At 71.1% G+C, this 56,906-nt stretch carries 56 protein-coding genes (1 of these 56 running past the window's edge); 47 read left to right on the forward strand and 9 right to left on the reverse strand.

Annotated elements, in window-relative coordinates; all coding sequences use genetic code 11:
- Window positions 1–105: 105 nt before the first annotated feature.
- On the forward strand, window positions 106–915 hold the full coding sequence (locus ACTYVM_RS34445) for a transposase family protein (RefSeq protein ID WP_445524258.1): 810 nt from the start codon (window positions 106–108) through the stop codon (window positions 913–915).
- Between the two features lie 277 nt (window positions 916–1,192).
- Here ACTYVM_RS34445 and ACTYVM_RS34450 read toward each other — a convergent pair whose 3' ends face one another.
- Window positions 1,193–2,074 carry an aminoglycoside phosphotransferase family protein gene (locus ACTYVM_RS34450; protein ID WP_445529720.1) on the reverse strand — a complete coding sequence of 294 codons (882 nt, stop codon included), beginning with the start codon at window positions 2,072–2,074 and terminating at the stop codon, window positions 1,193–1,195.
- Window positions 2,071–3,474: a helix-turn-helix domain-containing protein gene (locus ACTYVM_RS34455; protein WP_445529721.1), complete on the reverse strand. Its 1,404-nt coding sequence runs from the start codon at window positions 3,472–3,474 to the stop codon at window positions 2,071–2,073. Before ACTYVM_RS34455 ends, ACTYVM_RS34450 begins: the two co-directional genes overlap by 4 nt.
- Window positions 3,475–3,752: 278 nt before the next feature.
- Here ACTYVM_RS34455 and ACTYVM_RS34460 point away from each other — a divergent pair, with 278 nt between their 5' ends.
- The gene (locus ACTYVM_RS34460) at window positions 3,753–4,094 is read left to right on the forward strand and encodes an ATP-binding protein (RefSeq protein ID WP_253266249.1); all 342 of its coding nucleotides are present in this window, start codon (window positions 3,753–3,755) and stop codon (window positions 4,092–4,094) included.
- Between the two features lie 281 nt (window positions 4,095–4,375).
- On the opposite strand, the gene ACTYVM_RS34465 is transcribed toward ACTYVM_RS34460, so the two are convergent.
- Both ACTYVM_RS34465 and ACTYVM_RS34470 read right to left on the reverse strand, forming a co-directional pair.
- Complete coding sequence (locus ACTYVM_RS34465; protein ID WP_445529722.1) at window positions 4,376–4,873, reverse strand: SAM-dependent methyltransferase; 498 nt, start codon at window positions 4,871–4,873, stop codon at window positions 4,376–4,378.
- A 72-nt stretch (window positions 4,874–4,945) separates the two neighbouring features.
- On the reverse strand, window positions 4,946–6,334 hold the full coding sequence (locus tag ACTYVM_RS34470; RefSeq protein ID WP_445529723.1) for an NsdA family TPR-like regulatory protein: 1,389 nt from the start codon (window positions 6,332–6,334) through the stop codon (window positions 4,946–4,948).
- 189 nt (window positions 6,335–6,523) lie between these two features.
- Between ACTYVM_RS34470 and ACTYVM_RS34475 the strand changes: the two genes are divergently transcribed.
- From ACTYVM_RS34475 to ACTYVM_RS34645, 35 genes are all read left to right on the forward strand, one after another.
- Window positions 6,524–7,021, forward strand: coding sequence for a DUF6415 family natural product biosynthesis protein (locus tag ACTYVM_RS34475; RefSeq protein WP_445529724.1), 498 nt, complete (start codon window positions 6,524–6,526; stop codon window positions 7,019–7,021).
- Between the two features lie 228 nt (window positions 7,022–7,249).
- A complete protein-coding gene (locus tag ACTYVM_RS34480) occupies window positions 7,250–9,151 on the forward strand; it encodes a glycoside hydrolase family 15 protein (RefSeq protein WP_445529725.1) in 1,902 nt (633 codons plus the stop codon).
- Window positions 9,152–9,177: 26 nt separating this feature from the next.
- Window positions 9,178–10,695, forward strand: coding sequence for a sensor histidine kinase (locus ACTYVM_RS34485; RefSeq protein WP_445529726.1), 1,518 nt, complete (start codon window positions 9,178–9,180; stop codon window positions 10,693–10,695).
- Between the two features lie 78 nt (window positions 10,696–10,773).
- The gene (locus ACTYVM_RS34490; RefSeq protein WP_445529727.1) at window positions 10,774–11,286 is read left to right on the forward strand and encodes a roadblock/LC7 domain-containing protein; all 513 of its coding nucleotides are present in this window, start codon (window positions 10,774–10,776) and stop codon (window positions 11,284–11,286) included.
- Window positions 11,283–11,696 (forward strand): DUF742 domain-containing protein, encoded by a 414-nt coding sequence (locus ACTYVM_RS34495; RefSeq protein ID WP_445529728.1) that lies wholly within the window; start codon window positions 11,283–11,285, stop codon window positions 11,694–11,696. The genes ACTYVM_RS34490 and ACTYVM_RS34495 overlap by 4 nt, the downstream gene beginning before the upstream one ends.
- Window positions 11,697–11,703: 7 nt before the next feature.
- The gene (locus tag ACTYVM_RS34500; RefSeq protein WP_445529773.1) at window positions 11,704–12,339 is read left to right on the forward strand and encodes a GTP-binding protein; all 636 of its coding nucleotides are present in this window, start codon (window positions 11,704–11,706) and stop codon (window positions 12,337–12,339) included.
- Window positions 12,339–12,980, forward strand: coding sequence for a GAF domain-containing protein (locus tag ACTYVM_RS34505; RefSeq protein ID WP_445529729.1), 642 nt, complete (start codon window positions 12,339–12,341; stop codon window positions 12,978–12,980). The genes ACTYVM_RS34500 and ACTYVM_RS34505 overlap by 1 nt, the downstream gene beginning before the upstream one ends.
- 82 nt (window positions 12,981–13,062) lie before the next feature.
- Window positions 13,063–14,316, forward strand: a complete 1,254-nt coding sequence (locus tag ACTYVM_RS34510) for an acyl-CoA dehydrogenase family protein (RefSeq protein WP_445529730.1) — start codon at window positions 13,063–13,065, stop codon at window positions 14,314–14,316.
- Between the two features lie 140 nt (window positions 14,317–14,456).
- Complete coding sequence (locus tag ACTYVM_RS34515) at window positions 14,457–14,936, forward strand: DNA-binding protein (protein ID WP_445529731.1); 480 nt, start codon at window positions 14,457–14,459, stop codon at window positions 14,934–14,936.
- Between the two features lie 74 nt (window positions 14,937–15,010).
- On the forward strand, window positions 15,011–15,583 hold the full coding sequence (locus tag ACTYVM_RS34520; protein WP_445529774.1) for a hypothetical protein: 573 nt from the start codon (window positions 15,011–15,013) through the stop codon (window positions 15,581–15,583).
- Complete coding sequence (locus ACTYVM_RS34525; protein ID WP_445529732.1) at window positions 15,580–16,155, forward strand: DUF6624 domain-containing protein; 576 nt, start codon at window positions 15,580–15,582, stop codon at window positions 16,153–16,155. Before ACTYVM_RS34520 ends, ACTYVM_RS34525 begins: the two co-directional genes overlap by 4 nt.
- Window positions 16,156–16,229: 74 nt before the next feature.
- Window positions 16,230–16,697 carry a DUF6082 family protein gene (locus tag ACTYVM_RS34530; RefSeq protein ID WP_445529733.1) on the forward strand — a complete coding sequence of 156 codons (468 nt, stop codon included), beginning with the start codon at window positions 16,230–16,232 and terminating at the stop codon, window positions 16,695–16,697.
- A 129-nt stretch (window positions 16,698–16,826) separates the two neighbouring features.
- Complete coding sequence (locus tag ACTYVM_RS34535) at window positions 16,827–17,012, forward strand: FxLD family lanthipeptide (protein ID WP_067230160.1); 186 nt, start codon at window positions 16,827–16,829, stop codon at window positions 17,010–17,012.
- 87 nt (window positions 17,013–17,099) lie between these two features.
- Window positions 17,100–19,139, forward strand: a complete 2,040-nt coding sequence (locus ACTYVM_RS34540) for a lantibiotic dehydratase family protein (RefSeq protein WP_445529734.1) — start codon at window positions 17,100–17,102, stop codon at window positions 19,137–19,139.
- Window positions 19,136–20,206: a lanthionine synthetase LanC family protein gene (locus ACTYVM_RS34545; protein ID WP_445529735.1), complete on the forward strand. Its 1,071-nt coding sequence runs from the start codon at window positions 19,136–19,138 to the stop codon at window positions 20,204–20,206. The genes ACTYVM_RS34540 and ACTYVM_RS34545 overlap by 4 nt, the downstream gene beginning before the upstream one ends.
- 37 nt (window positions 20,207–20,243) lie before the next feature.
- The gene (fxlM, locus tag ACTYVM_RS34550) at window positions 20,244–22,289 is read left to right on the forward strand and encodes a methyltransferase, FxLD system (RefSeq protein WP_445529736.1); all 2,046 of its coding nucleotides are present in this window, start codon (window positions 20,244–20,246) and stop codon (window positions 22,287–22,289) included.
- Window positions 22,290–22,293: 4 nt separating this feature from the next.
- A complete protein-coding gene (locus ACTYVM_RS34555) occupies window positions 22,294–23,379 on the forward strand; it encodes a hypothetical protein (protein WP_445529737.1) in 1,086 nt (361 codons plus the stop codon).
- Window positions 23,380–23,954: 575 nt separating this feature from the next.
- Window positions 23,955–24,422, forward strand: a complete 468-nt coding sequence (locus ACTYVM_RS34560) for an NUDIX domain-containing protein (protein ID WP_445529738.1) — start codon at window positions 23,955–23,957, stop codon at window positions 24,420–24,422.
- Window positions 24,419–26,410 (forward strand): ABC transporter ATP-binding protein, encoded by a 1,992-nt coding sequence (locus ACTYVM_RS34565; protein WP_445529739.1) that lies wholly within the window; start codon window positions 24,419–24,421, stop codon window positions 26,408–26,410. Before ACTYVM_RS34560 ends, ACTYVM_RS34565 begins: the two co-directional genes overlap by 4 nt.
- Window positions 26,407–27,729: a methyltransferase, FxLD system gene (gene fxlM, locus ACTYVM_RS34570; RefSeq protein ID WP_445529740.1), complete on the forward strand. Its 1,323-nt coding sequence runs from the start codon at window positions 26,407–26,409 to the stop codon at window positions 27,727–27,729. The genes ACTYVM_RS34565 and fxlM (ACTYVM_RS34570) overlap by 4 nt, the downstream gene beginning before the upstream one ends.
- A 77-nt stretch (window positions 27,730–27,806) precedes the next feature.
- Window positions 27,807–28,943 (forward strand): NUDIX hydrolase, encoded by a 1,137-nt coding sequence (locus ACTYVM_RS34575; RefSeq protein ID WP_445529741.1) that lies wholly within the window; start codon window positions 27,807–27,809, stop codon window positions 28,941–28,943.
- Between the two features lie 57 nt (window positions 28,944–29,000).
- Entirely contained in the window at window positions 29,001–30,485 is a 1,485-nt protein-coding gene (locus ACTYVM_RS34580; RefSeq protein ID WP_445529742.1) for an NUDIX domain-containing protein, read from the forward strand.
- Window positions 30,482–31,750, forward strand: coding sequence for a M15 family metallopeptidase (locus tag ACTYVM_RS34585; protein WP_445529743.1), 1,269 nt, complete (start codon window positions 30,482–30,484; stop codon window positions 31,748–31,750). Before ACTYVM_RS34580 ends, ACTYVM_RS34585 begins: the two co-directional genes overlap by 4 nt.
- A 129-nt stretch (window positions 31,751–31,879) precedes the next feature.
- Window positions 31,880–32,782, forward strand: coding sequence for an NUDIX domain-containing protein (locus ACTYVM_RS34590; protein ID WP_445529744.1), 903 nt, complete (start codon window positions 31,880–31,882; stop codon window positions 32,780–32,782).
- Window positions 32,783–32,813: 31 nt separating this feature from the next.
- Window positions 32,814–33,986 (forward strand): bifunctional class I SAM-dependent methyltransferase/NUDIX hydrolase, encoded by a 1,173-nt coding sequence (locus ACTYVM_RS34595; RefSeq protein ID WP_445529745.1) that lies wholly within the window; start codon window positions 32,814–32,816, stop codon window positions 33,984–33,986.
- Between the two features lie 104 nt (window positions 33,987–34,090).
- A complete protein-coding gene (locus ACTYVM_RS34600) occupies window positions 34,091–35,209 on the forward strand; it encodes a hypothetical protein (protein ID WP_445529746.1) in 1,119 nt (372 codons plus the stop codon).
- Window positions 35,196–36,248 carry an enolase C-terminal domain-like protein gene (locus tag ACTYVM_RS34605; protein WP_445529747.1) on the forward strand — a complete coding sequence of 351 codons (1,053 nt, stop codon included), beginning with the start codon at window positions 35,196–35,198 and terminating at the stop codon, window positions 36,246–36,248. The genes ACTYVM_RS34600 and ACTYVM_RS34605 overlap by 14 nt, the downstream gene beginning before the upstream one ends.
- Window positions 36,248–36,697, forward strand: coding sequence for a hypothetical protein (locus tag ACTYVM_RS34610; RefSeq protein WP_445529748.1), 450 nt, complete (start codon window positions 36,248–36,250; stop codon window positions 36,695–36,697). The genes ACTYVM_RS34605 and ACTYVM_RS34610 overlap by 1 nt, the downstream gene beginning before the upstream one ends.
- Window positions 36,698–36,717: 20 nt before the next feature.
- Window positions 36,718–37,392, forward strand: a complete 675-nt coding sequence (locus ACTYVM_RS34615; RefSeq protein WP_445529749.1) for an HAD family hydrolase — start codon at window positions 36,718–36,720, stop codon at window positions 37,390–37,392.
- Window positions 37,389–38,168 carry a class I SAM-dependent methyltransferase gene (locus ACTYVM_RS34620; protein ID WP_445529750.1) on the forward strand — a complete coding sequence of 260 codons (780 nt, stop codon included), beginning with the start codon at window positions 37,389–37,391 and terminating at the stop codon, window positions 38,166–38,168. The genes ACTYVM_RS34615 and ACTYVM_RS34620 overlap by 4 nt, the downstream gene beginning before the upstream one ends.
- 74 nt (window positions 38,169–38,242) lie before the next feature.
- Entirely contained in the window at window positions 38,243–39,013 is a 771-nt protein-coding gene (locus ACTYVM_RS34625) for a phytanoyl-CoA dioxygenase family protein (protein ID WP_445529751.1), read from the forward strand.
- Window positions 39,010–39,681: an L-threonylcarbamoyladenylate synthase gene (locus tag ACTYVM_RS34630; RefSeq protein WP_445529752.1), complete on the forward strand. Its 672-nt coding sequence runs from the start codon at window positions 39,010–39,012 to the stop codon at window positions 39,679–39,681. The genes ACTYVM_RS34625 and ACTYVM_RS34630 overlap by 4 nt, the downstream gene beginning before the upstream one ends.
- Window positions 39,671–41,788 carry a phosphoketolase family protein gene (locus tag ACTYVM_RS34635; protein WP_445529753.1) on the forward strand — a complete coding sequence of 706 codons (2,118 nt, stop codon included), beginning with the start codon at window positions 39,671–39,673 and terminating at the stop codon, window positions 41,786–41,788. The genes ACTYVM_RS34630 and ACTYVM_RS34635 overlap by 11 nt, the downstream gene beginning before the upstream one ends.
- Window positions 41,785–42,636 (forward strand): phytanoyl-CoA dioxygenase family protein, encoded by an 852-nt coding sequence (locus ACTYVM_RS34640; RefSeq protein ID WP_445529754.1) that lies wholly within the window; start codon window positions 41,785–41,787, stop codon window positions 42,634–42,636. The genes ACTYVM_RS34635 and ACTYVM_RS34640 overlap by 4 nt, the downstream gene beginning before the upstream one ends.
- Window positions 42,637–42,693: 57 nt before the next feature.
- Entirely contained in the window at window positions 42,694–43,209 is a 516-nt protein-coding gene (locus tag ACTYVM_RS34645) for a P-loop nucleotide/nucleoside kinase family protein (RefSeq protein WP_445529755.1), read from the forward strand.
- Here ACTYVM_RS34645 and ACTYVM_RS34650 read toward each other — a convergent pair.
- The 4 genes from ACTYVM_RS34650 to ACTYVM_RS34665 are packed head-to-tail and all read right to left on the reverse strand — an operon-like array spanning window position 43,187 to window position 46,826.
- Window positions 43,187–44,635: an amidase family protein gene (locus ACTYVM_RS34650; protein ID WP_445529756.1), complete on the reverse strand. Its 1,449-nt coding sequence runs from the start codon at window positions 44,633–44,635 to the stop codon at window positions 43,187–43,189. The two genes, ACTYVM_RS34645 and ACTYVM_RS34650, sit on opposite strands and share 23 nt — an antisense overlap.
- Window positions 44,632–45,840 (reverse strand): MAB_1171c family putative transporter, encoded by a 1,209-nt coding sequence (locus tag ACTYVM_RS34655; protein ID WP_445529757.1) that lies wholly within the window; start codon window positions 45,838–45,840, stop codon window positions 44,632–44,634. The genes ACTYVM_RS34650 and ACTYVM_RS34655 overlap by 4 nt, the downstream gene beginning before the upstream one ends.
- Window positions 45,837–46,349, reverse strand: coding sequence for a hypothetical protein (locus ACTYVM_RS34660; protein WP_445529758.1), 513 nt, complete (start codon window positions 46,347–46,349; stop codon window positions 45,837–45,839). The genes ACTYVM_RS34655 and ACTYVM_RS34660 overlap by 4 nt, the downstream gene beginning before the upstream one ends.
- A gap of 36 nt (window positions 46,350–46,385) precedes the next feature.
- Complete coding sequence (locus ACTYVM_RS34665; RefSeq protein WP_445529759.1) at window positions 46,386–46,826, reverse strand: helix-turn-helix domain-containing protein; 441 nt, start codon at window positions 46,824–46,826, stop codon at window positions 46,386–46,388.
- Window positions 46,827–47,709: 883 nt separating this feature from the next.
- On the opposite strand from ACTYVM_RS34665, the gene ACTYVM_RS34670 reads away from it, so the two are divergent.
- From ACTYVM_RS34670 to ACTYVM_RS34715, 10 genes are all read left to right on the forward strand, one after another.
- Window positions 47,710–48,609, forward strand: a complete 900-nt coding sequence (locus ACTYVM_RS34670; protein WP_445529760.1) for a helix-turn-helix domain-containing protein — start codon at window positions 47,710–47,712, stop codon at window positions 48,607–48,609.
- A 2-nt stretch (window positions 48,610–48,611) separates the two neighbouring features.
- Window positions 48,612–49,328 (forward strand): zinc finger domain-containing protein, encoded by a 717-nt coding sequence (locus ACTYVM_RS34675; protein WP_445529761.1) that lies wholly within the window; start codon window positions 48,612–48,614, stop codon window positions 49,326–49,328.
- A 162-nt stretch (window positions 49,329–49,490) separates the two neighbouring features.
- Window positions 49,491–50,132 carry a WhiB family transcriptional regulator gene (locus tag ACTYVM_RS34680; protein ID WP_445529762.1) on the forward strand — a complete coding sequence of 214 codons (642 nt, stop codon included), beginning with the start codon at window positions 49,491–49,493 and terminating at the stop codon, window positions 50,130–50,132.
- Entirely contained in the window at window positions 50,129–51,769 is a 1,641-nt protein-coding gene (locus tag ACTYVM_RS34685; protein ID WP_445529763.1) for a hypothetical protein, read from the forward strand. The genes ACTYVM_RS34680 and ACTYVM_RS34685 overlap by 4 nt, the downstream gene beginning before the upstream one ends.
- Entirely contained in the window at window positions 51,766–51,957 is a 192-nt protein-coding gene (locus tag ACTYVM_RS34690) for a hypothetical protein (RefSeq protein ID WP_365225244.1), read from the forward strand. The genes ACTYVM_RS34685 and ACTYVM_RS34690 overlap by 4 nt, the downstream gene beginning before the upstream one ends.
- 85 nt (window positions 51,958–52,042) lie before the next feature.
- Window positions 52,043–52,279: a hypothetical protein gene (locus ACTYVM_RS34695; RefSeq protein WP_445529764.1), complete on the forward strand. Its 237-nt coding sequence runs from the start codon at window positions 52,043–52,045 to the stop codon at window positions 52,277–52,279.
- A complete protein-coding gene (locus ACTYVM_RS34700; RefSeq protein WP_445529765.1) occupies window positions 52,276–52,902 on the forward strand; it encodes a plasmid mobilization protein in 627 nt (208 codons plus the stop codon). The genes ACTYVM_RS34695 and ACTYVM_RS34700 overlap by 4 nt, the downstream gene beginning before the upstream one ends.
- Complete coding sequence (locus ACTYVM_RS34705; RefSeq protein ID WP_445529766.1) at window positions 52,899–54,641, forward strand: relaxase/mobilization nuclease domain-containing protein; 1,743 nt, start codon at window positions 52,899–52,901, stop codon at window positions 54,639–54,641. The genes ACTYVM_RS34700 and ACTYVM_RS34705 overlap by 4 nt, the downstream gene beginning before the upstream one ends.
- Before the next feature lie 442 nt (window positions 54,642–55,083).
- Window positions 55,084–55,527, forward strand: a complete 444-nt coding sequence (locus ACTYVM_RS34710) for a hypothetical protein (RefSeq protein ID WP_445529767.1) — start codon at window positions 55,084–55,086, stop codon at window positions 55,525–55,527.
- Window positions 55,528–55,606: 79 nt separating this feature from the next.
- Window positions 55,607–56,302 (forward strand): hypothetical protein, encoded by a 696-nt coding sequence (locus tag ACTYVM_RS34715; protein ID WP_445529768.1) that lies wholly within the window; start codon window positions 55,607–55,609, stop codon window positions 56,300–56,302.
- A gap of 214 nt (window positions 56,303–56,516) precedes the next feature.
- Here ACTYVM_RS34715 and ACTYVM_RS34720 read toward each other — a convergent pair whose 3' ends face one another.
- Window positions 56,517–56,906 carry the final stretch of an SPDY domain-containing protein gene (locus tag ACTYVM_RS34720; RefSeq protein ID WP_445529769.1) on the reverse strand. It continues 432 nt past the right edge of the window, so 390 of the gene's 822 nt are visible here — the last part of the coding sequence; the start codon falls outside the window, past its right edge — the gene reads right to left on this strand; its stop codon occupies window positions 56,517–56,519.

Genomic DNA, 56,906 nt, shown 5'->3' on the forward strand with positions numbered 1-56,906 from the left:
CGTGAGCAGGCCGGACGAGCTGGGCCCGGCCGTGGACAGACGTAAAGCCCCTGGTAGGACAGGTCTCACCACAAGATCATGTCCGTAACCACCAGAGGCTTCACGTTGGTCACCTATGTTGCCACGCTCGATGTCCCGCGCCACGTCGTGGACCACCTCTCGCGTCTGCTCGCTGCCCACCGCCGCCGAATCGGCACCCCGCGCGGCAGCCGCGCGCTCGGCTCGTTCCGCCAGGCCGTGCTGGTCCTGCGCTGGTTCCGCGAACGCGGCTGCGTCCACTGCCTGGCCCGCGACGCTGGCATCTCCCAGGCCACCGGCTACCGCTACCTGCACGAAGGCATCGACGTCCTCGCCGCCCAGGCCCCCGACCTGCACGAGGTCCTGGACCGCTGCCAACAAGAGGGCATGACCCACGTGATCCTCGACGGCACGCTCATCGAAACGGACCGCCTCGCCGGCGTCCGCGACAACGGCAACGACCTGTGGTTCAGCCAGAAGCACAGGGCATTCGGCGGGAACGTACAGTTCCTGTCCGCCCCGGACGGCGCCCCGTTGTGGGTCTCCGAGGTGGAGCCCGGCTCCACCCCCGATATCACCGCCGCCCGCATCCACGCGCTCCCCGCGCTGTACAAGGCGGCGGCCGACGGCCTGCCCACCCTGGCCGACAAGGGCTACATCGGCGCCGGCATCGGCATCCTCGTCCCCGTCCGCCGCCCGAAGGGCCGGTCCGAACGGGCCCTGGACGCCGATACGCGCACCACGAACAGCCTGATCAGAGGCGTCCGAGCTCTCGGTGAACGTGCCGCAGCCGAACTCAAGCAGCGCTGGCGCACCCTGCAGTACATCACCCTCAGCCCCAGCCGGATCGGCGACATCGCCCGCGCCGCCCTCACCCTCAACAGAATCTGGAAATGACCACCGCTGAGAAAACGTCAATCACTCGCGAACTCTGTGGCCGGTGGCTCGACGAACTACGCGCAACCGCATAGCCGCCCACCAGCCGGCCGTCCACAGGTATTGACAATTACTCGGCGGAGTAACCGTGGATGGCGAGAAAACCGAGGGCGCCGGGGCGAATACGCCGCTTTGGCGATCCGGAGGCATCACGGCACAGAGTCGAATTGCAGATCAATCGGTGTGTTTCTAAAACGGGGTAAGGCCGCCCATGAGACAAGTTGCTACACGTGAGCAGCTACATGATCCCTTTCCATCGCCACGGCGGCGCCCCGGCCCGACCGCGCAAGCAGTCAATGCGGTATTGCGCCTCGCGCCGCCACTCCGGGTGACTGGCAGCGTGCTGCGCAGCATACGTCGTCATACGCAACTCGCGTGCACCGGCGAGGATTTCGTACCCTTCCCACTCCGTGACGTCGACGCCGTAGGTCTCGCAGAACGCGGCGTACTCCTCGGCAGACACCGCGCCGGTCGTGGTGAGCTTCACCGCGGTCGACACGAGATCCCACTCCGGTGGACCAAACGAAGCGCGCTCGAAGTCCATCAACAACGGGCCAGCCTCCGTGCGCGCCACGTTGCCGACCCATGCATCCCCGTGGACTACACACTCCGGCAGGCCCTTCGGTCTGGAAGCCCATTGCTGCTTGAGATCTTCAAGCCGGCCGTTCAGCCACTGTCGGTCATCGTCAGAAATTGTGCCCGCTGCGTCGATGCGCTCAACGAGCCGGACGAACGGGTCCAGCTCACCCAGTGGCAGGTCCGGTTTCGGCAGGGCGTGCAGTTGCTTGAGGAGCACGACGACGTCGGTGACGGTCCCGATTTCGTGTGGCGGCAGCTCTTGCCAGAACGTCACCGGGTGCCCGCTGGCTGCTACCGGCTGCCGCAGGTCAAGGGCGCGTACGGCGGGCACGCCCTGGGCGGCCAGCCAGCGGGCGACCTGAACCTCGCGCCCTGCGGCGGCGGACTGGCCGGGCCGAGCAATACGCACCACCATCCCCCCGGGCAGACGCCATATGGCGTTCTCAGCGATCCGTATCGGTTGGGCGTTGGTCGCGTCGAGGCCGGCGGCGAGGCACGCCTCCTCAAGTACGGCTTGGGTGGGCGCGGGCGAAGTGGTCACGCCTGCACCGTAGCCGCGATGCGCTCGCGCAGGTCGCTGGCCTCGGGGAGCTTCCGGTGACGGCCTGCGAACCGGGCGAGTTCCCGCAGGTCATCGGCGGCCCGGCAGGAGGTCAGCCTGCCGACGTCGTCCAGCGCTCGGTGGCCGAGCACGACCGCGTGCCGCGGATCGTCGCCCTTGGCCATGACCAGGGAAGCGAGTTTTGTCTCGGAGATGGCGCGCGAGCGGGTGAAGGCGTTGCCGTGGCCTTTCACCGCGATTTCGAAGCGGCGGGCCGCCTGCCCGGGGTCCTGGTCCGCGTGGACCGCGAGATCGAACAACGCGTGAGCGGTGTCGCCATGGTGCTGGGCGTAGTCGTAGTAGGCCATCCACGGCGGATCCTGTGCCGGGTCGGACTGTTCGAACGCGGCGTCGGCTTCTCCGACCGCGCGCAGGGTGTTGGCTACGTCGCGCATCTTGCCGAAGGCGCGGGCGCGGGCGGTGTGCAGCATGGCACGCTCGGTCGCGGTGAGTCGGTCGGAGCGCACCAGACCCTTCTCTGCGTGGGTTAGGCCAGTATCCGGATCTCCGACCCAGATTTCCTGCCGGGCCATGAACGAGTACGTCTTGGCGCGCAGGTGCCACTCCCCGGCTTCTTCCGCGCACTCAGCGGCTAGCCGGAAGCTGACTCGGGCATCGTCGTGGGCGTACGCGTCGAACTGCGAGGCGCCGACGACGATCCCTAACCGGGCTACAGAGGCTAGGAGTTCAGGCCGCAGGAGCTCGGGGCAGGGCACCGTCAGCAGGGAGGCGCCCCACATGATGGCACCGCGGGCGAGTTCTCGCACCGCGCCGCCGCCTCCGTACTCGTTGTCCTGGCGATGGATGACATCGGCCAGCGACTTCAGCTGCCCGATCTCGCGCGGGCGAATCTGAGTCGGGATCTCCCGGGGGGCGGCTGGGGTCACGAGGTGGACGAGGTCTATGGGGGCGATGGCGGCAAGGCCGCTCGTGGCGAGGAAGGCGCGACGGTCCACAGAGGCAGGGCTCCCGCTTGGAGGTGTTGTACTACCTCTGCCCAGGATGCGGCCTTCATGGATCTGAACCGACGCCTCCGCCCTGCCAGGGGGTGCACTTTCCGTTTCGGGGCGGGGTTTTTCCGTTTGCCCGAACACCATCCCCCACGCCCGGGTGAGGACTCCGCCCGTCTGCAGGACCTCGTCCAAGCGCTCAGCCAAGTCCTTTGAGCAGGTAGCAGTCCCCTTCTCGATCTTCTCAATGAGTGAACCACTGACCTGCACTTTTGCACCCAACTCGGCGTGCGTGAGAGGGCCGCGCTTCTTGCGCCAGGTCCGCAGTTCATGACCGAACCAGTCGCGCGGAGACGCGTCCGGAGTCAACTGCTTCTCGGGTCTTGGCATGGGCTGTTCCTCGCTCGCGAAACGGAAGATCGAGGTTTCCGAATCAAGATCTGCACGCGGTCCTGTCGGCCTGGCTCAATGGTTGCTCACGGCCGCCACCCCAGTACACACCGCATCCGGCGCCGGTTGGAGAGATTTCGTCGAACGAGGGAATCCCCGTGAAGGCAGACCTGATGGAGGCTCAACAGCCCGTTACTGACGGGACAAGCGCTACGGTCCGGACGCGTTCCGGAGCATGCGAAATCGACGTCGCTCTGACAGCCCCGGCCGTCTCGGTCGTGCGTGAGCTCGTCAGTGCGTGCCTACGTCTGTGGGGCCTGGCCGAACTCGACTGGCGGGTCACTCTCACTGTGTCCGAACTGCTGACGAACGCCTTCCAGCATGCCCGCAAGGTGGACGATTCCTCGGTTCCAGTGAAGGTCGTCCTCACCCGCACCCCCGACGGGGTCTTCCTGTGTGTCAGCGACCCGCACCCCCGGCTTCCGGCCCCCGTCTCGGCTGGCGACAACGACGAGGGCGGTCGCGGCCTGCTGCTGATCAAGAAGCTCAGCGACAGATACGGCTGCTCGTCCACTGCACACGGCAAAGACGTTTGGGCCACGATCCTGCACTCCGCGTAGCCGCAAATTCCCTGCCTCTCACAAGACCCGAAAGGACCACCACCATGTGCCGGCACTCGCCGTCCTTCCCCAGGGCCGAAGCGAAGGCCGACGGCGGTTCATCGCCAACGACGCTGAGTTCGGAAGACTTAAATGCGGCTTCGGGTTGGGGCCTGGCCCTCGCGCGGAAGCTCTTTTGGGAGGGAGACGTTAGCGAGGACGCTGGTACTTCCTGGTCTACCTTCCGTACCCCCCGCAGGAAGGGCGTGATGTACGCCCGCAGGGGCTCCAGCGTCGTGGAGTTACGGCAAGCCTGTCTCCGGGCGCTCCGCTGCGTCGCGCCAGTAGTCGACGAGCATCTCGCCCGGCCAGGCCGGCTGGCGGACGGAGCCTCGGGGCCCCATTTCCTGAAAATAGGGGGCCAGGTCAATCACTGGCGTCCCGTCGACTGCGTCGAGGTCGGTCACCAGAAGGTCGCGGCCGTCCACTCCCAGCAACCTCGGGTAGCTGACAGCCAGCTGGTTGGGGCGCCGGTGGTTTCGGTGGACGAATGTTCCGGTCGCCGGCCACTGCGCGTTGCCCCTGGGGCTGCGGGCGTGGAGCTGCACGTCCTGGGGCTGTGCCAGGTGGAAGCGCCAAGTCACCGTCAGGTGGGAGAACTCGGCGATTCCCTGCAGGGTTTCGAGGGGGTACGCCACATTGAGTCGGATCACCGATTGGACCCCGCCCTGGTAATCGTCCTGGACGCGAGTGTGGCCGTCGACGACCGTTGCGATCGATTCGACCTCGTACGTCGTCACCGGTACTGGTTCCTCTCCTCGGGCGGTGCTGGTCCGCGGGCTGCCGTCGGGCATCGAACGCCCACGTCGCGATCAGCCTATGGCCCGGAGCTTGCCCCGTGCCCGGCGGTCCAGCTCGGTGACATGTCGGCCTCCGCGTTGCCGGACAGGCGAGAGGTCGCTCTGGATGCGGACGATGACGTCACGCGTCCGGCCGGACTGGACGCCCGTCATGGCGTCAAGCGCTTCGTTCCAGGTTGCGCACGCCTCGTCGAGGTTTCCCCGCTGGACCTGGACGGCGCCCAGGTAGCCGAGCGTCACGCTGTGGGTGCGGGCGAACTGCTGGCGCCGACGCGTGGCCACACTGCGCTTGAAGTGGATCTCCGCGTCGAGGGGCTGGCCTATGTCGCGCAGGGCGCAGGCTGTCTCGTGGGCGAGGGAGGCTTCCTGGAAGAAGCCGACGCGGGCTGGCGCTTCGGCGGTGTCGGCGCGGGCAAGGTCGCGCTCTGCGCGGCTGATGGCTGCGAGGGTGCCGGCGCGGTCGCCGTCGGCCGCGAGTGCGCGGGCGTGGACGATCGCCAACAGCGCCTTCTCGCGGTGGCTGGCCTGGCCGTAGCGGTCGCGGGACATCGAGGCGTCGGCCAAGGCAAGCGCCCTACGTGGGTGCCCGAGGTCGACGGCCTGGTGGGCGAGGGCGCGCAGGACGTGGCCGCCGAGCGGTCCGTCGCCGGCCTCCGCCGCGATCCGGGCGGCGATGGTGAGGTAGCGCTGTGCGGTTCGGTGTTCGCCGGCGTCGAAGGCCATCCAGCCGGCGAGGTACGTCATCTCCGCGACCGCGGAGTACGTGTCGCCGCGGAGCTGATCTGTACGGAATCGGCCGCCGAGCAGCGGCACCGCCTCGTCGAGCAGGTGGCTGGCGAGGGCTTTGCGGCCGGATGCGCCGCCTCGCTGCTGGTCGCGCGCGGAGTAGTAGACCGTGAGGTCGCGGACGTCGTCGACGTCGGCCTGGGTCACCGAGCGCGAGGAGGCCGGTCGGCGGTTCGCCGCTGTAGCAGGGGCGGCCGTCCACCACGAGGTGGTGGGCAGGGCGAGGCCGGCTGCGGAGTAGGCGGCGGTGGCCAGCAGCTTGCGTCGGTGCATGTCGAGATCGTCGCTTCCCAGCTCGGCCAGTGCGGTCAGAGGGTCGACGCTCCAGTCGGATCCGGTGTCGGTTGTGCCTGTCGGCTCTTCTTCCAGTCCGAGGTCGGCCAGGGTGAGGCGGCGGCCGATCCTGCGGGACAGCGTCTCGCGCAGGATATGCGGCGCTCTGCCACTCGGCTTCGTGCCGAGGACCCACATGGAGATGTGCGAGCGGGAGATCGCCTCCAGTTCACGCACTCCGCACTCCGCGGCCACGCGGGCAACAGCGGCGGCGGCTTGCGGCTGGGACCAGTCTGCTTCGCGCAGGAGTGCGGCGAGGGCGACGTTGCGTTCACGGGCCATGTGCTGCCCCTCGGTTCCGAAATGATCTTTGGCGCCTTTGGCGGCCTTCCCGTCCGCGAAGGCATACCCCTCGGGCGGGATTCGCGGTTCGCTCAACGTAGCGGCCAGATCACTGACTTCGCACGCCGGCCGTCGGCTCCGACCGGCGATCTCTGCTCACTTTGGCTTGATCTGAACAGGAGTTGTGTCATGCGCCTTTCGCTGGACTCTCGCCGAGACGGCAGCCAGCTCGTGGGCGGGCGCGGGCGGCGAGCGCCCGTCACCGAGGCGCCGGCGCCGGAGCGCGATCACGTGGTGGCCGCGTCGGAGACGGTGACGCTGGTGCTGGGCGAGGATTCGCCACTGCACGAGAGCGCCGCCGACGTGGAGGACCTCGTTCGCCTTCTGCGAGGCCACGTTGCCCAGTTGGGCGCACGGACCGCTCCGGGGATTCCCGCCCTGCTGCGCGCGCAGCAGCTCTGCTCCGACAGCGTCCCCGAGGACTACGTGCCGAGCCGGGTGTACCTGGTCAGGCTCGCCAAGGCCACCCAGGAGCTGACGGCTTACGTGGAACCCGGCGGTCCCGAGCCGATCAGCGTGGAGGGCGGGCGGCGTTGGCGCAGGCCGACGGTCAACGTGCTGCGCGGAGCCGTCTTCGCCCTCGCCCTGGCCTGTCTGGTCTTCGCCGCTTCGGTGCCGCGGGCATGACGGCGACCGGCGCCGTCGTCATCGCTCTGGTCCTCGGACCGACGGCCTGGCTGGTGCTTTGCGGCGAGAGGGCGGCCAGCCCTGCACGAGCCGTCGAGGACCTGCCGCCGCCCGGCAGCGCTCCCCCTCATCCCCGTGACCACCGACCTGACTTCTGCCCACCGTTCCCGGCCGCTGCGGCGGCCCCGATACGACCCCGGACCCGCGGGGCTCACGGAGATCCACACGATGAATCGACTTCCGCGCATCGAGCAGTACGGCCTGATCGGCGACACGCAGACCAGCGCCCATGTCTGCGATGACGGTTCGATCGACTGGCTGTGCCTGCCCCGCTTCGACTCACCAGCCGTCTTCGCCCGGCTCCTGGGCACGCAGAAGCACGGCACCTGGCAGATCGCTCCAGCGCAGCCTGCTGACCAGCCCGGCTCCGAAGCGATCGCCGAGCGCCGGTACCGCGGTGACTCGCTCGTCCTCGAATCGGTGTGGCGCACGCCGACGGGTTCGGTCCGCGTCCTGGACTTCATGCCGCCGCGCGACGGGGCACCGCAGGTGATCCGGATCGTCGAGGGCCTGACCGGCGAGGTGGAGATGGTTTCGGCCATGCGTCCGAGGCCGGGATACGGCAACGTCAACCCGTGGATCCACGAGGTCGGTGGGCGCATGGTCGCGGAGGCCGGCGCGGACGCGCTGTGGCTCGACACCTGCGTCCCGCAGGTGGAGAAGGACGGCGTCGTCGTCAGCGCCTTCGCCATCGGCGCCGGGCAGAGCGTGGCGTTCGTGCTCAGTTGGTGCCCGTCCCACGCCGCCGCGCCCGACCTTCCCAACCCGGAGGCCGCGCTCACCGAGACGCTCGCCTTCTGGCGGGACTGGACGCAGGAGTGCGCCTACGACGGACCCTACCGCGAGGCCGTGGTCCGTTCCTTGATCGCGCTGAAGGCGATGACGTACGGGCCGAGCGGCGGGATCGTGGCGGCGCCAACCACGTCGCTTCCCGAGGAGATAGGCGGCCACCGGAACTGGGACTACCGCTTCACCTGGCTGCGCGATGCCTCCACGACGCTGGCCGCGCTGCTGGGCACCGGGTACCGGCAGGAGGCGCAGGCATGGCGACGCTGGCTGCTGCGGGCGGTGGCCGGCGACCCGGAGAACCTGCAGATCATGTACGGGATCACCGGGGAACGTGACCTGCGGGAACAGGAACTGCCCTGGCTTCCCGGGTATGAGGACTCGACGCCGGTACGGGTCGGCAACGGAGCGGCGGACCAGCTCCAGCTCGACGTGTACGGCGAGGTGATCGAGACCCTGTACCTCGCGCACCGGAGCGGTGTGGCCCACTGCGCCGACACCGCGGTGTTGCACCAGCGGCTCGTCGAGCATCTGTCCCGGCGCTGGCAGGAGCCCGACGAGGGGATCTGGGAGATCCGGGGGGCGCGCCGGCACTTCGTCCACTCCAAGGTGATGGCCTGGATGGCGGTCGACCGCACCATCCGCCTGGCTGAGGCCGGCGCGCTCGACATCGACCTGGCGCCCCTGGTCGAGCTGCGGGCGGCGATCCACCACGAGGTCTGCGCCAAGGGGTTCGACCCGGTGCGCAACACGTTCACCCAGTCCTACGGCTCGCGGCAACTGGACGCCGCCACGCTACTGATCCCCCGCGTCGGCTTCCTGCCGCCCGACGACCCGCGCGTCGTCGGCACGGTGGACGCGGTACGTCGTGAACTCTCCACGCCGGAGGGTCTCGTGTACCGGTACCCGACCCTCGGCAAGCGCACCGGGGTGGACGGCTTGAAGGGCAATGAGGGCACGTTTGTCCTCTGTTCCTTCTGGCTCGTCGATGGCCTGGCCCTGACCGGCCGCCTCGATGAAGCCCGCAGCCTCTTCGAGCGCCTCCTGGCGCTGCGCAACGACCTCGGGCTCCTGGCGGAGGAGTACGACCCCGTCCAGCAGCGCCAGCTCGGGAACTTCCCGCAGGCGTTCAGCCACATGGGCCTTATCCAGAGCGCCCGGCTCCTTCAGCTTCTGACGACGGGGCCGTCCCGCCTCCGCGGTGCGGTGGCGGTTCCGGCGCCCCGCTCGACCTCCCGCAGCACGCGCCAGAGCACCGCAGACCTGACGCCGCAGCACGCTTAACCACCCACCCCCTGACGAGGATTCCCATGCCTGACAGCGCCTTCCCGGCACGGCCGGCCGCTACCGGCCACCGCAGACGGCGGCCTCCGGTCGACGCGATCACGCTGCACCGTGCCCGCCGCGCCGTGGCACTGCCCTTGGTGCTTCTTGCCGCGCTGCTTGCGGCCGCCTTCACCCTCCGGTCGGTGTCCGCGGTAGGCCCCGGCTGGATCCTGGCCGGCCTGGTGTGCGGACTGGCCGGGGTCGCCACGGTCGCGGCTCGCGAAGCGCGCACCGCCGCCGCAGCCGTGCAGACGGCCGCAGAGGAGGCCCAGGCAGCGGCGCTGACGATGGTTGCGGGGGCAGCGGCGGCCGTCGAGAAGTCGGTGCAGTGGTCGGCGGACGAGCTGTGTCGCGGGGGGCGCCCGACGCTGCAGGACCCGCAGGCGCCGCCATCGGCCAGTGCGAACGCCGGGATCAACAACGCGCTGGGTGCACTCCAGGTGCAGGCCATCGCCTCGCTGATACGGGTGCACGACGAGTCCCAGTCCGTCGTCCTCCTGGAAGTGCTGCGCCGCCTGGCCATGCGCGAGCACGCCCTGGTCGGCAAGGCGCTCCTGGCGCTGAGCGAGCTGGAGATGCTGACCGACGACCCGGAACTGTTGGCCAAGATCTTCGAGATCGATCACCTCGTGACGCGGATGCGGCGCCAGGTCGAGAGCACGGCGGTGCTGGGCGGGCAGTCCTTGCGCAGCGCACGCCGGCCCGTTCCCGTCACGACCGCGCTCCGCGGTGCGGTCTCCGAGGTCGTGCAGTATCCGCGTGTGGCCGTCGCGGCCGGGTCCGTGGGCGCCGAGCTGGGCCTTCCCGGCCATGTGGGCCCGGACCTGACGCACCTGCTGGCGGAGCTGATCGAGAACGCTTGTGAGTGCTCCGATCCGGCGACGAAGGTGATGGTGCGTGCGCAGCGGGTGGCGAACGGGCTGGCGGTCGAGGTCGAGGACCGGGCCATCCCCATGCATCCGCAGGCGCGGGCACAGGTGAACCACCTGCTCAAGGCTCCCGACGAGGTCGACGTGAGCGGCCAGGTGCGAGCAGGACAACTCGGGCTGCTGGTCGCCTCGAAGATCGCCCAGTCACACGGGCTGTCCGTCGTCCTGCAGGAGAACGTGACAGGAGGCACCACCGCCCTGGTCGTCATTCCGGCGCGGCTCCTCGTCGCGATTCCCCCCGTCGAGAACACCGGCATGCCCCCCAAGGAGACTCGCTCCTCCAGGCCGTCGGCGCGGCAGGCCGCCGCAGCACCAGCCGTCCCGTCGGCAGGTCAGGCCACGCCCCCGGGCCCCGCCGGCGCACCGAGAGCCGGCGCGGCAGGTCACCCTGCGGACGCGCCCGCCCTTCCCACCCGTACGCGTCGGGCCGGCTCATTCCGTCCGCCACGCGAGCGTGAGCAAGCGCCCGTGACCGCAGCGACGCCAGGGCTCGCAGCCGCCTTCCGCACCGGCATCCAGGCCGGCGGCACCGCCACCTCTCCCCCCGCTCCGGATGAGCACCCCAGACCCTGAACCACCACCCCCTGCCCTCCCCCGTTCTCGCTGGCCCGCTCACACGCGTTGGCCCCTTCCCCTTCTGGAGCGATCCCCATGAGCACCCACCCCGAGGTGCACACCGTGACCGGCGCGGCCGCATCCGAGACCACCGCGAGCGGTCAGCGGGACGTCATGGCCTGGCTGCTGCGTCAGTTCGCCGCCGACGTCCCGGGCGTCACACACGCCGTCCTGCTGTCGCGGGACGGGCTGCGCCTGCTGGACAGCGACGTGGACAAGGACTGGGCGGACGAGCTGTCGGCCGCCATCAGCGGCGTCGCCTCCCTCGCGGCGAACATCACCGGTCCCAGCAACAAGAAGCGGCCGGCCCGGCAGGTCATCATCGAGCGAGACGACTGCCTGTTCTTCGTCCAGAGCGCCGGGCGCAGCGCCGCCTTCGACAACGGCCCCGGCAACGAACGCGGTGAGGTGGACACGATCCTCGCCGTCATCGCCACCACGGACGCCGACGCGGGCGGCGTCGGCTTCGAGATGGGTCGCCTCATGGCGAAGTTCGCCCCCTACATGCTGATTCCCGTCCGCGTCGGCACGAGCGGCGACGTCCGGTGACCAGGCACGGCCGCGCGGCCGAGGAGTCGACGTTCGTGCGGACTTACACCCTGACACGCGGGCGCACCAGGCCACGGCATCTGCTCGGTCTGGACACCGTGCTGGAAGCCGGACCGGGACGGCCCGGCCCGGCGCAAGCCGAGGAAAGCGAGGAGATCTTCGCCCTGTGCCGGGCACGCCGCCGCTCGGTGACCGAACTGGCGGGCCGCCTCGGCCGGCCTGTCACCGCCGTCAAGGTTCTCGTCTCCGACCTGTTGGACGCCGACGCCCTGGTCGTCCCCGTCACCGCCCCCTACGCCGCATCCGGCTCGGACTCGGATGCCGGTCCCTCCACCCAGCTGCTGGCGGCCCTTTCCGCGGGCCTGAAGAGGAAGTGGCCCGATGCCATCGCCTACCCCCAAGCCGGATGACCCGGCCATGGTCCTGCGTCCTTCGCCGCGCCCGCCCGCCGGCTGCGCACCGACCGTGCTGAAGATCGTGATCGCCGGGGGCTTCGGAGCGGGCAAGACCACCGCCGTGGGCGCCGTCAGCGAGATCACGCCGCTGAGCACGGAGGAGTACCTGACCGAGGCGAGCGCGGACGTGGACAGCCTGGCGGGCATCGAGGCCAAGCAGACCACCACGGTCGCCTTCGACTTCGGCCGCCTGAGCCTGCCCGACGCGCCCGTGCCCCTGGAACTGTTCCTGTTCGGCACGCCGGGCCAGGACCGGTTCGTCGACCTCTGGTACGACCTCTCCCGCGGCGCCGTCGGGGCGGTCGTCCTGGTGGACACCCGCCGGTTGGAGAGCAGCTTCACCCCTGTCAGCTTCTTCGAGGACGTCGGCCTGCCCTTCGTCGTCGCCGTCAACCAGTTCGACGGAGCACACCGCTACCACCCCGAGCAGGTCCGCACCGCCCTCGAACTCCCCGCCTCCGTACCGGTGGTCACCTGCGACGCCCGCGACCCGAACCACGTCGCCGGCGTTCTGCTCACCCTCGTCGGCCACGCCGTGAACAACGCCTCCACGAGCCGCGTTGGTCTCGCACCCACTACCACCCTCCAGGACGCCTGATGTCACAGCACCCCAGCGACCCCTACCGCGCTCCGCATGCCGCACCGCCCGCACGGTCCCTGCCGCGACGCGACATGCGGTACGCCACCCGCGGACCGTTCACCCCGCCCGCCACCGCCGTCACCGGCTCGCAGACCCAGCAGGTACCGGAGCTGGCGCAGCGGTACGAGCTGCTCAACCGCCTGGGCGTTCCCACCGTGGCCAACGAGGACTTCGACAACCTGGCCCGCGACATGGCCGCGCAGGCCGGGTTCCTGTACGGGTTCGTCAACCTGTTCCTGGAGGAGCAGACCTTCGTCGGACTGCACCAGCCGCCGGTGGACAGCGGGTACGTCATCGTCGGCCGCACCATGAGCCGCGACCACGGGTGGTGTCCGGAGGTCATGGCCCGCAGGAAGGCTCTCCCACTGCACGACGTGCACGCCAGCCCGCGCTTCAGCGGCAACCACGTTGTCGACGCCGTCGGGATCCGCTCGTACTTCGGCGCACCGCTCATACACGACAGCGGCACGGTGCTGGGCACGGTGTGCGTCATCGACCCGGAGAAGCGGCCCCTGAGCGAGGCGCAACGACTGCGGGACATCGTCATCAACGCCGGGGCCCAGGTGATGAACCACATCGCCCGTGCGCCCGTCCGCTAGGCCCGTTCCACCCCCCACCCGGGAGCCGTAGGCGATCCCCGGCCGCTCCACGTTGCGACCTTCACCCAGGGAGAGGGAGACCATGTCCGCCACACCCGCTACACCGCCGCCTGCGTTGCGTCCCTACCTCACCGCCCGCCACGAACTGCTGTGGGACGAGGCGGACGCCTTTGCGGCCGAGCACGTCGCGCCGCGCGCCGCGCGGATGGAGGCCGCCCCGGGCAGGGTGGAGCGCAAGGTGGCCGACCTGATGGCCGCACGAGGTTGGTTTGCCGTCACCGTCCCGGCCGCCTTCGGCGGGCTGGGCGCCGGGCACGTGGCCAAGACGATCCTGGTCCACCGCATCGCGCGGGTCTCGGCGGCTGCCGCGGCCATCCTGCAGGCCAGCTTGATCCCCGTCGGCGCCCTGCTGCACTTCGCCAGCTACGAGCAGAAGGGCCGCTGGCTGCCCGGAGTCGCGGACGGTTCCCTGCTGCTGTCGATCGCCGTAACCGAACCGCTCGCCGGCGGACACATCGGCGGCATCGAAACCACCGCCGAACGCGCCGGCAACCAGTGGGTGATCACCGGCAGCAAGATCCACATAGGCAACAGCCACCTCGCGGGCGCCCACCTCGTCATCGCCCGCACCGCCAAGGCTGGCGCGAGCACCTCCCAGGCGCTGACCGCGTTCATGGTCGAAGCCGACCGACCCGGGCTCTCCGTCCCCGGCCACCGCGCTGGCCTCGGCCTGCACGGCTTCTCCGCCGGCCGCCTCGACCTCGACCACGTCCGTGTCCCCGACGACAACGTGGTCGGAGAAATCGGCCAAGGACTGAGCGTGGCCCAGAGCAGCAGCATCCTGTACGGCCGTCCCAACCTTGCCGCCGTCAGCCTCGGCATCCACGAAGCGGTCGTGGCCACCACCACTGCCCGCCTCAAGACCCGGCCTCGCTACCGGGGCTCCCTGTCCGGCCTGCCCGTCCTGCGGGACCGCATCGGCGCCATGGAGGCCGGACTGCGCGCCGGCCGCATCCTCGCCTACCAGTCCGTACACCTCCTCGACCAGGGCCTGCCCTGCGACGCCGACCTGATCAACGCCAAATACCTCGGCCACCAGTGGGCAGCGCAGTCCGCCCAGGACGCCATGGAACTGCACGGCGCCCACGCCCTCGACCGCGACTACGTCCTCCAGCGCCTGTGGCGCGACATCCAGCACACCTACCCGCCCGCCGGCACCGGCGAAGTCCAGCGCATACGCCTGGCCGACGCCGCCTTCGACGAGGACCACATCCAGTGGTCCGAACGCCTCGCCGCCGAAGCCGCCTGGGCACGCCCCGACCCCACCGCCGCATGAGCCCCCGTACGCGGCACCCCGTGAATCCACACCGCCGCGCACGGGCCGGTGCCGCCGGCCCCCGTCCCCCGCGGGGACCGGCGGCACCCACCCCGGTGACCGTCCGTTCCAGCCGAGAAAGAGACACCGTGACCCCGCCCGTGACGACCAGCGCACCGATCAGCCCTCTGACGCCAACGTTGCAGCGCGTCGCCCAGCACCTCGCGAAGGGCTGTGCACCCCAAGAGATCGCAGCGAAGACAGGGCTGTCGGCGGTCACCGTCCGCCAGTACATCCGCGACATCCGCGAGAGCCTCCACTGCCCGCCCCGTTGCAAGCCGCCCATCATCGTGCACCGCCTATTCACCACCCAGCAGGTGGCCTCTCCCCCGGCGGACAGGCCAGCTCCGAAACTCAGCCCCGAACAGATGCTGTTACTCCGAGCCGTCGCCGAGCACAGCGATACGCGCGACATCGCCGTCGCCGCCAAGCTCGCCCCGGCCGACCAGCGCGCCGCGCTCGACCAGCTCCTCGCCGACACGGGCGCCCAGGACACCACCGAACTGGTGGTCCTGGCGCACAGTTGGCAGCTACTGCCGGCCGAGCAGTCTCACCGGACGCGAAGCGGGGCGAGCCAGTGAGCCGGCCCACGACCCCCACGGCCAGCGAGGACCGCTCCGCCCCCGTCCCGTTCACGCAGGCGCCGCCGACCGCCATCTACGAGATGCGCATGCTGAGCACCGCGGCCGAGCGTGAGGAAGCCGCCGCCCTCGTCCAGGACCGCCAGCGCTGGCTCACCCTGCACGGCCTGCCCGTACCCGCCCGCGCCGACATCCCGGCGCAGTTCCGCGAGGCGCAGACGATGTCCGCCGGGCTGTTCGAGGACGGGAGGCTGCTGGCCTGCATGATCCCCGAGCACAACCCCGACCTCGGATGGGGCCAGGGGCCGTGCCTCTTCTTAGGCTGTGTCCACACCCTGCCCGGCCAGTCCGACGACATCACCCGCCTGATCACCCTGTGGGCGTCCAACTTCGCCGCCCGACTCGACCTCCACGTCGTACGGGCCGAGACCCTGGCCCGCCACGCCCTCGAAGCCGAACCCCTCGCTGCCCTCCTGCGTCGGCTCACCGACACCGGCTGGGACGTGTGCGGATCCGGCCTGGGACGCGACGGCGATCGAGTCGCCCGCCTCGAACTCCCCGCCGAGCACCGCCCCGGGCTCCGCGCGCTGATCAGCTGCCGGGTCCACGCGCCGCAGTCGGCCCCGGATGATCGGAGCATCGCGTGACAACCGACGAACCGCAGCGGCCCGACCTCGCCCGCGAGCTGATCGCCCGCGCCACGGAATCGGCCGCGCACCGGGCCAAGCGCGTGCGCGACCAGCTCGACGCCGTCCAACTCGGTCAGGGCCGGCACACCGACCACGCCAACACCAAGGTGCTGCGCCGCATCCTGGCCGAGCACGACTGGCCCGGCAACCGCCTCGTCGGCCCCGACGCGGCCCGTGCCGCGTGGAGCATCGCCCTGCACAGCGACGACGAGCCCGACTTCCAGCGCGCCGCCACCACCCTGCTGGGACGTGCGGTCCAGGCCGGCGACGCCTTGGTCCAGCACTGGGCGCACCTTCACGACCGCGCCCTCATCACCAGCGGGCGCGACCAGGAGTACGGCACCCAGCTCCTGCTGTGCGCCGACGGCATCGAGCTGTGCCCGCTGCGCGCGCCGGAGTCCGTCGACGCACGCAGGGCCACCGTCGGTCTGCCGCCGATCGCTGCCGCTCTGAAGGTGGTGTGCCGCCGGTACACGCCCGACGGCTCTGCCGATAAGGCCCCGACCGTCGTCCTCGCGGGGGCCGCGTGAACAAGCGGAACCCCGGGTTCTCCACCAGTCGACCTTAAGGCCGCAACTCCGCTCTGCGAAAGGATCGTTGGCAGATGAAGCTCACCATCACCGTCCTCGCTGCCGGTGCTGGCGTCTCCCTCACCACCGCTGTGGTCGGAGCCGCCCGGCTCAGGCAGGACGCGCGGCACCAAGCCGAGCGGAACGAGGCGGTCGTCGCCCGCAACCAGCTCGACTGGCTGGCGCAGATGTCCACCAACCCCGGCCTCGTCAAGCTCTGGACGCCCGAGGACATGGACGTCGAGGAGTACATACAGCTACTCAAGGCCAACCAGCTCATCTGCACCCTCAGCCTCCGCGACCGCCTCGGCTTCGTCCGTGACGGATACATGCCGTTCTTCGCCTCGATGGTCATGAGCAGGGACGCCTGCCGGCGCTACTGGCACCGCTTCGGCGACCTCCGTGCCCGGGAGGCCGAGGGCGACGAGCGGGCCGAGCACTTCACCCGCGTACTGGACCAGGCCGCGAAGAACCACCCGCAGCCGCAGCCCGCCGCAGCCTGACGACACCACACCGACCCCGGACGCGCGACCGCTCAGGCGACTTCGCCGCCCTTCGCCGTCCGGCAGCAGACCCCGGGGCCCAACCGAGCCCCGGCATCCCGCACCATCCACCACTCCAAGGAGGCATGCATGACCGCCATCCAGGCCGAGAGGCCGACCGCCCCCGCGCAGGCGGACCTCGTGAAGACCGACGATGACCCGTTCGGGCTCGACATCACCTTCATCGAGGGCACGCCAGCGACCGAGACGGTCCTGATGTGCAGCACGGGCGACACCTGCGGCAGCTCCTGCCCCAGCGCCTGCACCACCTCGTAAGCCGGATCACCCCGGCAACGCGGGCCGGACGGGGCTTCCCCCGTCCGGCCCGCCCCGACCGCGCCACAGAAGATGAGGAGAGCCCTGATGACACGGCACCGGCCCAGCCTGTACGAGGCCACGGGGCAGGCCATGCTGCGCGCCGCGGTCCACACGACCGAGCCCGCCATGCCGCCCTGGCCGACGGCCACGGCGCCCGTGAACGAGTGGCGCGCGTGGCTGAGCACAGTGTGGTCCGACACCGACTTCCGCCACACCGTGTCGCAGGCGAGCCCTCACTTGGCGGACCAGGTGCAGGCCATCATCGACGGCCGCACACCGAAGGCGCGCCGGATGCGCCGGGCGGCGCTGTCCACCGCCCGCTACGCGATCCGCTACGCCCGCCGCTCCACCCCGTACGGCCTGTTCGCCGGCGTCGCTCCGCTCGACTTCGCCCAGACCACGTCCGTCCGCATCGGCGACGAACACCAGGCCGTGGCCCGCCCCGAGCCGGTCGGGCTCGAGGAGATGCTCAGCGCCTGGGAGAGCGACGCTGCGCGCATGGCAGACGCCGAGGTCTGCATCAACACCCTGATCCGACAGCGCGACCAGCACATCCACGTGCCCTCCGAGGGCGACGCCGCCTTCCGCCTCGCCCTCAGTCCGGCGCTGCGTCTCGTCCTTGACCTGACCCGATCGCCGATCGGGTACCGCCAGCTGTCCGACAAGCTGGCTGCAGAGTTCCCGGCCGTGAGCGACACCGCGCGCGACCGGCTGCTCGGTGAACTGCTGCGGGTGCGGCTGCTGCGCTCCTCGCTGCGCGCGCCCGCCACCGTCGCCGACCCCACCGACGTCTTACCACCCGCGGCGCGCGCTCAGGCAGCCGGCCTGCGGACTGCATGCGACCTGCGGCTGGACGCCGACGTGCAGCTGCCCGAGCAGGTGCTGACCGAAGTGGAGACCGCGGCGACCGTCCTGGCTCGCCTGGTCACCCATCCGACCGGGACACCGACCTGGCGGCGGTGGATCGAGCAGTTCTCCGAGCGCTACGGCGAGAACACCGCCGTGCCAGTGGACGTGGTCACGAACCCCGACCGGGGCGTGGGCTTCCCGGTCGGGTTCGTCACGGCGAGCGAACCGCCCCGGCCGATGTCCCGGCGTGACCGTCTGCTGCTGGAGCTGGCCGACACCGCCGCCGTCGAAGGCAGCCGCACCGTCCAGGTGACCGGGGCGATGATCGAAGAACTGGAAGCAGCGGCCGGCGACACGCCTCACCACGTGGCGCCGCACCTCGAACTGGCCGCACAGGTCCACGCCACCTCCGCCCCTGCCCTGGACCGGGGCGACTTCCGGCTGCGCGTGCTGACCGTCTCCCGCTCGGCCGGATCGATGACCGGCCGGTTCTGGCACCTGTTGCCGGGCACGGAGACTGCGTACGCGAACCTGCCCACCGTCGATCCGGGGGCGGAACTCGCGCAGCTCTCCTTTCCCGCGGGGCGGGTGCCGGCCGACCTGCTCACCCGTGCGCCCCAGGCCCTGCCCCGCGTGGTGAGCGTCGGCGAGTTCCGCCGCCCCGCCCCGCACGTCCTCTTCCCCCGCGACTTGTCCGTCACCGTCGCCGACGGCCGCCCTCAGCTGGTGGAGTCCGCGACGGGCAAGCCGCTGGAGCTGTTGGCCCCCACCGCCATCAACTTCCTGTGGAACAACTACACCCCGCCGATGGCCCGCTTCCTCGGCGAGATCAGCCGGGCCACCTCTCCGCAGGTGACCTGGTTCGACTGGGGCGCCGCCTGGACCCTGCCCTTCACCCCGGCCCTCACCTACCGGCGCACCATCCTCACCGCAGCCCGATGGAAGATCCGCAGCCGCACGCTGCCCGCCCGCACCGCACCACTCCAGCAGTGGGCGGACCACCTCCACGCCTGGCGTGCCCGGTTCCGGGTGCCTGAGCGAGTCCTGCTCGCCGAGGACGACCAGCAGCTGCCCCTCGACCTCACCCGCGACGTCGACCTGGACCTGCTGCGCGCCCACCTGGACGCCAGCCCCTTCGGCATCGCCACCCTGCACGAAGCGCCCCCGCCGGACGCCGACGGGTGGATCGGCGACCGGGCCCACAGCATTGTCGTCCCTCTGGCCAGGCGCTCATGACCACGACGACCGTGCCCCGTACGCAGGACCTGTCCGAAGGCGCCCTGGGGATGGCTCTGCTGGACATCGAGCGCCGGGATCTGGCCACTGCCCGCCGCCACCTCGCCCAGGCCACCGTCCGGGGAGTGAGCACCGGCAGCAACGCCAGCCTCTTCCACGGCGCCCCCGCACTGGAGTTCGTCCTGGCCCGCGCCCACGGGGCCGGCGAAGACGTCCGCGCGGCCGTCGACCGCGTCGTGGACGCCCGGCTCGCCGCCGCCCACCGACGTCAGGCGACCGGCGCGCTGCCCCTCCTCGCCGAATGGGACCTCATCCGCGGCCTGACCGGGCTCGCCGCCCTGCTGCTGTGCCGCCGCCCGATCGCGCCCCGTCTGCCCGACGTGCTCGCCTGCCTCGTCGCGCTCGCCCACCCCGCCCGTGGTGGCGGCCGGGTGCTGCCGGGGTGGTGGTCGGCGGTCGGCCCGGACGGGAAGGAGATGGCCGGCGGACACGGCAACAACGGCATGGCCCACGGCATCGCGGGGCCGCTCGCCGTGCTCTCCCTCGCCCTGCGCGAAGGCATCAGCTTCCCCGGCCAGGAGGAAGCTGTCGGCACGTTCGCGTCCTGGCTCGACCGGCACGGCGCCCACTACTGGTCCACAGCAGCCCACCTGGACGCCGAGCAGCCGCCCGCAGCGGAACCGGCCCGCCAGTCCTGGTGCTACGGCCAGCCCGGCATCGCCCGCGCCCAGCAGCTCGCCGCGCTAGCCCTCGGCGACCCCGCCCGCCGCCGGGCCGCCGAGGACACCGTCGAAGCGATCCTGACCGACCCGCTGCGGCTCGCCCGCATCACCGACTCCACGCTCTGCCACGGCTGGGCCGGGCTGCTGATGCTCACCCGCGCAGTCGCCGCCGACAGCCCCGCAGCCGCACGCTTCACCCCGATCATCCAGGACCTGCACCGAAGGCTGACCGCCGACTGGGAGCACCTGCCCAAACCCGGCTTCATGGAAGGCCGCGCCGGAGCCCAACTCGCCCTGAACTCCACCGACACCACCGGCTGGGCCCGCGTCCTCCTGCTCACCTGAACCGCAACCCTGCCGCCTCGCAAGGAGTTTCCTGCCCATGACGTTCGACGACGAGAACCTGCCGATCCCCCCGGACACGTCCTGGTGGCATGCCTCCGTGGCCTTCCCCGACCAGCACACGGACGCCGCCAGGGCCCTGGCGGCCGCGCTGGCCGGACACCGCTTCCACTTCCTGCGCAAGGACGCCGGCGTGCGCCTGCGCACCGAACAGCCCCTCCCCGGCCTACTGGACCAGCTCGTCGCCGACCGCGTGATCACCGGCTGGACTGGCGGGATCTACGAGCCGGAGACCCATGCCTTCGGCGGCCCCGAGGGCATGGCGGTCGCGCACGACGTGTTCTGCGCCGACAGCCCGGCCGCGCTCGCCGAGACCGGCACCCCCGGCGCCCGCGAGCGCAGCGTGATGCTGCTGTCCGCCATGATCCGTGAGGCCGGGCTGGACCCGTTCGAAGCCGGAGACGTCTACGCCCGCTGGGGCGCCCTGCGGCCCCCCGTCACCACGCCCCAGGGCCCCGCCCTGGCGAAGACCGTCTCCGCGATGCGGCGGCTGATGAACGCGGACGCCGCCCTGCGCCCCGACGCGGAAGCGGGCTGGGTCGAGCGCGTCTCCGCGTTTGAGGACGCCGGCCGCCGCCTGCAGCGGCTCGCCGCCGACGGCCGTCTGATACGCGGGATCCGGGGCGTCATCGCCCATCACGCGATCTTCGCGTTCAACCGCGCGGGCGTGCCTGCCGACGCGCAGGCCGCCACCGCGTGGCTCGGCCGTCACGTCGCCATCTCCACCGGAGAAGGAGCTGACGTGTCTACCCGCAAGTCCGCCCCGGCGGACCCTAGCCTCCCTCGAATGGAGACCAGCGTGACACCCGTGACCGACCCCAACCAGCTGCGCGAAGCTCTCGCCCAGCGGCTCGTCGACTGCGGCCACCTGCGCAGCAAGGCGGCCATCGACGCGTTCCGCACCACCGACCGGCACGCCTTCCTGCCCGGCGTTGACCTGGAGAGCGCGTACAAGGAGGACGCGGTCCCGATCAAGCACGACGAGCACGGGGAGATGATCTCCTGCATCTCAGCGCCGTCCATCGTCGCCACCCAGCTCGAACAGCTCGGCGCCCAGCCCGGCCACAAGGTCCTGGAAGCCGGAGCCGCCACCGGCTACAACGCCGCCCTCCTCGGCAAGATCGTCTCCCCCGGCGGGCAGGTGTGGACCCTCGACGTCGACCAGGACCTCGTCGCCGGCGCGAGCAAACACCTCGCCGAAGCCGGCGTCGACAACGCCACCGCCATGCTGGCCGACGGCGCGGCCGGCCTGCCCGAGCACGCCCCCTACGACCGGATCATCTTCACCGTCGGCGCCGGCGACGTACCCGTGAAGATCCTCGACCAGCTCGCCCCCGGCGGGCGCCTGGTGCTGCCGATGCGCATCCGCGGCAGCATCTCCCGCTCCTTCGCCTTCGAACGCGACGGGGACGCGTGGAAAACCGTCTCCTGCGAGATGGCCACCTTCATCCCCCTGCGCAAGGGCGTCTGCGACGACGTGTACACCCTCGTGCCGATGGCCGGCGAGGGCAACGTCCGCCTGGAGACGTTCAGCGAGCAGGACGTCGACCGCGACGCCCTGAGCACCGTCCTCGACCAGCAGCAGACCAAGCTCTACACCGGGGTGAAGTTCCGGCAGGGCTCGGCGTGGGAGTGGCTGTACCTGTACCTGGCCTGCGTGCTGCCCAACGGCCTGTCCCGACTGCCGGGCCAGCGCCCCGGGTTCACCCCGCACTTCGGCTGGGGCTCCATGGCCGCCCTCGACGGCGGATCGCTCGCGTACCTGACCATCCGAGAGGGCGAGGACGAGAAGGGCCGGTACTGGGAGGTCGGCGTGATCGGCCACGGCGCGGGCGGCGCCGACCTCGCCGAGCACGTCGTGAGCGAGATCCGCGCCTGGGACGCGACCGGCGGCAACGACGCCCCCGAACCGGGCTTCCGGATGGCCGTCGCCGACTCCCGTGACCGGCTGACGGTGGACGACCCGCGCTTCGTCGTCGACAAGCCCTACAGCCGACTGGTCGTCGACTGGGCGCGCAAGGGCTGAGCCGATGATCCCCGCGGTAGCCAGCCGCATCCCCCTGGTCCGCCGCACCAAGGCGCCCGCGCTCCCCTTGGAGGAGCGCATCAACCACCTCACCGGGCTGACCGTCGCGCCCGCAGGTGCGAGCCACCACGACCTGGTGGCCCGCGCCTGCGGGGTCCTCAACTACGCCGCGCTCATCGCCTCCGACGTCGGCCTGCCCGACCTGGCCGAAGATCTGTGCTGGCGCCAGCACCAGGTCTTCGCCGACGCCGGACGCCTCAGCGGCCGGGTCGCCGTCATGTCGCTGATGCCGCTGGTCAACCTCTCCCGACTGCAGACCCGCGCCGGCCACGGCGAACTCGCCTACAGCTTGTTGCACTGCCTCAACGACGCGGCCCGACACCGGAACAAGACCGACATCGACGGCCGCACCGTCGACCTCTCGGCCCTGACGGGCACCGACGAGGACCACCGCACGGTGTGCCAGGAGCTGTACGTCACCCTGCTCGTGGACGGCGCCCGCGCCCTCGCCCGCATCGGGCGGTGGACCGAGGCCGCCGACGCCATGGCCCAGCACCGCGGCATCGGCAACCGCCTCCTCGACGGCCGCCAGATCAAGATCATGGCTCTGATGGAGCAGGGCCTGGACCAGCAGGCCCGCGACCTGATCGACACCACCCACCCCACGGAGCCCTGGGAGAGCGCCGTCGCCAGCCTCCTGCGCGCCCACTGCCGCCCCGACGCTGCACCGCTTCCGCAGGCCGACCTCGACCAGGCCCAGCACGCAGCCGTCTTGCTCCTGACCGATCCCGAGCCCTCGATCGCTGTGTTCCAGACCCGGGCGGGCCTGGCCGCCCTGGAACTCGACGCCAACGGGCCGCACACCAACTCACTCGCCTCAGCTCTCGCCGAAGTGGCCGGCCTCGACGCCTATGCCGCGTGTGAGGTGCTGGGCCACCCGGCCACCCGGCCGCCCGGGCGATCCTCGGCACCGAGCGGGCATCTTCGCTCGGCTCGGTGGTCACTCACGCAGGTCTCGGTGCCGGCACCCTGCCCGCGGACCACCAGCGGGCTCTGTCCGAGTCCGTCGCCCTCGGCGAAGCCGAACTGAGGCGACTTCTGCGGGACGACAAGGCGGCACCAGGCAATCCCCTGAAGGAGGTACCGCAACCCACATGAGTGATCGAACACTGCATCACAGCCCGCCCCGCCAGACCACAGAAGGAGAGGGCCCGATATTCGAATCTGGGTTCTAGATTTCGCCTGCCTCCACCCGTTACGGCGATACGAGAACCCCCGTTACCCGATCACCAGTCCGCATCTGACCCCGAGGAGCCCCCATGAATCCCGTACGCCTCCCTGCGCTCGTTCATCCCGCGTTCGAAAACGCCAACGGCTCCTCGGGCACCCCTCTGCACTCCGTCGTCGACCGCAACGCCCGCTCCACCCGTGGGTCACGACCGGATACGAGGTACCTGGCATGACGCACGCCACCATCCCGCCGAGGCCGGCACATCCAGACAACGGGCGTGGCCGCCCTCTGCCCGTCGCGGCGGACCGGGCGCCGAAGGCGTTCGCCGCAGCCGATGCCGCGAGCGCTCTCGCCTACGGTCTCCGGCACGGCGATGCCCTCGTGGCCGCGCGGGGCCGGAGCAGCGTCGAACCCCTGGTGCGGGAGGGCCATCTATGAGCGAGGCACCTCACCTGCTGATCGTCGACGTCGCCCAGGTCCTGCTCCGGTCCAACGGCGCCGCACTGTGCGTGCGCCGCACGGCGGACGACGCCCTCGCACCGGGACAGCTCACCGTCGTGGGCGGCCATCTGGAAGCCGGCGAACCACTCGATCACGCCGCGCGGCGCGAAGCGAAGGAAGAGACGGGGGTCCACCTCAGCGCGGATCATCAGGAATTCTGCGGCCTCATCCACCACCACGACCTCGGTGGCGGGGCGGACCGAATCACCGCCGTATTCGTGGCCCAGTCGTGGACGGGTGAGCCGTACAACGGCAAGCCGGACAAGCACGAAGGGCTCTTCTGGGTGCCGATGGAGCGACCCTCGCTCGACTGCCATCCCTACACGGCCACGATCTTCCACATGCTCGCCCACGGCCCGTCCTACCGGGCCACCAACTGGCCTGCGGGAGGCGCCCGGTGAAGAGGTTCTTCGGACCGGTCACGATGGCCGACCCGCAGGTCTCCGACGCCGAACACGAGCTGTTCGGCGGCCCCCTGCGCTACGACATGGGCTGGTCCCAACACGAGCACGCGACCTTGGACCTGACAATGATGTCCGCGCTGCGCTCCATGCCCGCGCTCGTCGGCGCCACGCTGCGTATGGCGTGGCAGGCAGACCGGCGTGCCCTGCTCTCGGTCGGGGTGAGCGAGATCGGCCAGGGCATCGCCGCTGCCGCCGGTCTGCTCGCCGTCAATGCCGTCATGCACGCCCTGCTCGCCGGCAGCGGCAGCGCTGCCGACCGACTGCACGCCTTGCTGCCGGGTCTCCTGGCCGCCGCGGTCATCGGCGTCGTCAACTCCGCCCTGTCCGCCTGGTCCACCTCCCGCGCCGGGCGGCTGGAGCCCAAGGTGGAGCGGATCGCCACCACCCAGTACCTGGCCGCCGCAGCCAAGGTTGAGCTGGAGGCCATCGACGATCCCGACTTCCGGCGGCTCGTCGACATCGCCCAGCACGGTCCCGGCTCCGCCCGCCGCATGATCAGCGCCTGCGTCGCCGCGCTGAACGGCCTCATCTCCTTGATCACCACCGCGGGCGTCCTGGCCGTGCTCAACCCGGTGCTTTTGCCCATGCTGATCCTCATCGCCGCCCCGCGCGGCTGGGGCGCCATGCGCGTGGCGCAGGAGCGGTACGTGTCGGTGATGAGCTGGATCGAGCACGTGCGGGCCAGCCGCCTGATCGGCAACCTGCTCACCGAACGCACCGCCGCCCAGGAGGTCCGTCTCCACGCCGTCGGCCCCTTCCTCCTGAGCCGCTACGAGCGGATGGCCGAGAGCGCGGAGGCCGAACAGGAACGCCTCGCGTCCAGCAAGGCCCTGACCGAATGGGTGGCCTCCGCGTTATCCGGCCTGGCGATGGCCGCGACCTACGGCGCCATGTTCTGGCTGATCATGTCCGGGCACATGAGCCTCGCCGTCGCCGGGACCGCCGTCATCGCCGTACGTACCGGTTCGGCGAGCCTGGGGGCGCTGGTCATGAACATCAACCAGCTCCACGAGGAGAGCCTCTACGTCCGCGACCACGGCCGCTTCCTCGCTCAGGCCGCCCAGCAGACGCTGCCCGTCGGCGGGGCTCCCGTACCGGAGCGCGTCAAGGAAATCGTTCTGGACCAGGTCACCTACCGCTACCCCGACCGGGACACGGCCGCCCTGAATGGGGTGTCCCTGACCCTGCCGATGGGGTCGGTGACCGCGGTGGTGGGCGAGAACGGCTCCGGCAAGAGCACCCTGATGAAGATCCTCTCCGGCATGCTGCTGCCCGCCTCCGGCTCGCTGCGCTGGGGCGAGGCTGACCTCACCGGCCTTGACCGGGCCCAGGTCTTCGAGCGCGTCTCCCTGCTCACCCAGGACTTCCAGCGCTGGCCCGTGACCGCCGCGATGAACATCCGTCTCGGCCGCCCCGACCACCCCGCAACAGAGGAGGACTTGGGGCCTTCGGTCGACTACGCCGTCGCCGGCCCCGTCATCGCCAAACTCCCCGACGGCCTGCGCAGCCTGCTTGCCCGCATGTTCCGCGGCGCCATCGAACTGTCCGGTGGCGAATGGCAGAAAGTCGGCCTGGCCCGCACGCACTGGCGCAGTTCAACATCACAGGCAGACGGCGTCCTCATCGTCGACGAGCCGACCTCCGCCCTCGACCCCGAAGCCGAGATCGAAGCCTTCGAGCGCATCCGCCGCCTCGCCGCCCCGAACCGAGCCGTCGTCCTGGTCACCCACCGCATGTCCGGCGTCCGCCACGCCGACCACATCTACGTCCTCAACAACGGGCACCTCGCCGAGCACGGCACCCACGACCAACTCATCGCCGCCCGCGGCCGATACGCCGTCATGTTCGACGCCCAAGCCGCCCAGTACGCCCCGACCGCGACCATCCCCCACCCCGCCGCGCCCACCGTCTCGGACCAGGCATGACCCGCCCGACCGAAAGGCCCGCTGTGACCACGCCGCCCACCACAGACCTCGACGAGGCCACCGCCCTGCGCCACCAGCTGGCCGACCAGCTCGCCGCTGCCGGACACATCCGCACCCCCTCAGTCGACCGCGCCCTGCGCACCGTGCCCCGGCACGCCTTCGCCCCCGAGGTCCCCCTCCCCGCTGCGTACGCCAACGACATCGTCGCCACCCGCCGCAGCGACGACGGCACCATCATTAGCTCCATCTCCGCGCCCTGGCTGCAGGCCGACATGCTCGAAGCCGCCCGCATCCAGCCCGGCCACCGCGTCCTGGAGATCGGCTCCGGCGGCTACAACGCCGCCCTCCTCGCCGAACTCACCGGTCCGACCGGTCACGTCACCACCCTCGACATCGACCCGACCGTCACGGAGAGGGCCACTCGCTTCCTGCCCCAGGCCGGATACCACCACGTCAGCGTGGTCACCGCGGACGCCGAGCACCTGCCCTCCACAGTGGTGCCGGACGGCGGATTCGACGCCATCGTGGTCACCGTCGACACCTGGGACCTGCCCTGGATCGACGCCCTGGCCGAGGGCGGCCGTCTCGTTGCGCCGCTGCGTCTGCACGGCTATCACTGGGCCATCGGCTTCACCAAGGGCCAGGGGGCACTGCACAGCGACGAGCCGCTCATCGTCTGCGGCTTCGTCGCCATGCAGGGCGACGGCGCCTGGAACCCGAACCGCCGCACCATCCCCGGCACCGGAGTCCACCTCTCCTGGGAAGACGGCACCCCGCTATCCGTGGAACAACTCGCCCCCGCCCTTGACCGCGAGCCGACCGTCACCCGCACCGACATCACTGTCGGGGGCCAGGAACCCTTCGACCTCCTCACGCTCTACCTCGCCGGCGCCCTGCCCGGCTTCTGCCGCCTGGAAGTCGACCCCGACGGCGACAACCAGGTCCTCCACCCGCCGCCCCGGCACTGGCCCGCTGCCGCGATCGTCCGCGGAGCCTCCCTCGCCCGGCTAGCCACCGAACGCATCGGCGACGGAGACAACAGCAAGGGCCGATACGAGTTCGTCGTCCACGGTTACGGCGACCAAGGGCACGTCGCCGCGCAGGAGATGGCCGAGCAGGTCGAGATCTGGCAGCGCAACCACCGCGGCGCCCGCTGCCCCCTCGTCACCGCCCGCCCGGCAGCCGACCGTGCTCCGGCGGGCCCGGACCACGAGCCGCACGTGTTCGCCAAGAAGCACACCCGCATCACCGTGGACTGGCCGATCGTGCCCGGCAGCACTGCCCGCCCCACCGCCCTCGGGAGCGGCGACGCCGGATGAACGACGGTGCCTACTGATCACCGCTCGCCCCCCGTGCTGCACGTTCCCCCGTCCACCGCTGCGAAAGGCAGAGACCCGTGCCCTCTCCCGTCTCCCCTTCGGATCACGTCACACCGCGTGCCGCCCTGCCGACAGCGCAGTACGCCGCGTCCCGGCATGCGGTGTGGATCGGGGCCGCCGCGATCATCACCGACGAGGTCGGCCGGGTCCTGCTGGTGCATCCCACCTGCCGCAAGGACGAGTCGTGGCTGCTGCCCGGAGGCGTCGTCGAAGCCGGCGAACACCCGCACGTCACCTGCCGGCGCGAGATCACCGAGGAACTGGGCCTGGATCTGCCCCTGTCGGCCGTGCTCGCCGTCCACTCTTTCTCCCCACACCACCCCGACCTCCAGCCCGGCACGCCCTGCCCCGGCGAGGTCCGGTTCGTCTTCGACGCAGGGACCCTCAACCCCGACCAGGTGGAAGCGATCCGCCTGCCGCACGAGGAGCTGTCCGAATACGCCTTCCTGGAGACCCGGGACGCGGTGCAGAGGCTGCGCCCCGTGGACGGGCAGATCATGCTCGCCGCCTACCGTGCCCGGCTCGGGAACACCGCGACCGCTCACCTCGCCGACGGCCAGCACATCCTCGACGTCCCGGCACTGGACCGGCACGACGTCCACGTCCGCTACCGGCCCTTGTGGGACAGCCCTCTCCACCGCGCCCCCGTCCCCGAGCGGCTGCCCGTGCAGCAAGCCTGGGCGTGGTGCTTCGTCCCCGACGGCCGTGTCGCCCTGGTGGCCGACCCCGGGCCGCGGGGTGCGCTGCCAATGCTGCCCGGCGGCACGGTAGAGAGCACCGACGCGACGCCCGAGGACACCCTGCACCGCGAAGCCGCCGAGGAAGCCCAGCTCACCCTGGCAGATCCGGTGCGACTGGGCTGGGTGCTGGACGAAACCGGCGAAGTCTACGGCGGCGTGGGGCCCAACGCGAGGCTCCGCCTCGCCGCCCGGGTCACCGCCATCGGCCCGGCGGCCGTCGGCCCCGCCACCGAACGCCCCTTCGCCCGCCTGCTCGCCACCCCCGCCCAGGCAGCCGCCCTGCTGGGCTGGGGCCCGCCCGGCGCGCGCCAAGCCCAGCTCGCGGCGGAGACGGCACGCGAGCGGTGGGGCCTGCCCACCGCTCGCGCCGCCGCCATCGAGGAGATCCCGACAGAGGGGATGCGGCTGAGCTGACACGAACGCCCATCCAGCCTCGACTCGTTCCGCTCCACGCCCCTCTGAGGAAGCCCCATGCCGTTGTCGCACGACCACATCCGCACCACCGTCGCCGCCTACCTCGCTCGCCACCCTCACGAGCGCGAGCAGCTCGGCGACCTCCTGGACGCCCTCGACCGGACTGGCGACGACATCGCCAGCCGCTTCACCTTCACCGGACACGTCACCTGCGGCACGATCGTCGTCGACCAGCTTGGCCGCGTCCTGCACGTGCTGCACCTGGCGAGCGGGAAGGTCCTCGCCCCCGGCGGACACACCGAGCCCGCCGACGAGTCCCTGGCAGCAGCGGCATTGCGGGAGCTGCACGAGGAGACCGGGATTCCGCCCCAGGCCGTCACGCCGTGGCCCGGCTACGAGACCGTTCCGCTGGACATCGACATCCACGGCATCGACGCCCACCCGGGCAAAGGCGAACCCGGACACCTCCACTTCGACCTCCGGTTCCTCTTCCGCCTGCACACCGCGACCGAGACGCCGGTCGTGCTGCAGGAGGAAGAGGTCGGCGGCATCGAGTGGCGTCCCGTGGACCGGGTGACCTCCCCGACCCTGCGCGAGAAGCTGCTCAAGCTCCCGCTCCAGGTCGAACCGGAGACGGCCAACGCCTCGGCTCTGATCTACAACGACCGCGGCGAGTACCTGCTCCACCTGCGCGACTACTTCCCCGGCCGGATCTGGGAGCCGGGCATGTGGTCCCTGCTGGGCGGCGGCCGAGAGCCCCAGGACGCCACCCTGGAACACACCGTGCGGCGCGAACTGGCCGAGGAAGCCGGCCTCGACCTCGCCGACCTCACCCCGTTCGGCACCGAATACGCCTCCGGCGACGCCGGCGCGACCGTGCCCATCGCCATCTACACCGGCCGCTGGAACGGTGATCCCCGCGAACTCCATCTGACAGAAGGGGTGATACTTGCCTGGTTCACCCCCTCAGACCTCCACCGCCTCCGTATCGCCGACACCACCAGCGACCTCGTACGGCGCCACGCCGCCAGCCGCCCGGCCAGCAACGCGCCGCAGAACGGGCTCGCACCACAGAAGGAGCGCCGGACTTCGCCGCGCGGCACGGTCCTCAACGTCATCGGCGTCCACCTCTACCTGGAGCGGCCCGACGGGACGGTGCTGCTCGGGCTGCGCCACCCCAACTCAGCGTTTGCGCCGTCCACCTGGCACGTCCTGGCCGGTCACTGCGAGCAGGAGGACGCCATCGCCTGCCTGATCAGGGAGGCCCGGGAGGAAGCGGGCCTGCACATCGAGCGCCAGGACGTCGAACTCGTCCACGTCGTCCACCACATCGACAAGGCCGGGGACCCGCCCCGCATGGGCCTGTTCTTCCGCGCCCGCGCCTGGAGCGGTGAGCCGGAACTGCGCGAGCCGGACAAGTGCACCCAGTGGAAATTCTGGGACCCCGCCGCGCTCCCTGACGACCTCGTCTCCTACACCCGGGTGGCGCTCGAAAAGATCCAGAACGGGGAGCTGTACAGCGAGACGGGCTGGCCCGCATGACCGGCACACCGAGCGGCGCACCCTGTCGCGTATCCGCTGCAACTGCGGCCGGACGTCCGGATACCCGCCTCGTGGTCATCCGCGGCAACTCGGCGTCGGGCAAGTCAAGCGTGGCCCAGGGACTGCGAGATCACTACGGCCGCGGTGTCGCGATCGTGGGCCAGGACGTGATCCGCCGGAACGTGCTGAGGGAACACGACACCGCGCGCGCCGCCAACATCGCCCTGCTGGGCAGGATCGCACGCGCCGCACTGAACGCCGGCTTTCACGTCGTGCTCGAAGGGATCCTGTACGCCGATCGCTACAGCCACATGATCACGTCTCTGGTACGGGACCACCGCGGCGTCTCCCGCTGCTACTACCTGGACGTGCCGCTGGAGGCGACGTTGATCCGGCATGCGTCGAAGGCGGATGCCGCGTACCTGGAGCAAGTCACCGACAACCACCTCGCCTCGTGGTACCGGGAGCTGGATCTGCTGCCCGGCGGTCTCGAGACCGTGATCCCGGCCGACAGCACGCTGCAGGGCACCGTCGCGCGGATCGTGCGCGAAACCGAGCTGACCGCTGCCTCCCCCGTCCCGCCGCCTCAGTGCAACCCGTCACAGGGAGACTCGATGAACCCTCTGGTGTTGATGTCCGATCCGCGGGTCGCTGCGATCCCGGTGCGCGAGTGCGGGGAGCCGCTCGTCGACGTGCGTGACCACGACTTCCGTGTCGATCCCCGCAAGCAAGATCCGCTGAGGGCGTTCGCCCACGTCCGCGAGGGCGTCCTGGCCCGGCTGGAGCACGCCCGCTCGCTCCTGCCCGCCGGCACCGACCTGCTGTTCATCGAGGGCTACCGGCCGCTTTCCCTCCAGCAGCGCTACTTCACCGAGTACCGGGACGAGCTGGCCGCTGCTCAGCCCGGCTGGACATCTGAGCAGCTGTACCAGGCCGCCAGCCGGTACGTGTCGCCGCCAGAGATCGCGCCTCACTCCGCGGGCGCGGCCGTGGACGTGACCCTCGTCGACCAGGACGGCCACGAACTCGATCTCGGCACCCGTGTCAATGCCTCCCCGGAGGAGAGCGACGGGGCCTGCTTCACGCACGCTCCGAACCTCAGCGATCACGCACGCCACCATCGCACGCTGCTGCTCAACGCCATGGAGGGCGCGGGTTTTACGAACTATGGGACCGAGTTTTGGCACTTCTCGGTAGCGGACCGGTACGACGCGCTGATGCGGCAGGAGCCGCACGCGCGCTACGGACCGATCGAACTGCCTTAGCGCGCCGGCGGACTCGTCCACTTCCTCGCCACCCAATCCGATCCGGAGACACAGGAGCGCGGCCACCGCTCCATGGCCGGTCGCGACCCCACGACCGCGACGGACGGAAAGCATCGAACGGAGGCATGTATGCCTGACGACACCCAGCAGGCGATCCCAGCCGTCCCGAGCCCGTCGGCCGGAGACGAACCACCCGAGCACCACATGCACCTGACTTGGCGGTGCTACCGCCAAGTGGAAGCAGGCCGCAAGACGATCGAAGTGAGGGTGGCCACCCCGAACAAGCGCGACATCGGCGTCGGCGACACGGTCGTCTTCCACGACCGGGACACCGGTCGGGAACTCGACATCATCGTGCAGCGGATCACCCCGTACCCCTCCTTCGAGGACCTGCTCAGCTCGGAGGACACCGCACGCATCGACCCGGACGGGCCGCCCGGCGAGCTACTCGCCAACCTCCGCGGCATCTACCCGCCCGCCAAGGAAGCCCTCGGCGTTCTCGCCCTCGCATTCGACCACCGCCCTGCCCGGCCCGGCCGCCCCATGCCGATGACGGCCGAGGAGTACGCGCAGACCGTCCCCCACCACACGGTGTACGGCTGCCTGTACATCCGCGACGAGCACGACCGGCCGGTCCAGCTTCGCTCGGTCTACGGCTCGAGACTCTGGCAGTTCCCGGGCGGCAACCTGGACGCCCCAAGCGAGGACCCACTGCAGACCGCCCGGCGGGAGGCGGTCGAGGAGACCGGACTCGAACTCGCCCTCAACGCACCGACCCTGCTCCTGACGCACTTCCTGCACGCCGGGCCCCGGCTGCCGCTGAACAAGGTGGGGCTCATCTTCGAGGGGGGCCGGCTGACCGCCGAGCAGCTCGGCCGGATCCGGCTCGATCCCGCGGAACACGACATGTGGGCCGTCCACGACCTCGCGACCTGGCAGGAGCTGATGGCGCCGCGCGCCTTCGCCCGCCTCGACGCCATCGAACGAGCCCGGCGCGGCGAGGGCCCCGCCTACCTGATCACGCACACCTAACCCCTGAACACCCGCCCACCAGGAGGAAATCGTGCCCGCCGAGGAGACCAACACCCGGGCCTGGGAGATCTACGGCCAGCGCCAACTGACCCGTGCCTACACCCCGCCCGTCCCCGACCGGCTCGGCTGGACACCCTGGGAAGGGATCGGCCCGGGAGCAGAGGTCCTCGGCGCCGTCACCGGCCGCCGTGTCCTGGACATCGGCTGCGGGGCCGGCCACCACGCCGTCCACCTCGCCCAAGCGCATGGAGCGCGCGTCACCGGCATCGAACTTTCCCCGACCCAGCACGAACGCGCCGTCCGCGCCCACGCGGACGTGGACGGCGTGGAGTTCGTCCGGGCGGACGTGACCGAGTACCTGGCCGGAGCCGAGCCGTTCGACGCCGCGTACGCGATCGGGACGCTCGCCTTCATCGACCCGCACCGCTCACTGCCCGTACTGCGCGACGGCCTGCGCCCTGGCGCCCCGCTGATCCTCTCGCTCCTGCACACCGACCTGCACGGCCGCGGTCCGTCCACGGAAGTGGCGCCGCGCGAGCAGCTGATCCTGCTGCGCGACGACCCGCCCCTGCCGACACAGATGTGGGTCCTGGCACCGCAGCTGTGGGAGGACCTGCTCACCGAGTACGGCTTCCGCGTCGAAGCCATCGACCTATACGCGCACCCCGACGAGAGCGCCACGGTCATCCAGCAGCTCATCCGCGCCCGGCGCCTTCCCGACCGTCCGGCGCGCGTCTCCAGCCGGCCCCGCAGCACCCGAGCGCCGGACGCCCACGCGGCCGTCGGCGTCGGCGCGATCCTGCTCAGCGAGCAGGGCATCCTGCTGGGCCGGCACCGCCTCGGCACCCTCGAACTGCCCGGCGGAAGCGTGGAGGCCGGGGAATCCTTCGAGGACGCGGTCGTTCGAGAACTCGCCGAGGAGACCGGTCTGGTCGCTCGGACCGCCAACGTGGGGCTCCTGGGCACGCTCGTCGACCACGTCGAAGGTGTCCTGCGGGTCACCGTCGGCGCGCTCGTCCACACCTGGCAAGGGCAGCCGACCACGCAGCCGGACGAGAGCGTCGGCGACTGGGCATGGCAACCGCTCGATCAGCTCCCCGACGGCCTGTTCGTATGCAGCGCCCAGATCCTCACCGCCTGGCGGCCCAACCTGCCCATCGACCACCCGCCGGCGCACTTCACTGCCTTCGCCCCAGCCAAGTAGGCCGCGCTGGCACGACAGCCGCCACCGATGCTTTCCCGCGACACGACGTAGGTGCCGCGCCCCGGTAGCAATACACACCGCTCAACATCAAGCTGGAGTTCTTCATGCCGCATCTCTCCATGCGCCGGTCCATACCCTCGGACGGCGCCGTCGGCACCGACCGACTGCATGATCTGGAGCAGGTTGCCCTGCGCCACGGAGTCCCCGTCGAGGACGTGCTGCTGATCGCCGTCAACCTGTACGGGATCACCTCCGACCACGACCGTCACCGGGCTCGGGTCAACCTCCGCCTCGTACGCCGCCCCGACGTTGACTGGCAGATCATCGTCCCACTGAACCAGCCGGCCAGCCCGTTCCGGCTCCGCGGCGACGAGTTGTCGCTGAACGGCTCGGTGGTCGCGCACGTCGAGCACATCGATGCCGACGAGGCGGTCGGGGGGTACTTCCGCAACGGCGGCCGGGCGGCGACCCTCAATCCCAACGCCCGCAGCCGGTGTGTCGGGTGCGGCTGGTGCCCGAACACCCTGGAGGCCGCCGCCGATCCAAGGATGCACGAGGACCAGGGGCTCGATGCCCTGCTGCGGGCCCTCGGCGAGCAGCACCCCCGCCGCAACCTGGCCGAGTTAGAGGAGGTCACCGTCTCCACCGGCTGCTTCGAGCGCGAGGAAGCCGCCGTCGCGCACCTGACCGCCCTGCGACCCGCCCTGGAGCGGGCTGGCGTCACGGCTCGGATCGGCTTCCTCACCTCCGTGCTGCGCAGCGACGAGGCGTTCGAGACCATCGCGTCGCAGGTGTCGCCGTTCGTGCTCAGGCTGACGGCCGAGCACTTCACCCGGCGGGAGGCCCTGATGAAGGCGACCAAGGCCGACCTTCGGCCGGAGCAGATGCCGGACCTGCTGACACGGGCGCGTAAGGCAGGGCTGGACACCTCGTACACGTACATCGTCGGCCTGGACCCGATGGAAGACCTCGCGCGCGGGGTGAACGAGCTGGCGGGCGAGGTCACCGCGTTCCCGAACATCCAGGTCTTCCAGGCACACACGGTGATCATGCAGGGGATGCGGACGCCGGGCGCGGAGAGCCTGGAGTACTACCTGCAGGCGCGCACGGTGATCGAGCGGGCCATGACGGCGACCGGGCTGCGGCCGGTGGGTTGGGAGTGCTACCGGCCGCTGTGGTACTTCACCTTCGCGGGAGAGGACCTCGTCGATGGACCCCGCTGACGCGGTCATCGACCGGGTGCGGGTCGAGCGCCTCGACGAGAGCGTGGCCGGTCCGTGGAAAGCGGGCGACAGCCGGTACGCGGTAGTGGTCGAGGCCGACGGAGTGAATGGGGTATTCGCCCCGGTCGACGAGCTGCCCGCCGCGCTCGTCGCCACACGGCTCGGCCAGAGCGCGCTGCGGCACCCGGTGACTGACCACACGGGTCTGCTGCGCAGACTCCTGGCCGAACTCGGTCCGCACGCGGCGGGGCTCGGGCGCTGGGCGGTCGGGACGCTGGACTGCGCGGTGTGGGACCTGCACGGCTGCCTCGCCGACCTCCCGGTCGCAGCCCTGCTCAGCAACCGGCCCATACCGCGGGTGCCGGTCTACGCTTCCTGGCTCTCCCTGGACCTGGCCGCCGACTCGGCCGCCGAGTCCGTCAAGGCGACTGCCGGCGATGGGTTCACCTTCACCAAGTGGGCCCTGCGCGGCGGAGCAGAGGCCGCCGAGATGGTGCTGCTGGCCGAACGTGCGGCGAAGTGGGCGGGGCACAGTGTGGCGGTGGACGCCCTGGGCACGTGGGGCCACCTGCGGACCATGGAGGTCGCACCGCTCCTCATTCCGGAGGCGGTGCGCTGGGTGGAGGACCCGCTCCCGCGAACCGACCGTGCCGTGTACCGACAGCTGCGCCGACAGGCGGAAGGTCTTCGGGTCGCGTTCGGTGAGCGGCTGTCCCATGCGGAGGACGCCAGGGCCCTGCTGGAGCACTGCCGGCCGGAGGCGTTCACGTTCGACGCGGTGTGGTGCGGGGGGATCACCGAAGCGATTACCTGGCTCGGCGCCGCCCACGAAGCGGGAGTACCCGTCCACCTTCACGGCCGGGCGTTCCTGCCTGCCATACATCTGGCCGCCGCCTTCCCGGACGCGGCGGGCGCGGTGGAGTACCAGGTGGTGTGGGAGCCACGCCGGCAGCGGACGCTGCGCGGCACGCTCCGGCCGGACGGCGGGCATGTCGCTCTTCCCGACCGGCCCGGTCTCGGGATGGAGGTGCATCGGTAATGCCCAGGCACACAGGCGAGTTGGCGATCCACGGCCGACTGGAGCGCCGCGAAGGAACCGTGCTGTTCGTCGTGGACGAGCCGCTGAGCGGACACGACACCTTCTTGTCCACGACCCTTCGCCTCGATCAGCCAGTGCACCTGCCCGAACTCCCGGTCAGAATCCTCACGTTCGATGACGTCACCGTCCTTGCACCCCTCGTATCCGTCCTGCCCCAGTCGCAGGCCGGCGAGGAGTGGAGAGGCACCCTGCTGATTCCGCACGGCGCCCGCCCGCCGACGATCCCCGACGACCTCGCCCAAGCCGCTGCCGAGGCCGGTGTCGACACCAGCGGCTGGTCGCCGGCCGAAGCCCGGCACCTGCTGACCTTCCTCAGCGAAGCCGACTCCGGTCCCGTGCGCACCATGCGGATCGGCATGATCATCGCGGCTCTGGCGGGTCCGTCGTGAACGCGGCTGCGGTGCGGCTGGTGAGCCTCGATGTCGGATACACCCTGGGAGAGCCGTCCGGGACGACGCTGACGCAGCGACTGGTGGAGCTGTCCCCGCTCCCGGCCCGGCAGGCGAAGCAGATCGCTCAGCAGCTCCTGCACGCCCTGGACCCGCGCCGCGATGCGACAGCACCGCAGGCGGTGTGTGCCGCTCTGGGGATCGCGCCGTCCGCGTTCCCCCACGACCACTGTCCGCCCGGCTTCGCCCTGTGGGCCGGCGCGGTGGAGGCGGTGGCACGGATCGCCCGGGTCGTGCCGGTGGTCACCCTGTCGAACGTGAGCCACTGGGACGAGCAGGCGACCGACGTCGCCACCCTCCTCGCCCCCCACCTCTGGGCCCATCACCCGTCTTGGCAACTCGGGTTCGCCAAACCCGACGCTCGCGCCGTGGAGACTGTCGCCCGGCTGCACGGCCGGGATCCCGCGGAGGTGCTGCACGTCGGCGACAGTCTCGACTACGACGTACGCGGCGCCCTCGCCGCTGGAGCCCACGCCCTGTGGATCACGCCCCGCACGCCGTCGTCCGAGGCAGTCCGGCTGCTGGCCGAGCACCCCGGCCGGGTCACGGTCGTGCCGGACCTCACCCGTGCGGTCGAGCACATCGAGCAGATCGCCCTTCCGTCAACTCACATGATCAGGAGTTCCACCCCGTGAGCCAGTTCGACACCACCGCCACGTTTTACGCCGCCTACCGGCCCGGCATCCCGAAGGAAGCCGTCGAGCTGCTCGCACAGCGGGTGGCCGGCAAGGAGCACCGGGCCCTGCTCGACCTCGGCTCCGGCACCGGGCAGGTCCCACTGGCCCTGGCCGGGAAGATGACGGAGATCGACGTCGTCGAGCGGGACGCGGGCATGCTCGCCGAGGCCGGCAAGGCGCTCGCCGGGCTGCCGGTCACCGCGCGCCTGCACAACACCTCGGCCGAGGAGTTCACCCCGCCCGCCTCCTACCGGGCCGACCTCGTCACGGTCTGCCGCGCCTTCCACTGGATGCGGCAGGACGTGGTGCTGTCACGTCTGGAGGAAATGACCGCGCCGGACGCGACCGTCGCGGTCATGGGCGACGGCAGTCTGTGGACCGCGCGCACCGAGTGGACCGACGCCCTGCGGGCCCTGATCCAGAAGTACCTGGGAGAGGAGCGGCGGGCCGGGGTGGGCAAGAAGTACGCGGCGCACAACCGGCCCTACCGCGACATCATCGCCGAGAGCGCGTTCGGCCGGGTCGAGGAGCACACCATCGCCGTCGAGCGGGAGTGGACCACCGAGACGGTGATCGGCTACCTGTACTCGACCAGCTTCGCCGCACGGCCGCTGTTCGGGGGGCAGGTCGACGACTTCGAGCGCCGCGCCCGCGCCCTGCTCGACGAGCACACCGCCGCCGGCGGGCTGATCGAGCACGCCTCCTTCCAGGTCGTCCTCGGCCGGCGCGGCTGACCCGCTCCCCATCCTTGCGCGCCGGGGCGGCTCTCTCACCGCCCCGGCCCCGTCCTTCTGGAAGGAGATCCACCATGCCCAGTCCTGTGACGTGGAGCGACGACGAGCAGCGCCGGTTCGTCGACGACGGCGTCCTCATACGCCGTGGCCTGGTCCACGGCAACGTCCTGTCCACGGCGCGCGACCTCGTCGGCGGCTGGCTGGCCGAGGCGTACGATCCCACGCGGCTCACCGCCTACACCGAACGCAGCTTCGCCCCCGAGCTGGAGGAGCACCCCGACCTCGTCGCCCTCTACCAGCGCAGCGGCCTGGCGGAGCTGGCCGGAGACCTGCTGCGGCCCGCGACGCCCGACCCGGTCACCCGGGCGCAGATCCAGATCCGGCTGCCGCACGGGGCCGAGCAACCCGTGAAGCGGATGCACGTCGACGGCGTCTCCTGCCCCCACCTGGAACCCCGCGACCTGCGCACGTTCACCTTCATCGTCGGCGTCGTCCTGGACGGCAGCGCCACCGCCAACGCTGGCGCTCTGCACTACGTGGCCGGCGGGCACCACCGGATGGCCCGATACTTCGCCTCGGACTGGACCCTGGGGCAGCCAGCCCAGACCCCCGACGACATCGACGGCCAGGACGGCACCGCCCTCACCGCCGAGCCCGGCGACGTGATCGTGATGCACCACCTCGTCCCGCACCGGGTCGGCATCAACACCAGCAGCACCCCGAGAGTGATGGCGTACTTCCGCATCCACCACGCCCAGCACCCCGACCTCGCCCTGCGCGCCCTGTCGGACCCGTGGCTGGAATACCCGGCGCTCGCCGACCTCGCCCGACCCGGCACCGCGTGAGAGGGCAGCGCACCGTGGACGTCCTCGCCCCCGACCAACTCGGCGATGCAGCCCGGCTCCTGGCCGCTGGGCGGATGGTCGCCGTGCCCACCCCGCGCTGGTACATGCTGTGTGCCCGCGCCGCCGACCCCGCCGCCATGAACGCAGTCTTCCGCGCCAAGCAGCGCCCCACCGCCAAGCCACTGCTACTCCTGCTCGACTCCTCGGCCACGGCCGAGGCCCTGTTCGACCTGAGCGGCGACGCCCGCCTGCTGGCCGACGGCCTGTGGCCGGGGGACCTCGCGCTGCGCCTTCCGTGGAAGCCGGGCGTCGAGACCGTCGCGGCGGTCGGCTCCCCGGCGCTCGTCGGATGCCCCGACGGGTTCCTGGGCCAGCTCGTCGCTCTGGCCGGCGAACCGCTGGCCGCCGCCGTGTGCAGCATCTCCACCCTCGCCGCTGGCGAGAGGGATCACCCGGCGCTCACCGCCGGCCAGGTCGCAGGCTTCGAGCGGACCACGGGGGCCGGGATCGCCGCGGTCGTCGACGGCGGGATCTGCCCGTACAGCCGGCACATGACCATCGTTGACTGCCCCGCGCGCGCCGCAGCCCGCCTTGAGCGCGAGGGCACCGTCCACGCCCGCGCCGTCGAAGCCGCTCTGACCCCGGCAGGAGGACCGCATGTGGGCTGACCTCGCCCGCCGCACGAACCGCCTGGTGCCCGACGCGTCGGTGGCCGCCGTCGCCGACGCGCTCGACTACCTCTGTCTCGCCCAGCTCTACCTGCGCGACAACCCGCTCCTGGCCCGCCCCCTGACCCCGGCCGACGTCAAGCCCCGACCGGCTGGCCATTGGGGAGTGTGCCCGCCCGTCAACCGCCTGCTCGCCGCCCTGGGCCCACTCCAGGCGGCCGTCCCCGACGGCTACGAGCTGCACGTCCTGCACGGCGCCGGGCACGCCGGGCCCTCCGCCCTCGCCCACGCCTACCTCACAGGCCGACTCGGCCGCGCCCACCCCGGCCTGTCCCAGGACGCGGCCGGGCTGCGCGAACTCGTCGCGGGCTTCCCCCTGGCCGACATCGGCGGGGAGATCACCCCGATGGTCCCCGGCCACCTGCACACCGGAGGCCAGCTCGGGCCCGCCCTCGCGATCGGGCAGGGCACCGTCCTCGACGCGCCCCACCGGCTGTCCGTGGTCCTGATCGGCGACGGCGAGTGCGAGACCGGGACGACCGCAGCGTCCTGGCTCGCCACCCGCGCCCTGCACGATACGGGCGACCACGGCACCGTCCTTCCCGTCGTCCTGCTTAACGGGCTGCGCATGGGCGGCTCGAGCCTGTTGTCCACCCTGAGCCGCGCCGAACTCACCGCCTATTTCACCGGCCTCGGTCACCGGCCCGTCTACAGCGACGGGCTCGACATCGGCCAGCTCCGCCAGGCGGTGGCCGAAGCGCTCGGCACCGCCCAGCCTCTGGGCATTCCGGGGCCGTCGAGCGTCCTGGTCCTCACCCTGGACAAGGGCCATGGCGCGCCCGACCGCCTCACCGGCACCCCGACGATCCACAAGACGCCGCTGCGCGACCCGGCCGGTGTGCCCGCCGAGTTCGACGCGCTCGCCGACTGGCTGGCCTCCTACCAGCCCACCCAGCTCCTGACCTCCAGCGGCCGGCCCCGGCCGCACCTGCTGCCCGCGCTCCCGCTGCCCCGGCCCGAGCCCGACGGCCTCCCGGCGCCGCGCGGCTGCGTCGCCGCCTCCGCCCAGGTCGCCGCCCAAGCCGCCGGCCGCCCGTTCGCGCAGGCGGTCCCCGAGGTCCTGCGGGCCCGGGCCGAGCAGGGACCGTTCCGCGTGTTCAGCCCCGACGAGCTGGCCTCCAACCGCCTCGACCTCACCGACGAGCACGGACGCCCGGTGCCGTGGGCAGTGGAAGTGCTCAACGAGGAGATGTGCCACGCCTGGGCCCAGGGCTACACGGAGACCGGCCGACACGCCCTCGTCGCCACCTACGAGGCGTTCGCGCCAATCACCCTCAGCCTCATCCAGCAGCAACTCAAGCACCGATCCGTGCGCCGGCACGCCGGGCTCGTCCCGCTGCCCAGCCTGGTCTACCTCCTGACCAGCCTGGGCTGGCACAACACCCTCACCCACCAAAACCCCAGCCTCACCACGGCACTTCTCGCCGGCAGCGACCCAACCCTCCACGTCCTCACCCCCGCAGACCCCGCGCGCACCGCCGCCGCACTCACCTTCGCCCTGCGCAAACTCGACCGATGCACCCTCGTCGTCGCCGGTAAGCACGGGAGCATCCACCACCCGCAGGAGACCCTCGACGAGGAACTGCGGCTCGGCATCGCGATCTGGCCCCACCTGACCCACCCCGGCCCCGGCGAGCCCGACCTGGTCCTCGCCTCCGCCGGCGACCTGCCCGCCGAAGCCCTGACCACCCTCGTCGAGCGGCTGCGCGCCGAACGCCCCTGCCTGCGCCTTCGGTACGTCCACATCCACGACCTCACGGCCCTTGCCGAGGACGGCACCCGCCCCCTCGCCCTCGCCCCGGACGCGTTCGCTCGCCACTTCGGCACCCGGGCGCCGATCGTCCTGGCCACCAGCGGGCACCCAGCCGACATCCACGCCCTCCTCGGACGCCGCCACCCCGGGCCCCGGCTCACCGTCCTCGGCTACCGCGACCCCGGCCGCCCCGTCTCCCAGGAACACCTACGCCAGCTCTGCGGCCTCGACGACGCCGGCCTGTGGCAGCTCGCCACCACCCTCACCGACATTCCGAAGGAGATACCCGCATGAGCACCCCGCTCCCGCCCGTCGCCCCCGACGCCGGCACCATCGACGCCTTCGAACGCGACGGGTACGCGATCATCCGCGACGCGATCTCCTCGGACCTGCGCGACCGGCTTCTGACCGCCGCCGAGAGGCTGCTGGCCAGCGACATCACCAAGGACCGCGACCGTGGTGGGGACGGCAAGGACGGCTTCCGCGGATGCCTCAACCTCGACCGCGCCTTCCTCCCGCTCCTCGCCAACCCGTCCGTCCTGCCCACCGTCGTCCAGCTCCTCAGTCCGAACATCCACCTGCTGTCCGCCCACCTCATCGCCCTGCCCAGCGGCCCGCCCCGCACCATCCGCATCCCCGAACGCCACGGCTGGCACCGCGACATGTACGGCGTCACCGCCGACCTCGGCGTCCCCGACACCCCCCGGATGGCGATCAAGGCGGCCCACTACCTCACCCCCGTCACCCCCGACTGCGGGCTGACGATGTTCCTCCCCGGCAGCCATCGCCTCACCGAAGAACCCGTCGTCCCCGTCGGCGCCATCGACCCGCCCGGCGCCGTCACCCTCGACATCGCCGGAACCGACGCAGTCCTCTTCGAGAACCGGACCTGGCACACCGGAGGCATCAACCTCTCCGGCCAGCCCCGAATCGCCCTGATGCTCCAGTACGGATACCGCTGGCTCCACCCCGTCGATGACCCGGCCACGGAACTTCGAGCCGACCCCGCTCTCACCTCCGTAGAACAGCAGCTCTTGGGCCTGCCCGACCGCCATCCGGACGGATCCCTCGCCAAGGGCAGCGGAGCCGCGCCCATGCGCTCGTGGTGGCAGTCCGGCCTGGCTGTTGCACACTGCCGGTAGAGCCGGGGCACGCCAACGACCCCACCGGCTACGAGCGCTGCAAGGGAGCACGACACCGTGAGCGAGCCGACCGCCGTCCTGCTCATCGGGATCACAGGCTCCGGCAAGACGCACCTTGCACAGGCCCTCTCCGCGAAGGGCCTTGTCCGCCTCAGCGTTGACGAGGAGGTTCACCGCCTCCACGGCCGGTACGGTGTCGACTACCCCGAGCACGAGTATTTCGAGCGCGAGGCCCCCGCACTCGAAACCGTGCGGGCGCAACTTACGGAGCTGCTGCGCGCCGGCCGTTCCGTCGTCCTCGACCACGGCCTCTGGCGTCGCTCCGATCGCGACGAGTGGAGAGAGGCCGTCCGGGCCGCGGGAGGGCGCTCCTTGCTCGTCTACCTGCCAGCGTCCAAGGAGGAACTCTTGCGCCGCCTCGCTGCACGCAACCAGCGCCGGGACGCCAATGCCTTGACCGTGACTCCCGAAGCACTGGACGACTTCTTCGCTCGGTTCGAACCGCCTACCGACGATGAAGGCGCCGTCACCTACAACGGTGACGCGGAGGTCATCCGCGCCATGGTGGGGTGACGCCCTCGGCCTCAGTTCCGAGCAGCGGCGCCAGGTGCTCGGCCATCACGAGCAAGGTCCGGTCCGAATAGGCCGGTCCCACGAGTTGTACACCGATCGGGAGGCCGTCGGCGCCGTGCGCAGTAGGCATGACCAGGCTGGGCAGGCCGACGTGGCTGGTGAGGTTGGCCCAGCCGGTCTGGTCGAAGAAGCTCCGTTCGGTGCCGTCGACCGTGAGGGATCGGCTCCCGGCCGGGATCGCGGCGGTGGGAGCGGCGGGCGTGATGAGGACGTCGTACTGACCGTCGGCGAAGAACCGGTGCCACGTCTGCTGGAGCCGGAGGCGCTCCTCGTTGGCGCGGAGCCAGGCGCGGTGTGTCTGCGTGCGGTGACGGAGGATGGCGGCTCGTGGGCTCGCGTCGTCCGTGTGCAGGTCACGGGCGGCGGCGAGTTCGGCCGCTCCGGCGTCGTCGTCGGCGGTGGCCGTCGTGGTGGCGTGGAGGAGCTGCTCGAAGAGGCGGAGGGACTCGGCGAAGCTGACCGGCCCTGTGGTGCGGTGGAGACTGGTGCCGGCGGAGGCGAGTGTCCCTTCGAGGGCGGCGAGAGCGTCGGCGGTGTTGCGGTCGACGGGGCCGCTTGCGTCGTCGGCCCATACCGCCACGCGGAGTTGGCCGAGCGGGCGCTGCGCCGTGGACAGCGTGACGCTCCAGGGGGTGTTCTCGTCGGGTGACGGTGTCGTCAGCGCGGCGAGGAGCAGGTCGAGGTCTCGGGGGTGGCGGGCGAGGGGGCCGGGGGTGACCATGTCGCTGCTGGTGATCCATCCCGGCGGTCGGGGGATGTGGCCGCGGGCTGGGACGAGTCCGTGGGTGGGGCGCAGGCCGTAGACGCCGCAGTAGTGGGCGGGAAGCCGTAGGGAGCCGGCAAGGTCGCTGCCAAGGTCGGCGGGGGTCAGGTAGGCAGCGACTGCTGCGGCGGGGCCGCCGGAGGAACCGCCGGTGGTGTGCTTGAAGTCGTGCGGGTTGAGCGTGGGGCCGAACACGGCGTTGTCGGTGTGTAGGTCCTGGCAGTACGCCGGGGTGTTGGTCTTGCCCATGATGACGGCGCCTTGGTGGCGGAGTCGGGCGACCGCGTCGGCGTCTCGTGCGGGGACGTGGTCGGCGAGGTCTTCGGCGCCGCTTGTGGTGCGCAGGCCGGCCGTCTCGAAGCTGTCCTTGATCGTGAGGGGAAGGCCGTCGAGGACGCCGGTGCTCTTGTTGCGGGCGCGGCGTTCGTCGGCCGCGTGCGCGGCGGCTCGGGCCGCGTCGTCGTCGCGGGTGACGACGGCGTTGACGTGGCTGGCGTCGATCCGGACGAGGTGGAGGTCGAGCAGCTCGCGGCTGGAGATCTCGCGGCGGTCCAGGGCCTGGAGCTGGACGTGAGCGGGCTGGTGGGTGAGGTCATTCGTCATGCGGAGACCTGCTCAAGGTGGGGGGCTCGTGCGGGCTGGCGGGGTAGGTGGCGAGCGACGTCGAGGAGAGCGTCGATGTCGTCCATGGGCCGGCTGGTCGGGCGTTCGGAGTCAGCGAATTCGACGAGCTGGTCGGGCGCCGGGCGGGCGCCTGCGGCCCGGGCGGCGATTCCGGCGAGGATCTGGTCGGCCGTGACGGCTGCAGACAGCTCCTGGCCGTGAAGCCCTCGGGCCCGGTGATGGGCTTCGCTGGCCTCGCGGACGGCGGCATCGAGGTATTGGCGGATCACGAACCGGCCGTCCCGGATCTCGACGGCTCGGCGGTAGAGCCGGATCGAGATGCGGCGGAAGCGGCGCCTGTGGGCCGGGGCGATTCTGTCGATCGGCAGCTCGATCTCGGGCGCTTCGCTGTAGAAGGCCAGCCACAGGGGGCGCAGGCCGTAGTAGCTGCGGTACTGCTTGATCCGGTACTGGACGCTCTGGGCCTGGTCGCTGATCCTGGGCGCGAGCCAGCCGATGAGCGTGAGCATGGCGCCGACGTCGCCACAGGTCCAGGCGAAGCCCTCCCATTCTGCGAGGGAGGTGTCGAAGGCGCCGGCGATCACGTTGCCGATGCGGACGGCGCTGTATCCGAGGGTGACGGTGGCCCCGAGGGCGACGATGCGCAGGCCGACGCGGACGGACCCGCGGGCGCTGCGGCGGGCCAGGCGCCAGCAGGCGCGGGCGAGGGACAGCTCCCCGATGGTGTAAGCCGTGATGTACAGGGTGAGGTACGCGGCGTACCAGTCGTCGTGGGCGTAGTACAGCGTGAAGTCGATCGGATGAGGCGCGCTGGGCGTCAGCAGGGCGAACAGCACCAGCAGCCCTACGATCACCGCGAAGCCGGCCCCGAGCCACCCTCGACTGCGCCGACGGGCGACCTCGGGCGGAGATCCCCAGTAGGTGAGGACCACCTGCTGGCAGGCCAGGAGCGCGACCACGCAGCCTTGCGCGAGGGGCACGGAGAGGTTGACGGTGCCGAGCGCGCGGTCGAGGTAGTTCCACATCGGCGTGATGGAGAACAGGAACGACAGTCCTGACAGCAGGAAGACGGCGGCCAGCGCGGTGGAGGCAGGGTCTCGGCGGCGGGTCGGCACGTCGCGCAGGAGGCAGAGGAAGCCGAGCGTGGCGACGACGAGGCTGATCGGATGGAGCAGGTCCTTCACGGCCGGGCCTCCCGTCGGCGCAGAAGCGTGTGTGTGACCCGGTCTTGGACTTCGTCCCCGGAGGACTCGTCGCTGCGCAGCCACCGGTCGATGATCTGGTGCTGTAGCAGCGAAGCGAGGAGTTCAGTGTCCCGCTCCTCGTCCTCGTCGTACTTGGTGCGCCCCAGCATCATCTGGACGGTGGCTGGGTCCACGCTGGTGATGAAGGCCGGACCCAGCGCGGAGACCGGTCGGTTTTCGTGGTGGCCGAGCAGTAGGTGGCTGAACTCGTGGGCGATGATGTGGTCTTGGTGCAGGGAGCTGGTCCGCGGGTCGTAGAACACATGGACGGCACGCTCCGTGACGGCGCATGCCCCGCACACCGAGGGCGCCTGCTCCCGGGGCTCTAGGACCACCGTCCGTCCGGTGCGGCGAGAGACCACGTCGCTGAGATCGCGGATATTGGTGACGTGCGGGAGATTCAACTCGGCCAGGAAGTCAGGCCGGCGCAGCCTACGTGCAGACCACATCGCTTTTCCTTGATCACTTACTGAACTAGGGCCGTTTTACACGCCAGTTGAGGGCGGCAACCCCTCGGACTTTCGTACACTCTCGACGATCCCCAGGACGGCATCTTTTCCGTCTGCGGAGACGTCGGATAGACGAAGAAGGACGCTCTTGATCTTCGCGTCGCGAAGCAGTGCGAGCAACTCAAGCTCCTGCACGGTCTTTTCAGCGACGACATCGTCGAACCAATAGGCGGGATCCACACCGAAAAACCCTGCGAGCGCTTCGAGATGACGCTTCGTCGGGTTATCGCGCTGCCCCGTCCGCAGGAGCCACAGGTACTGGGCCGACAGCTTGCCCAGCCCCCGCTTCTCCATCATTTCGGCCACTTCAGCATTGCTGAAGGGGCCGCGATCGGGCGGGTGCACCGTGTCGAACAGGCGGTTTAGGCGGTCCATGAGCCCCTTGGGGGCCCCCTGACCTTCGGTCGACTCTTCCATGATCCTTCCCGGGCGGGCTCCGTAAGTCACTTCAACCACCCTACCCCGCGATAAACACCAGTTGACGGGCCGATCCCACGTATGGAACGTTCTTCCTCACCAGCACGTTTCCGCGTGGCGCGCACCGCCCGTTTCGGGTCGACCCGTCCGTTTCCACCGACAGAAGTACGCCGGGCGACGTGGCGCAAGCCACATACGCCCAGCGAACATACGTCACGCCTGGCACGCAAGGATTTGACCTTCGACCGGAAAGCACGGAGGCAACAGTGGAAACACCTCATCCGCATCGCATTTCCGCTGCGGGAAATATCAGACACCTGCTCCAATTCGGACACGATGGAACGCTCTCGGCGTTCAGGGCAACCGCGGTAACGATGCTCTTCGACGCCGGAGGACGGCCCGTACCGAGCCCCACAGACGGCTCTGGCGGTAGATCGCGTGGTGACTCTCTGCAACCAGTACAGAGTTTAAGAACCAAGTCTGGATCTTGACACGGGTCCGTGCGTATGTTCGTCGTCCCCGGGCAGCACCGCCCGCGACGACGGAAGCGAGGAGCCAGCAAGCACGGACCGGACCGAGAAGGTCCGCAATACAGCGACGGCGCCCGAGAGCGGTAACTCACGGACGCCGAACGCTAAGCGGCATACCCGCCCCGGCAAGGGCGGAGATTGCCCACCATCACCACGCTGAGTCCTTCCAAGGGGCGCGTCAGCGTGGCAACATTGCAAGGGGAGTGTCGCATGCCTCCTGCCCTGCGCAAAAGGCCCTTCCGCCTGGCCTGCGCGGCAGCCACCTCCGCCTCGGCGCCTCAGCGCCCCGAGCCGGACCGCACCATCCTGGCCCCGGCGAGCCGCCGGATCCGCCCGCTCGTCGGGAGCGGCCGATGAGCAGCGAAGCCCGCGAGTGGGTATGGGAGCACAGCTCCAGCCGAGGGGCCGCGCGCCTGGTCCTGCTGTCGATCGCCGACCGGGTGGCCGACGAGCAGTGCATCTCCTGGGCCTCGCTGTCCAGCCTGGCCAAGCGCACCCGTGCCTCGGTCTCCACGGTGCGCGAAGCCGTCGAGCGCCTGCTCTTGGCCGGCGAGCTGGAACAGCTCGACGACCTCGTCGGCCCGCAGCGGAGCACGGTCTACCGCATGCCTCTCGCCGCCGAAGCGGTCGCCCAGGCCCAGCGCGAGCAGCAGGAGCAGGAGGACAGCGACACGGCGGCGGCAGACGAGACCGCCGGCCCCGCGAAGCTCCGGCTCTCGGCTCTGCGGCGGTACGGAATCCGCCCGCGTGAGGTGCCGGAATCCCCGGCGAGGGTCCGGAAACCGGCAGTACCGGAAACCGGCAGGTCGAGGCGGAAACCGGCACAGCGACGTACCGGCCACCGGCACAGCGATGTACCGGCCACCGGCACACAGAACCGTAGTGAACCTGATTTGAACCGGAGGTACAGCAGTAGTGGTGCTGCCGTCCTCTCGGCTGCCGAGTGGCAGGTCGACCCCGCCACCCTCACCTGGACCCGCCAGCAAGGGCACCTCGACCGCCTCGGCGAGCAGGGCCTGCGAGCCGCCGACGCGAAGTGGCGCGCCCACCGGGCGGGCCACACCCCGAGGCCGGCGGAAGCCTGGGCTGCCGACTGGTGCTCCTGGGTCGCCCGGGAGCACGCCCCCAGCCGCCCGAACCTCTACGCCGTGCCCGGCAAGAACACCGCCGCACCGGGGGGCATGACGCGGACGGAGGCCCACACCGCCGCCCTGCTGGCCGCTCTGGACGAGCCGACCGGAACGGAGGGCTGACCGTGGACCGCCGCGAAATCGCCGCTCTGCTGGCCTACATCGGCCGGCTCGACCCCCGCACCATCCGCACCGACCAGGGCGAGGCGCGCGACCAGCTCGCCCAGTGGCACGAGCTGCTCGGCGATGTGCCGATGGCCACCCCGCACGGCTGGGACGTCCGCGTCGCCGCTCGCCAGCACATCCGCACCTCGCCGTACCAGATCCTTCCCGCGGACCTGGCCCGTCCCTGGGAGAGCTACCGTCGCGACCGTCTGGCGAGGCACTCCGACCCCACGCCGTCCGTCGACCCGGACGACCAGGCCGCCTGGACCGCGGAGCTGGCCGGCACCCGCCGCGCCGTCGCCGCCGGTACCGCGCAGCCCGCGCAGGCCCGAGCGATCACCAGCGGTCGCGACGGAGTCGACCCGAAGCTGGAGGCGCGGCTACGGGAGATCGGCTCCTGCATACCGCCCGCCGCCCGAGCAGCCCTCGCGCCCCACCGGCCCGCCCGCGCTGCCCGTGAGGCCGCTGTCGCGCAGGGGCTGCCCGATGCCTTGAGCGTGCGGTGCGAGTGGTGCCTGGCCCAGCCCGGCGAGCCGTGCCGCCGCCGGAGGATCGGTCCCGACGGCGGGGCTCGTGGAACCGCCCCGCGCGCGACCCCGCACCCCGGCCGCCTCGACCTCGCCGCCGCCCAGCAGGCCCAGCGCAGGGAGCAGGCCCAGCAGCCCGCCCTGGCCTGACCGGCGCACCCGGCGCGTGCACCCCGTCCGCTGCACCGCCACCCGACCTCACCGTCCCGCACCGGCTGCGGCGCACGCCCACGCGCCGCAGCCGGCACCCGACGCCGCACCCGCCGAGCACCGCGCCCGCCGGTCGGCGCGGCAGCACATCGGAGACCCGCCTTGCGCCACATCACCACCCACGACGCGCCAGCCACCGGCCTGCGCGGTATCGGAGACACCAGCTGGCACACCCGCGGAGCGTGCCACGGCATGGACGTCGAGGACGCCGACGCGGTGTTCTTCCCCGGGCCCCGGGATCACGAGGAGATCGCGGAGGCGAAGGAGCTGTGCGGCTGGTGCCCCGTACGCCGCGAGTGCCTGGACTTCGCCCTGGAGAACGTCCTCAAGGAGGGCGTCTGGGGCGGCCTGACCGAAGCGGAGCGGCGCCCGCTGCACGACGGCCTGCACCAGCGCCTGGACTACCGGCGCGTGACCGCCTTCTTCCTGGGGCGCGACGTGCACCTGACCGAGGCCGAGCGGCAGGTCGTCATCGACCACGCCTACGTCCGGGGCTGGCGGCCCGACCGGCTCGCCGCCGCCCTGCAGATCAGCCACAAGCACGCCCGCGACCTGCTCCGGCAAGCCGCCAACAAGGTCCTCGACCGCGACCGCAACTACGGCGTGCCCCGCCCCAAGAAGAAGCGGAAGAAGACCTCCAAGACCAAGGGCACCCCCACGCCCGCAGCTCCCGGCACCCAGCAGCCGACAGGCCGCCCGGCAGCGTCGTCCCCGGCGCACGCCCCTCTCGGAAAGGCAGCATGACCCACCCCGTCCTCGCCTTCGGTGTTACTTCGGACCTCCCTCTCCTCCTGGCCGCCGTCGTGCCCGCCGCCCTCGCGCTCGTGCTGACCGCGTGGACCATCCGGCGCCGGGGAACCCGCTCGCAGAAACGTCTCGGCGGTCCGGCGGTCAAGGTCGCCGCCGTTGCCGCCCTGGGCTGCACCGCCTACAGCGCCGACACGAGCTGGCGCTTCGCCGCCGACTACCTCGACATGGCCGGCACCGCGGAGCGGGCCGGCATGTTCGCCGCCGCGGAACTCGCTCTGTTCGCCACCGCGCTGATGGCACGGCAGAACCTCGCCGTCCAGGGCGCCCCCGGACTGCCGGGCACGCTGGTCTGGGTGATCACCACAGTGCAGGTGATCCCCGCCTACGCCGAGAGCGGCCCCATCGGCGGCACGGTCCGCGCCTTCGTCGGACCGGTCATGGCGGCGATGCTGTGGCACCTGGCCATGGGCATCGAACTGCGCCTGCGCACCCCCGGCGCCGCCTCGAACGGACTGATCGCCGTCCTGGGCCGAGAGGCACGCGAACGGCTGCTGTCCCGCCTGGGCATCGCCGCGCGAGACCGCGACGCCGCACAGATCACCCGGGACCGGGCCACCGCCCGCGCGGTCACCCTCGCCGCCCGCCTCGCCGAGCGCACACCCGAAAAGCAGCACAACCGTCGCGGCCGGAGGCTGACCCGACGCCTGTCGAAGGCGGTCGGCAGGGCCTCGGTCGGCACCGACCCCCTCCAGCGGGCACAGCTGCTCGACCAGCTCGCCGCCCGGCGACACGCGCTCGCGCTCGCCACGGTCCCGCTCCCTTCTCCCTGGTCCCCGGCGCACAGCAGCGCATCGGCGGCCACGGTCCCCGCACAGCCGACATCGAAGGTGCCGGTCGCCGTCCCCGGTCCCGACGGTTCCGACGAGCCGGTCCCGGACCGAGGAGCGAGGACTCCTTGGGGACCGGTCCTCGAGGAGGCGGACCCGGAAGCCAAGGTCGGCTCGGGGACCGAGGACAACGAAACGGGAACGCACGCGGGGACCAAGCCGCCTGAGGTCGGCGCGGTCCCGGGGACCGAACCCGCCGATCCAGAAGCCGCAGCGCGAGGCGCCGGAGCCACGGGGACCGACCGCAATGCGCGAGAAGTAGCAGCTCAGGGCGCAGATTCCCATCGGGGACCGGAACTCGCGAAGTCGGGGACCGAGAGCGCCGAGGATCGAGGACCGACCACCACCGAGTCCGGGACCGAGACCACCCAGGACCGAGGACCGACCACCACCGAGTCCGGGACCGAGACCACCCAGGACCGAGGACACAAGGTCCCACTCCGCCGGAAGCCGGCCAGGAAGTCCCGGACGAAGAACAAGGACAAGCGTGCCCGGTCCCGCTCTCCGCAGACCGAGCGCCAGGCACGCGAACTGGGCGAGTCCGAGCGCCAGCTTGTACACGAAGTGCGTCCCCATGTTGCCGCCCTGCTCGAACGGGACGGCAACGGAGCGATCACCCGGGTCCAGCTGCGCGAAATCATCCGCCGCCAGGACCTGACGGGTGTCGGGAACGACCGACTCGGCCTCGTCCTCCAGGAGCTGCGGAACGAGGACATCACGACCACGAGGAGCACCGCCCGATGAAGACCTGTCACCAGTTCGACACCGTCCGCGCGGAGTACGAGCGAGAGATCGGCTTCATGCTCGCTCACTCCGAGCGGCACGCGGGCAGGCCGGCGGCGAAGTCCAGTGCGAAGCAGGCTGCCTCGGCGAAACAGCGGATGGCTCGCGCGCTCAACAGCCACATCGGGCGCTGCCCCGAGTGCGGCTGAACCGACAAAACCCCAGCTCAAAGCCCATACCCGCAAAGGTGGCCCGACTCCGTGCCGGGCCACCGTCCCGCTCAGGAGGTACGCCGTGATTCCGCGTCCATCTCGTTCTTCCGAGCCCACCACCGCCGAGGCCGATGCCTGGGCGGACGTCCTGGTCCGCCGGCAGCTCTTCCACGCCGTCGTCCTCACGCCGACCGAGCAGTGGCTCGTCCAGGACCGCCCCGACGGACTCGTCCGCCTCCTTCAAGGGCCGGACGACCTCCTCGCGCTGGCCGCGACCATCCAGCACCACACCCGCACCACGAGGCCCGAAACCCGATGACGAACCCACCCAAGAACGGCACCACCCCGGAACCTGCTCACAACTCCAACTCGGTCTCGGGGCGAGCAAGTTGGGGCGGAAGCGTAGCTTCCGCCGAACCCGCCCCCGAGGGGGTGGGAGAGGACCTGCACCGGGGGGCGCAGGTCCTTCAGGCTTCAACCGGGGGCGGATCGAAGCCGGGGCAGGAGGAGAAGCAGACTGAGCCGCGCGCCCGCCGACAGCGCACTCCTCGTGCCCGCCAGCGTCCGCGCCAGTCACCCGAGAAGAAGCGCCTGCACCAGCCCAACACACGTTTCAACGATGATGAGTTCGCCCTGATCAAGTCCGCCGCCGCCCAGTGCAATCTGTCCGTCGCCGGATTCCTCGCCCGCTCCGCGCTCGCCGCCGCCCGCGACCTCGACCGCACCAGTGCCGAGATCGCCGACGAACGCGAAGTGATCACAGCCCTGTTCGACAGCAGGCGTCGGCTCGGCTGGGCCGGCAGCAACCTCAACCAGGCAGTCAAGGCGCTCAACTCCGGTGCAGACGTTCCTCAGCTCGAAGCGGCCGTCGCCGCCGTACGGCGGGCCGCCGACACCGCGCACGAAGCCGCCACACGGCTGATCGAGCACCACGGCTCATGATCCCCAGCGTCAACCCGTCCGGGTCGGACACCAGAGGTCTCCTCTACTACCTCTACGAGACCGGCAAGTACGAGGACCACACCGACCCCCACCTCGTCGCCTCCTTCGACGGCTTGTCCCCCGACCCCGGCCGCGACCCGAACGCCACCCTCAAGGACCTCCAGCAGCTCCTGGACCAGCCCGTGATGGCCCTCGCCAAGCACGCACGCCCGGCCAAGCACGTATGGCACACCTCCGTACGCGCCGACCCCGGCGACCGGATCCTGTCCGACGAGGAGTGGGCCGACATCGCCCGCCGCATCGTCGCCGCCACCGGCATCGACCCCGGCGACGGACAGCCCGGCTGCCGCTGGGCCGCCGTACGCCACGCCGACGACCACATCCACATCGTCGCCACCCTCGTCACCGAGGACGGCCACCGCCCCGACGACTTCCGCTCCGGCGCCCGCGCCCAGGCCGAAGCCCGGCTCATCGAGAAGGAACTGGGCCTCCACCAGGTCGCGCCGGGCGACGGCACCGCAGCCCAACGGCCCACCAGCGCCGAGCGCCATAAGGTCGAACGACAGGGTCGCGAGCGCACCGCCCGCGAGGAACTGCGCGAAACCGTACGACGCGCGGTGGCCGGGGCGAGGAGCGACGAGGAATTCTTCGACCGGCTCGCCGCCGCCGGCCTCCTGATCCGCAAGCGTGCTGCGCCCTCCGGCGACCTGCTCGGATACAAGGTCGCCCTGCCCGACGACCTGAACAAGGACGGCGAGCCGGTGTTCTATCCCGGCGCGCGCCTGGCCCCCGACCTGTCGCTGCCCCGCATCCGCGAGCGCTGGGCCGGTGAGGCCCAGGACGTTCCGGCTGCCCGGCGGGAGGATGCGATCCGTACGGGGCCGGGCAGTCCGGCCGCCGCGCGCCGCGGGACGGCTTCGGCCGTGTGGCAGGCCGTGCTCGTCGTCGAGCACGGCGAGGACGCGGTCGCCGCCGCCCACATCGCAGCGGCCGGCGAGGTCCTGGATGCCCTCGCGAAGACGTCCGCTGCCCACACCCGCCGCGAACTGCGCGACGCAGCAACGGCTTTCGAACGGGCCTCGCGGTCTCACGTCCGCGCCATACGCGGGCACGACCGAGCCCTGCGGCAGGCCGCCCGCAACCTCGTCCAAGGCGGCCCGGCCCTCGGACGCGGCGAGGACGGAGCCACCACGGCCATGGCCATCGACATGCTGTTCTTCCTCATCACCGCCGCCGCGCACTGGCACGCCAGGAAGGGCCACGCCCAGCAGGCCGAGGCCGCCACCCGGGCCGCCGAGCACCTGCGCACCGCCTACCAGACCGCCGCCTCACAGCCCCTCGGCGTGCTCTACCAGCGTGGCCGGCGTCTGAGCCGGCCGATGCTCCAGCGGCAGACCGTGCTGCTGCGCGAGGCGCTGCCGGAGCTGTCCGAGCAGATCCTCGCCGAACCCGGCTGGTACGCCCTGGCGGCGACCCTCGCGGAAGCCGAAGCCGCCAGCCACGACCCGGCCGCCCTCCTGTCCGACGTCGCCGGACGCCGCGAACTCGGCACCGCGGACTCCATCAGCGACGTGCTCGTGTGGCGGATGCGGCGGACCGCCGACCTGCCCGCCGACGCCTCCCGCCTGCCCGAGACCAGCACCGCAAGGAGCCGGTCCGCAGCACGTGGGACGCCCACCAGGCCCTCCGCGCCCGGCAGGCCGCGCAGAGGAGAGGAGACGTCGCGTAAACCCCGGTGAGCCCGTCAGGCGCTGGCACGCGGCCTCAGCGCATCACCGCGAGAAGGGACAGCGCCACCGCTCCGCCCGCAATCCACAACATGGTCGTACGCCACATCGGACCTTGGTGGCGGCCAGATCCGATGCCGAGGCCGTCTGCATCCGTGCACGCGCAGGACGGACGGGCATGGCGCAGGTGGGGCGAGTCGAGCCAGTAGGCGTCGTGAAGTTGAGCGGTCGAGGCAGACAACGACGTCTGATCGGGTACACCGTGGCAACACCGCCGCGCCGTACAGGAGCACGCACCGTGGCCAACTCGCCCTCTGGGCAACCGAGAAACCCGAGTACCCCTGCCGACCTGGCCGGAGGCGACTGTGGACTTTGTGAATTGAAACCGCCGGGGGCGTGGGGCACGATCATGAAACGCGCAGGACGAAGTGACGAGGTAGAGGAGGGCGCCAGGGTGTTTCACCGGATACGCCGCCGGGCCAAGGAGCCGAGCGAAGCTCAGAGGCAGTTCGCCGAGCTGCATGCGCAGCTGCAGGGCCAGGTCCCGCCCGGCTTCGGAGTGCCGGCGCCTGAGCCGGAGCCCACCGAACCGGCCGCCGTCGTGGACGACTTCCTTCCGCCGGAACTGCGCGTGCCGAGCCACGACCAGGTCGAGGGCAAGATGATGCCGTGGAAGCAGCCCCTCGTCCTCGACGGCGAGATGGCCGCCTGCACCGAGTGCGGCGCATACCGGGACTGGCTCATCCTCTCCACCCGTGGCGAGATCTGGCTGCGCTGCCGGGCAGGCCACCAGCAGCACGAGACCCGCATCGACACCGCCTGGTACAACCGGCACTCCGGACCGGCGGACGCGACGCACGCCACGTTCGAGGACTGCCTGCGCCACCTCGGGCACTGACCACCACTCCTACGACCCCACCGGGCCCGCGGGCCCGCACTGACCACCCGTCGCCTAGTACCAAGGGGTCAGTTCCGTCATGCGCGTTCGCGTCGCCACCACCGCCCTCGGCATCACCGCCGCCCTCCTCGCTCTGCCCGCCTGCTCCACCGACACCACCGGGGGAAAGCACCAGACCTCCTCCGCCGCCCGGACGGGAAAGCCGGCCGACGCCGTCCAGGAGCCAGCCGCGCTCTCCTCGGCCGCGCTCGAGTCCCGCCTGCTCGACCAGAGCGAACTCGACAGCGGCTACCTGCCCAAGCCGGAACGTCCGGCCCAGCACGACGACGTCACCGTCATCGGCTGCCCGGCCCTGAGCGAGCTGGGCGGCGACGCGGCGACTGGCGGCACGCTCGCCTTCCCGCACAAGGCGAAGGCGGACTTCACCTACGGCGGCAGCTCCTCGGAGATCTCCGAGGAGTTGTACAGCGACAGCGCGAAGAAGCTCTCCGACGGCATCGACCGGATCTTCGACGCCATGGCCGGCTGCCCGACCTATCAGGTCGTCGCGGGCGGCACCCCAGTTGACGTGACCTCGCAGAAGCTGCCCTCACCCCACACCAGCGGTGACGAGCAGTGGAGCCAGCTCCTGACGTTCACCGCCGCGGGACGGAGCACCGTGGTCAAGCAGACCGCGATCCGCGACGGCAGCCTGCTGCTGATCGTCTCCGGCTCCCCGGCCCTCGTCGACCGCCACCTCGACAAGGCCCTCGCCAAGGCCACGTCAACGGGCTGACCTGCGTGCACGTCACGCTGCTGCCTCCGACCACCGCGGGTCGGGGGCAGCAGTGCGTTACTGGATGGCTCGTTGAGCGGCGCGAGCGGCTTGGCCTGGTACCCAGGCTCGGACCTGGCCGGGCTGTACGTAGAGCACGTTCGGGAAGCAAGAAGTCCGGCACCCCAACTGGGAGGGTGCCGGACTGCGATCGTCGAGAGTTGCGCGCTGGACGCTAGATGGCCGGCGCGCGCAGGAGGCGCTCCTGGGTGGCCTCGGGCAGCACCCGCCGCAGGACCGGTGCGGTCGAGCTGAGGGAGGCGGCGAAGGCGGCGACGAGATCGTGCGGGACGCTGGCGGCGAAAGATGCCGCCCACAGACACGGTGCGCCGAGCGCGGGCTCGGCCCACGCCTGCCATCCGGCCGGCCCCGTCTCGTCGGCCTCGGCGGACAGGGCATGCGGGTCGGCGTCCTGGATGAGGGGCGGGACCTCGCCGAGGCTGATGTGTGAGGTGAACGTCGGGTCCGTCGCTGCCGCCTGGGGCTGGTCGATGTCGCGGAACCATCCGTGGGCGGCGACAGCGTCAAGGACCAGCTCGGCTCCGGCGAGCGGCACGGCAGGCTG

It is taken from the genome of Streptomyces cyslabdanicus, from assembly GCF_052663305.1.

What these genes read in the sequence shown, in the direction of transcription:
- ACTYVM_RS34455 (WP_445529721.1), bottom strand. Translation starts at nt 3,474, where the DNA reads ATGCCAAGACCCGAGAAGCAGTTGACTCCGGACGCGTCTCCGCGCGAC.
- ACTYVM_RS34470 (WP_445529723.1), bottom strand. Translation starts at nt 6,334, where the DNA reads ATGGCCCGTGAACGCAACGTCGCCCTCGCCGCACTCCTGCGCGAAGCA.
- ACTYVM_RS34475 (WP_445529724.1), top strand. Translation starts at nt 6,524, where the DNA reads ATGCGCCTTTCGCTGGACTCTCGCCGAGACGGCAGCCAGCTCGTGGGC.
- ACTYVM_RS34480 (WP_445529725.1), top strand. Translation starts at nt 7,250, where the DNA reads ATGAATCGACTTCCGCGCATCGAGCAGTACGGCCTGATCGGCGACACG.
- ACTYVM_RS34485 (WP_445529726.1), top strand. Translation starts at nt 9,178, where the DNA reads ATGCCTGACAGCGCCTTCCCGGCACGGCCGGCCGCTACCGGCCACCGC.
- ACTYVM_RS34490 (WP_445529727.1), top strand. Translation starts at nt 10,774, where the DNA reads ATGAGCACCCACCCCGAGGTGCACACCGTGACCGGCGCGGCCGCATCC.
- ACTYVM_RS34500 (WP_445529773.1), top strand. Translation starts at nt 11,704, where the DNA reads ATGGTCCTGCGTCCTTCGCCGCGCCCGCCCGCCGGCTGCGCACCGACC.
- ACTYVM_RS34505 (WP_445529729.1), top strand. Translation starts at nt 12,339, where the DNA reads ATGTCACAGCACCCCAGCGACCCCTACCGCGCTCCGCATGCCGCACCG.
- ACTYVM_RS34510 (WP_445529730.1), top strand. Translation starts at nt 13,063, where the DNA reads ATGTCCGCCACACCCGCTACACCGCCGCCTGCGTTGCGTCCCTACCTC.
- ACTYVM_RS34530 (WP_445529733.1), top strand. Translation starts at nt 16,230, where the DNA reads ATGAAGCTCACCATCACCGTCCTCGCTGCCGGTGCTGGCGTCTCCCTC.
- ACTYVM_RS34535 (WP_067230160.1), top strand. Translation starts at nt 16,827, where the DNA reads ATGACCGCCATCCAGGCCGAGAGGCCGACCGCCCCCGCGCAGGCGGAC.
- ACTYVM_RS34540 (WP_445529734.1), top strand. Translation starts at nt 17,100, where the DNA reads ATGACACGGCACCGGCCCAGCCTGTACGAGGCCACGGGGCAGGCCATG.
- ACTYVM_RS34545 (WP_445529735.1), top strand. Translation starts at nt 19,136, where the DNA reads ATGACCACGACGACCGTGCCCCGTACGCAGGACCTGTCCGAAGGCGCC.
- fxlM (WP_445529736.1), top strand. Translation starts at nt 20,244, where the DNA reads ATGACGTTCGACGACGAGAACCTGCCGATCCCCCCGGACACGTCCTGG.
- ACTYVM_RS34555 (WP_445529737.1), top strand. Translation starts at nt 22,294, where the DNA reads ATGATCCCCGCGGTAGCCAGCCGCATCCCCCTGGTCCGCCGCACCAAG.
- ACTYVM_RS34560 (WP_445529738.1), top strand. Translation starts at nt 23,955, where the DNA reads ATGAGCGAGGCACCTCACCTGCTGATCGTCGACGTCGCCCAGGTCCTG.
- fxlM (WP_445529740.1), top strand. Translation starts at nt 26,407, where the DNA reads ATGACCCGCCCGACCGAAAGGCCCGCTGTGACCACGCCGCCCACCACA.
- ACTYVM_RS34580 (WP_445529742.1), top strand. Translation starts at nt 29,001, where the DNA reads ATGCCGTTGTCGCACGACCACATCCGCACCACCGTCGCCGCCTACCTC.
- ACTYVM_RS34585 (WP_445529743.1), top strand. Translation starts at nt 30,482, where the DNA reads ATGACCGGCACACCGAGCGGCGCACCCTGTCGCGTATCCGCTGCAACT.
- ACTYVM_RS34590 (WP_445529744.1), top strand. Translation starts at nt 31,880, where the DNA reads ATGCCTGACGACACCCAGCAGGCGATCCCAGCCGTCCCGAGCCCGTCG.
- ACTYVM_RS34600 (WP_445529746.1), top strand. Translation starts at nt 34,091, where the DNA reads ATGCCGCATCTCTCCATGCGCCGGTCCATACCCTCGGACGGCGCCGTC.
- ACTYVM_RS34605 (WP_445529747.1), top strand. Translation starts at nt 35,196, where the DNA reads ATGGACCCCGCTGACGCGGTCATCGACCGGGTGCGGGTCGAGCGCCTC.
- ACTYVM_RS34610 (WP_445529748.1), top strand. Translation starts at nt 36,248, where the DNA reads ATGCCCAGGCACACAGGCGAGTTGGCGATCCACGGCCGACTGGAGCGC.
- ACTYVM_RS34625 (WP_445529751.1), top strand. Translation starts at nt 38,243, where the DNA reads ATGCCCAGTCCTGTGACGTGGAGCGACGACGAGCAGCGCCGGTTCGTC.
- ACTYVM_RS34635 (WP_445529753.1), top strand. Translation starts at nt 39,671, where the DNA reads ATGTGGGCTGACCTCGCCCGCCGCACGAACCGCCTGGTGCCCGACGCG.
- ACTYVM_RS34640 (WP_445529754.1), top strand. Translation starts at nt 41,785, where the DNA reads ATGAGCACCCCGCTCCCGCCCGTCGCCCCCGACGCCGGCACCATCGAC.
- ACTYVM_RS34650 (WP_445529756.1), bottom strand. Translation starts at nt 44,635, where the DNA reads ATGACGAATGACCTCACCCACCAGCCCGCTCACGTCCAGCTCCAGGCC.
- ACTYVM_RS34660 (WP_445529758.1), bottom strand. Translation starts at nt 46,349, where the DNA reads ATGTGGTCTGCACGTAGGCTGCGCCGGCCTGACTTCCTGGCCGAGTTG.
- ACTYVM_RS34665 (WP_445529759.1), bottom strand. Translation starts at nt 46,826, where the DNA reads ATGGAAGAGTCGACCGAAGGTCAGGGGGCCCCCAAGGGGCTCATGGAC.
- ACTYVM_RS34670 (WP_445529760.1), top strand. Translation starts at nt 47,710, where the DNA reads ATGAGCAGCGAAGCCCGCGAGTGGGTATGGGAGCACAGCTCCAGCCGA.
- ACTYVM_RS34685 (WP_445529763.1), top strand. Translation starts at nt 50,129, where the DNA reads ATGACCCACCCCGTCCTCGCCTTCGGTGTTACTTCGGACCTCCCTCTC.
- ACTYVM_RS34690 (WP_365225244.1), top strand. Translation starts at nt 51,766, where the DNA reads ATGAAGACCTGTCACCAGTTCGACACCGTCCGCGCGGAGTACGAGCGA.
- ACTYVM_RS34700 (WP_445529765.1), top strand. Translation starts at nt 52,276, where the DNA reads ATGACGAACCCACCCAAGAACGGCACCACCCCGGAACCTGCTCACAAC.
- ACTYVM_RS34705 (WP_445529766.1), top strand. Translation starts at nt 52,899, where the DNA reads ATGATCCCCAGCGTCAACCCGTCCGGGTCGGACACCAGAGGTCTCCTC.
- ACTYVM_RS34715 (WP_445529768.1), top strand. Translation starts at nt 55,607, where the DNA reads ATGCGCGTTCGCGTCGCCACCACCGCCCTCGGCATCACCGCCGCCCTC.